At 63.9% G+C, this 55,445-nt stretch carries 54 protein-coding genes; 24 read left to right on the top strand and 30 right to left on the bottom strand.

Annotated features, from left to right (window positions below; all coding sequences use genetic code 11):
• The first annotated feature begins 125 nt into the window (after window positions 1-125).
• Together LB556_RS26620 and LB556_RS26615 are read left to right on the top strand one after the other, a co-directional pair.
• Complete coding sequence (locus tag LB556_RS26620; protein WP_135898323.1) at window positions 126-626, top strand: YbjN domain-containing protein; 501 nt, start codon at window positions 126-128, stop codon at window positions 624-626.
• A 15-nt stretch (window positions 627-641) separates the two neighbouring features.
• Entirely contained in the window at window positions 642-1,001 is a 360-nt protein-coding gene (locus LB556_RS26615) for a tRNA-binding protein (protein WP_224570547.1), read from the top strand.
• A gap of 175 nt (window positions 1,002-1,176) precedes the next feature.
• Here the strand turns inward: LB556_RS26615 and LB556_RS26610 are convergent, their stop codons facing one another.
• The 4 genes from LB556_RS26610 to LB556_RS26595 form a co-directional block, all read right to left on the bottom strand.
• The gene (locus LB556_RS26610) at window positions 1,177-2,199 is read right to left on the bottom strand and encodes a glycosyltransferase family 4 protein (RefSeq protein WP_224570546.1); all 1,023 of its coding nucleotides are present in this window, start codon (window positions 2,197-2,199) and stop codon (window positions 1,177-1,179) included.
• Between the two features lie 258 nt (window positions 2,200-2,457).
• Window positions 2,458-3,873: an ATP-binding protein gene (locus tag LB556_RS26605; RefSeq protein WP_224570545.1), complete on the bottom strand. Its 1,416-nt coding sequence runs from the start codon at window positions 3,871-3,873 to the stop codon at window positions 2,458-2,460.
• Window positions 3,874-3,967: 94 nt separating this feature from the next.
• Window positions 3,968-4,687 (bottom strand): response regulator, encoded by a 720-nt coding sequence (locus LB556_RS26600; RefSeq protein ID WP_224570544.1) that lies wholly within the window; start codon window positions 4,685-4,687, stop codon window positions 3,968-3,970.
• The gene (locus tag LB556_RS26595; protein WP_224570615.1) at window positions 4,674-5,207 is read right to left on the bottom strand and encodes a MarR family winged helix-turn-helix transcriptional regulator; all 534 of its coding nucleotides are present in this window, start codon (window positions 5,205-5,207) and stop codon (window positions 4,674-4,676) included. Before LB556_RS26595 ends, LB556_RS26600 begins: the two co-directional genes overlap by 14 nt.
• Before the next feature lie 260 nt (window positions 5,208-5,467).
• Here LB556_RS26595 and LB556_RS26590 point away from each other — a divergent pair, with 260 nt between their 5' ends.
• From LB556_RS26590 to LB556_RS26580, 3 genes are all read left to right on the top strand, one after another.
• Window positions 5,468-6,361 carry a branched-chain amino acid aminotransferase gene (locus tag LB556_RS26590; RefSeq protein ID WP_224570543.1) on the top strand — a complete coding sequence of 298 codons (894 nt, stop codon included), beginning with the start codon at window positions 5,468-5,470 and terminating at the stop codon, window positions 6,359-6,361.
• Between the two features lie 145 nt (window positions 6,362-6,506).
• Window positions 6,507-6,824 (top strand): hypothetical protein, encoded by a 318-nt coding sequence (locus tag LB556_RS26585; protein WP_224570542.1) that lies wholly within the window; start codon window positions 6,507-6,509, stop codon window positions 6,822-6,824.
• Window positions 6,825-6,961: 137 nt separating this feature from the next.
• Entirely contained in the window at window positions 6,962-7,600 is a 639-nt protein-coding gene (locus LB556_RS26580; RefSeq protein ID WP_224570541.1) for an MBL fold metallo-hydrolase, read from the top strand.
• Window positions 7,601-7,699: 99 nt separating this feature from the next.
• On the opposite strand, the gene LB556_RS26575 is transcribed toward LB556_RS26580, so the two are convergent.
• The 3 genes from LB556_RS26575 to LB556_RS26565 all read right to left on the bottom strand — a co-directional run bounded on the left by LB556_RS26575 (window position 7,700) and on the right by LB556_RS26565 (window position 9,150).
• Entirely contained in the window at window positions 7,700-8,134 is a 435-nt protein-coding gene (locus LB556_RS26575; protein WP_224570540.1) for a BA14K family protein, read from the bottom strand.
• A 169-nt stretch (window positions 8,135-8,303) separates the two neighbouring features.
• Window positions 8,304-8,516 carry a cold-shock protein gene (locus tag LB556_RS26570; RefSeq protein ID WP_008877668.1) on the bottom strand — a complete coding sequence of 71 codons (213 nt, stop codon included), beginning with the start codon at window positions 8,514-8,516 and terminating at the stop codon, window positions 8,304-8,306.
• A gap of 421 nt (window positions 8,517-8,937) precedes the next feature.
• A complete protein-coding gene (locus LB556_RS26565; RefSeq protein WP_006202520.1) occupies window positions 8,938-9,150 on the bottom strand; it encodes a cold-shock protein in 213 nt (70 codons plus the stop codon).
• Window positions 9,151-9,733: 583 nt separating this feature from the next.
• Here LB556_RS26565 and LB556_RS26560 point away from each other — a divergent pair.
• A complete protein-coding gene (locus tag LB556_RS26560; RefSeq protein ID WP_224570539.1) occupies window positions 9,734-10,141 on the top strand; it encodes a Kazal-type serine protease inhibitor domain-containing protein in 408 nt (135 codons plus the stop codon).
• Window positions 10,142-10,188: 47 nt separating this feature from the next.
• On the opposite strand, the gene LB556_RS26555 is transcribed toward LB556_RS26560, so the two are convergent.
• Entirely contained in the window at window positions 10,189-10,806 is a 618-nt protein-coding gene (locus LB556_RS26555) for a flavodoxin family protein (protein ID WP_224570538.1), read from the bottom strand.
• A gap of 258 nt (window positions 10,807-11,064) precedes the next feature.
• Here LB556_RS26555 and LB556_RS26550 point away from each other — a divergent pair, with 258 nt between their 5' ends.
• Window positions 11,065-12,699, top strand: a complete 1,635-nt coding sequence (locus LB556_RS26550) for a tetratricopeptide repeat-containing sulfotransferase family protein (protein WP_224570537.1) — start codon at window positions 11,065-11,067, stop codon at window positions 12,697-12,699.
• Window positions 12,700-12,845: 146 nt separating this feature from the next.
• On the opposite strand, the gene LB556_RS26545 is transcribed toward LB556_RS26550, so the two are convergent.
• The 9 genes from LB556_RS26545 to LB556_RS26505 form a co-directional block, all read right to left on the bottom strand.
• Window positions 12,846-13,172, bottom strand: coding sequence for a DUF1428 domain-containing protein (locus tag LB556_RS26545; protein ID WP_224570536.1), 327 nt, complete (start codon window positions 13,170-13,172; stop codon window positions 12,846-12,848).
• A 110-nt stretch (window positions 13,173-13,282) separates the two neighbouring features.
• Window positions 13,283-13,699 carry a VOC family protein gene (locus LB556_RS26540; RefSeq protein ID WP_224570535.1) on the bottom strand — a complete coding sequence of 139 codons (417 nt, stop codon included), beginning with the start codon at window positions 13,697-13,699 and terminating at the stop codon, window positions 13,283-13,285.
• Window positions 13,700-13,849: 150 nt separating this feature from the next.
• Window positions 13,850-14,032 (bottom strand): hypothetical protein, encoded by a 183-nt coding sequence (locus tag LB556_RS26535; RefSeq protein WP_224570534.1) that lies wholly within the window; start codon window positions 14,030-14,032, stop codon window positions 13,850-13,852.
• 136 nt (window positions 14,033-14,168) lie between these two features.
• A complete protein-coding gene (locus tag LB556_RS26530) occupies window positions 14,169-14,477 on the bottom strand; it encodes a HigA family addiction module antitoxin (protein WP_224570533.1) in 309 nt (102 codons plus the stop codon).
• A 27-nt stretch (window positions 14,478-14,504) separates the two neighbouring features.
• A complete protein-coding gene (locus LB556_RS26525) occupies window positions 14,505-14,783 on the bottom strand; it encodes a type II toxin-antitoxin system RelE/ParE family toxin (RefSeq protein ID WP_224570532.1) in 279 nt (92 codons plus the stop codon).
• A 78-nt stretch (window positions 14,784-14,861) separates the two neighbouring features.
• Window positions 14,862-16,388 (bottom strand): ABC-F family ATP-binding cassette domain-containing protein, encoded by a 1,527-nt coding sequence (locus LB556_RS26520; protein ID WP_224570531.1) that lies wholly within the window; start codon window positions 16,386-16,388, stop codon window positions 14,862-14,864.
• 251 nt (window positions 16,389-16,639) lie between these two features.
• The gene (locus LB556_RS26515) at window positions 16,640-17,557 is read right to left on the bottom strand and encodes a DMT family transporter (RefSeq protein WP_224570530.1); all 918 of its coding nucleotides are present in this window, start codon (window positions 17,555-17,557) and stop codon (window positions 16,640-16,642) included.
• Window positions 17,558-17,894: 337 nt separating this feature from the next.
• Window positions 17,895-21,056 (bottom strand): excinuclease ABC subunit UvrB, encoded by a 3,162-nt coding sequence (uvrB, locus tag LB556_RS26510; RefSeq protein ID WP_224570529.1) that lies wholly within the window; start codon window positions 21,054-21,056, stop codon window positions 17,895-17,897.
• A 127-nt stretch (window positions 21,057-21,183) separates the two neighbouring features.
• Window positions 21,184-22,767, bottom strand: a complete 1,584-nt coding sequence (locus LB556_RS26505) for a DUF2778 domain-containing protein (RefSeq protein ID WP_224570528.1) — start codon at window positions 22,765-22,767, stop codon at window positions 21,184-21,186.
• 524 nt (window positions 22,768-23,291) lie between these two features.
• Here LB556_RS26505 and LB556_RS26500 point away from each other — a divergent pair.
• The 6 genes from LB556_RS26500 to LB556_RS26475 all read left to right on the top strand — a co-directional run bounded on the left by LB556_RS26500 (window position 23,292) and on the right by LB556_RS26475 (window position 29,698).
• Complete coding sequence (locus tag LB556_RS26500) at window positions 23,292-24,161, top strand: protein-L-isoaspartate O-methyltransferase family protein (RefSeq protein ID WP_224570527.1); 870 nt, start codon at window positions 23,292-23,294, stop codon at window positions 24,159-24,161.
• Window positions 24,162-24,210: 49 nt separating this feature from the next.
• The gene (locus tag LB556_RS26495; RefSeq protein ID WP_224570526.1) at window positions 24,211-26,895 is read left to right on the top strand and encodes a hypothetical protein; all 2,685 of its coding nucleotides are present in this window, start codon (window positions 24,211-24,213) and stop codon (window positions 26,893-26,895) included.
• Complete coding sequence (locus LB556_RS26490; RefSeq protein WP_224570525.1) at window positions 26,895-27,827, top strand: hypothetical protein; 933 nt, start codon at window positions 26,895-26,897, stop codon at window positions 27,825-27,827. The genes LB556_RS26495 and LB556_RS26490 overlap by 1 nt, the downstream gene beginning before the upstream one ends.
• A gap of 84 nt (window positions 27,828-27,911) precedes the next feature.
• A complete protein-coding gene (locus LB556_RS26485; protein WP_224570524.1) occupies window positions 27,912-28,190 on the top strand; it encodes a hypothetical protein in 279 nt (92 codons plus the stop codon).
• Between the two features lie 204 nt (window positions 28,191-28,394).
• On the top strand, window positions 28,395-29,444 hold the full coding sequence (locus tag LB556_RS26480) for a CapA family protein (RefSeq protein ID WP_224570523.1): 1,050 nt from the start codon (window positions 28,395-28,397) through the stop codon (window positions 29,442-29,444).
• Window positions 29,432-29,698: a hypothetical protein gene (locus LB556_RS26475; protein WP_224570522.1), complete on the top strand. Its 267-nt coding sequence runs from the start codon at window positions 29,432-29,434 to the stop codon at window positions 29,696-29,698. Before LB556_RS26480 ends, LB556_RS26475 begins: the two co-directional genes overlap by 13 nt.
• 6 nt (window positions 29,699-29,704) lie before the next feature.
• Here the strand turns inward: LB556_RS26475 and LB556_RS26470 are convergent, their stop codons facing one another.
• Window positions 29,705-30,226 carry a hypothetical protein gene (locus LB556_RS26470; RefSeq protein WP_224570521.1) on the bottom strand — a complete coding sequence of 174 codons (522 nt, stop codon included), beginning with the start codon at window positions 30,224-30,226 and terminating at the stop codon, window positions 29,705-29,707.
• Window positions 30,227-31,115: 889 nt separating this feature from the next.
• Between LB556_RS26470 and LB556_RS26465 the strand changes: the two genes are divergently transcribed.
• A complete protein-coding gene (locus LB556_RS26465) occupies window positions 31,116-32,054 on the top strand; it encodes a diacylglycerol/lipid kinase family protein (protein ID WP_224570520.1) in 939 nt (312 codons plus the stop codon).
• A 20-nt stretch (window positions 32,055-32,074) separates the two neighbouring features.
• On the opposite strand, the gene LB556_RS26460 is transcribed toward LB556_RS26465, so the two are convergent.
• The 4 genes from LB556_RS26460 to LB556_RS26445 all read right to left on the bottom strand — a co-directional run bounded on the left by LB556_RS26460 (window position 32,075) and on the right by LB556_RS26445 (window position 37,271).
• Window positions 32,075-33,040 carry an ankyrin repeat domain-containing protein gene (locus tag LB556_RS26460; protein WP_224570519.1) on the bottom strand — a complete coding sequence of 322 codons (966 nt, stop codon included), beginning with the start codon at window positions 33,038-33,040 and terminating at the stop codon, window positions 32,075-32,077.
• Window positions 33,041-33,529: 489 nt separating this feature from the next.
• Window positions 33,530-34,447 (bottom strand): NAD(P)-dependent oxidoreductase, encoded by a 918-nt coding sequence (locus LB556_RS26455; RefSeq protein ID WP_224570518.1) that lies wholly within the window; start codon window positions 34,445-34,447, stop codon window positions 33,530-33,532.
• Window positions 34,444-35,658 carry a mandelate racemase/muconate lactonizing enzyme family protein gene (locus LB556_RS26450; protein ID WP_224570517.1) on the bottom strand — a complete coding sequence of 405 codons (1,215 nt, stop codon included), beginning with the start codon at window positions 35,656-35,658 and terminating at the stop codon, window positions 34,444-34,446. The genes LB556_RS26455 and LB556_RS26450 overlap by 4 nt, the downstream gene beginning before the upstream one ends.
• Window positions 35,655-37,271, bottom strand: coding sequence for a GMC family oxidoreductase (locus tag LB556_RS26445; RefSeq protein WP_224570516.1), 1,617 nt, complete (start codon window positions 37,269-37,271; stop codon window positions 35,655-35,657). The genes LB556_RS26450 and LB556_RS26445 overlap by 4 nt, the downstream gene beginning before the upstream one ends.
• A gap of 205 nt (window positions 37,272-37,476) precedes the next feature.
• Here LB556_RS26445 and LB556_RS26440 point away from each other — a divergent pair, with 205 nt between their 5' ends.
• Window positions 37,477-38,418, top strand: a complete 942-nt coding sequence (locus LB556_RS26440; RefSeq protein ID WP_224570515.1) for a phosphoribosylaminoimidazolesuccinocarboxamide synthase — start codon at window positions 37,477-37,479, stop codon at window positions 38,416-38,418.
• 123 nt (window positions 38,419-38,541) lie between these two features.
• Entirely contained in the window at window positions 38,542-38,937 is a 396-nt protein-coding gene (locus LB556_RS26435; RefSeq protein WP_199644045.1) for an acyl-CoA thioesterase, read from the top strand.
• Window positions 38,938-39,419: 482 nt separating this feature from the next.
• On the opposite strand, the gene LB556_RS26430 is transcribed toward LB556_RS26435, so the two are convergent.
• Complete coding sequence (locus LB556_RS26430) at window positions 39,420-39,788, bottom strand: winged helix-turn-helix transcriptional regulator (protein ID WP_224570514.1); 369 nt, start codon at window positions 39,786-39,788, stop codon at window positions 39,420-39,422.
• Between the two features lie 90 nt (window positions 39,789-39,878).
• On the opposite strand from LB556_RS26430, the gene LB556_RS26425 reads away from it, so the two are divergent.
• A complete protein-coding gene (locus LB556_RS26425; protein ID WP_224570513.1) occupies window positions 39,879-40,484 on the top strand; it encodes an NADPH-dependent FMN reductase in 606 nt (201 codons plus the stop codon).
• Window positions 40,485-40,562: 78 nt separating this feature from the next.
• On the opposite strand, the gene LB556_RS26420 is transcribed toward LB556_RS26425, so the two are convergent.
• Window positions 40,563-40,979 carry a winged helix-turn-helix transcriptional regulator gene (locus LB556_RS26420; RefSeq protein ID WP_224570512.1) on the bottom strand — a complete coding sequence of 139 codons (417 nt, stop codon included), beginning with the start codon at window positions 40,977-40,979 and terminating at the stop codon, window positions 40,563-40,565.
• Between the two features lie 97 nt (window positions 40,980-41,076).
• Here LB556_RS26420 and LB556_RS26415 point away from each other — a divergent pair, with 97 nt between their 5' ends.
• Window positions 41,077-42,063 (top strand): zinc-binding alcohol dehydrogenase family protein, encoded by a 987-nt coding sequence (locus tag LB556_RS26415; RefSeq protein WP_224570511.1) that lies wholly within the window; start codon window positions 41,077-41,079, stop codon window positions 42,061-42,063.
• 36 nt (window positions 42,064-42,099) lie between these two features.
• On the opposite strand, the gene LB556_RS26410 is transcribed toward LB556_RS26415, so the two are convergent.
• Both LB556_RS26410 and LB556_RS26405 read right to left on the bottom strand, forming a co-directional pair.
• A complete protein-coding gene (locus LB556_RS26410; protein ID WP_411908619.1) occupies window positions 42,100-43,335 on the bottom strand; it encodes an RNA polymerase sigma factor in 1,236 nt (411 codons plus the stop codon).
• Window positions 43,336-43,349: 14 nt separating this feature from the next.
• A complete protein-coding gene (locus tag LB556_RS26405) occupies window positions 43,350-43,754 on the bottom strand; it encodes a YciI family protein (protein WP_224570614.1) in 405 nt (134 codons plus the stop codon).
• A gap of 217 nt (window positions 43,755-43,971) precedes the next feature.
• Here LB556_RS26405 and LB556_RS26400 point away from each other — a divergent pair, with 217 nt between their 5' ends.
• The 4 genes from LB556_RS26400 (at window position 43,972) to LB556_RS26385 (ending at window position 49,808) form a co-directional block, all read left to right on the top strand.
• A complete protein-coding gene (locus tag LB556_RS26400) occupies window positions 43,972-44,898 on the top strand; it encodes a DMT family transporter (RefSeq protein WP_224570509.1) in 927 nt (308 codons plus the stop codon).
• A gap of 341 nt (window positions 44,899-45,239) precedes the next feature.
• Complete coding sequence (locus LB556_RS26395; RefSeq protein WP_224570613.1) at window positions 45,240-46,718, top strand: family 16 glycosylhydrolase; 1,479 nt, start codon at window positions 45,240-45,242, stop codon at window positions 46,716-46,718.
• 34 nt (window positions 46,719-46,752) lie between these two features.
• On the top strand, window positions 46,753-48,486 hold the full coding sequence (locus LB556_RS26390; protein WP_224570508.1) for a type I secretion system permease/ATPase: 1,734 nt from the start codon (window positions 46,753-46,755) through the stop codon (window positions 48,484-48,486).
• A 2-nt stretch (window positions 48,487-48,488) separates the two neighbouring features.
• Window positions 48,489-49,808 carry an HlyD family type I secretion periplasmic adaptor subunit gene (locus LB556_RS26385; RefSeq protein ID WP_224570507.1) on the top strand — a complete coding sequence of 440 codons (1,320 nt, stop codon included), beginning with the start codon at window positions 48,489-48,491 and terminating at the stop codon, window positions 49,806-49,808.
• A gap of 63 nt (window positions 49,809-49,871) precedes the next feature.
• Here LB556_RS26385 and LB556_RS26380 read toward each other — a convergent pair whose 3' ends face one another.
• From LB556_RS26380 to LB556_RS26365, 4 genes are all read right to left on the bottom strand, one after another.
• Window positions 49,872-51,182, bottom strand: coding sequence for a hemolysin family protein (locus tag LB556_RS26380; RefSeq protein ID WP_224570506.1), 1,311 nt, complete (start codon window positions 51,180-51,182; stop codon window positions 49,872-49,874).
• 164 nt (window positions 51,183-51,346) lie between these two features.
• Entirely contained in the window at window positions 51,347-52,153 is an 807-nt protein-coding gene (locus LB556_RS26375) for an extensin family protein (RefSeq protein WP_224570505.1), read from the bottom strand.
• 109 nt (window positions 52,154-52,262) lie between these two features.
• The gene (locus tag LB556_RS32090) at window positions 52,263-52,850 is read right to left on the bottom strand and encodes an extensin family protein (protein ID WP_411908618.1); all 588 of its coding nucleotides are present in this window, start codon (window positions 52,848-52,850) and stop codon (window positions 52,263-52,265) included.
• A 661-nt stretch (window positions 52,851-53,511) separates the two neighbouring features.
• Window positions 53,512-53,937 (bottom strand): DUF3775 domain-containing protein, encoded by a 426-nt coding sequence (locus LB556_RS26365; protein ID WP_224570504.1) that lies wholly within the window; start codon window positions 53,935-53,937, stop codon window positions 53,512-53,514.
• A 152-nt stretch (window positions 53,938-54,089) separates the two neighbouring features.
• Between LB556_RS26365 and LB556_RS26360 the strand changes: the two genes are divergently transcribed.
• Both LB556_RS26360 and greA read left to right on the top strand, forming a co-directional pair.
• Entirely contained in the window at window positions 54,090-54,626 is a 537-nt protein-coding gene (locus tag LB556_RS26360; RefSeq protein WP_224570503.1) for a tetratricopeptide repeat protein, read from the top strand.
• Window positions 54,627-54,895: 269 nt separating this feature from the next.
• Window positions 54,896-55,369 (top strand): transcription elongation factor GreA, encoded by a 474-nt coding sequence (greA, locus tag LB556_RS26355; RefSeq protein ID WP_008877613.1) that lies wholly within the window; start codon window positions 54,896-54,898, stop codon window positions 55,367-55,369.
• Window positions 55,370-55,445 lie beyond the last annotated feature (76 nt).

The raw sequence follows: 55,445 nt of genomic DNA, 5'->3' as shown, positions 1-55,445 counted from the left end.
GCGGTGGGGTTCGGTCTGGGGTCTTTGCGTTGAGCAGTCCCGGCCGTCCGAGTTCTAGACAAGATTGTTCGTCGTGTGTGCCCCGCGGAGCGTGTGGCGCTCCCCCTGAACACAGGAAGCATTCCATGGAACTTCTCGAACTCGAATTCTCCCGCGAAATCCATCCGGTGGATGTGATCGAGCAGGTGGCCCACAACAATGACTGGTCCTTCGAACGGGCCGGCGACGACGAAATCTCGATCTCGGTTGCCGGCAGCTGGACCGACTACCACGTCTCCTTCTCGTGGATGGAGGATTTCGAGGCGCTGCACCTGGCCTGCGCCTTCGACATCAAGGTGCCCGAAACCCGCGCGCTGGAAGTGATGCGGCTGTTGTCGCTGATCAACGAACAGATGCTGTTCGGCCATTTCGACCTCTGGGAGCAGGAGGGCGCGATCATGTTCCGCCAGTCGCTGCTCCTGGCCGGCGGGGTCGAACCCTCGAGCCAGCAGGTCGAGGTGCTCTTGTCCTCGGCGCTGGAGGCCTGCGAGTGTTATTTCCAGGCATTCCAGTTCGTCGTCTGGTCGGGAACATCGGCCAAGGACGCGCTCGCCGGCGTGCTGTTCGAGACCTTCGGCAACGCCTGAGCAGAAGCGTCCGAAATGAGTTCAAGCAACGAGCGCAAACCCGAAATCAGCTTCGCCGATTTCGATCGTGTCGACATCCGTGCCGGCACGATCGTCGAGGCCGAGCCGTTTCCGGAAGCGCGCAAGCCGGCTTTCAAGCTGAAGATCGATTTTGGCGCCGGCATCGGCATCAAGAAGTCGTCGGCGCAGATCACCAAATATTATACGCCCGAGACTTTGATCGGCCGCCAGGTGTTCGCGGTGGTCAATTTCCCGCCGCGCCAGATCGGCCCGTTCATGTCGGAAGTGCTGACGCTCGGTTTTCCGGATGAAGAGGGGGCCGTGGTGCTTGGCGCGGTCGAGCGCAGGGTGCCCGACGGCGGCAGGCTGTTCTAGGATGCATTGATATTCAGGTGATGCCGGCCTGCGAACGGCGGTCTCCTGCGCTTCCGGTGCTCACGTACCCAAACGTACGCTCCGCTCCGGTTCTCGGAGCCTACCATTCTCGGCTCGGCCTGACCTGAATCTCAACACATCCTGAATCTCAACACATACTGGGCCGGCACAACTCTCAGGCCGCCAGCTTGCGCGTCGTGCCGAGCGCCTCTTCGACTGTGTCGAGGAACATCTCCGCACATTTTTTCCAGCTGTAGCGCATGGCCCGTTCGCGGGCCTGGGCGCGGTCGACGTTGAGCGCGGCAAGCGAAGCCTCGCGCAAATCGTTCGACACCGCGCCGCCAAAGCCGTCGCCGACGATGTCGATCGGCCCGGTCACCGGATAGGCGGCGACCGGGGTGCCGCTGGCCAGTGCCTCGATGATGACGTTGCCGAAAGTGTCGGTGCGGCTGGGGAAAACGAAGACATCGGCCGAGGCGTAGATTTCGGCCAGTTCGTCGTTGGGACGATGGCCGAGGAAGTGCGCCTGCGGATATTTCGCCTTGAGCTTGGCAAGCTCCGGACCTTCGCCGACGATCACCTTGCTGCCGGGGAGGTCGAGATCGAGGAAGGCGGAGAGGTTCTTTTCGATGGCGACGCGGCCGACGCAAAGAAAGACCGGGCCGGCGAAGCCGAGGTCCTTGCGCTTGTCGGGCCGGAAATGGTCGGTGTCGACGCCGCGCGTCCAGGGTCGGAGCTTGTTGAAGCCGCGCCCCGCGAGATCATCGGCGAGCGACTGGGTGGCAACCAGCGTGCCCTGCCCGGAATTGTGAAAATCGCGCAGCCAGCGATAGGCCCAGCTCTCCGGCACCGGCAGTCGGGCGCTGAGATATTCGGGAAAGCGGGTGTGATAGCTGGTGGTGAACGGCCGGCCGGCATTGCGGCAGTAGCGTCGCGCCATGATGCCCAGTGGACCTTCAGTGACGATGTGGATGTGGTCGGCCTTGTAGCCGTCGATCAGGCGCGCCACATGCCTGGGGGTGGTCAGCGCCAGGCGGATGTCGGGGTAGGTCGGCAGGGGCAGGGTGCGAAAGATGTTCGGGGTCAGGAATTCGACCGCGACGTCGAAGGATTTCAGGGTCTCGGTTAGCCGCTCCAGCGTGTGCACGACGCCGTTGACCTGCGGGCGCCATGCGTCGGTGACCATCAATATGCGCATGACGGCCCTTTGCTCCGCAGGTCGGCGGTTGCCTTGAAACGATGCCGGAACGGCGACCACGCGGCCGCCGTCGCTTCGCTCCAGCGAACCCTGGCGGGTACGGGATCGAAGTGAGGCGGCAAGGACGAATCGAGTGCGGTCGCGCGCTTCATGCGCGCTCTTGACCATGCTTTCATGACGGGCGGATGAAGCAGATCGTGATCCCGAAAAGTCGAAACCGATTTCAGGCAAGATCATGCCCGGATGGTCAAATAGAAATCAGGCCGGAACCTTGATCACGGCACGCAGGCCGCCCATCGGACTGTCGCCGAGCGTGATGTCGCCGCCATGGCTGCGGGCAATGTCACGGGCGATCGACAGGCCGAGCCCGGTGCCGCTGGCATCGAGGTTGCGGGCCTCGTCGAGCCGCACGAAGGGCTTGAACACGTCTTCGCGCCTGTCGGCCGGAATGCCTGGCCCGTCATCGTCGATGGTGACCAGGAGCGAGCCGCGGCCATGGTTGGCGGTGACCTCCACGGTCCGGGCATAGCGGAAAGCATTGCCGATGACATTGGACAGCAGCCGCGCGAAGGCATTCGGCCGCACATGCACGGTCGGATCGCCGGAAAGCGTCGTCGACAATTTGCATTTGCGCAAGGCAGCTTCTTCGCCGAGCTTCTGGAAATAGGCTTCGAGATCGAAACGTCCCGGATCTTCCGAGGCCTCGCCCCTTGCAAAGGCGAGATAGCCTTCGAGCATCGACTGCATGTCTCCGATGTCCTGGTCCAGCGCCGCCTTGGTTTCGGCCTTGCCGCCGGCCAGCGCCAGCTGCAACTTGAAGCGGGTGAGAATGGTCCTGAGGTCATGGCTGACGCCGGTCAGCATGGCCGTGCGCTGCTCGATCTGGCGCTCGATACGCTCGCGCATCTGGATGAAGGCAAAGCCGGCGCGGCGAACCTCTTCGGCCCCGCGCGGGCGAAAATCGCGCGGCATCGGCCGGCCCTTGCCGAAGCTTTCCGCAGCCTCGGCAAGCGCCAGGATCGGCCGGATCTGGTTGCGCAGGAAAGGGATCGCGATCATCAAGAGCACCAGCGAGGTGCCGACCATCCAGATCAGGAAGATGTGCGTGTTGGAGGCATAGGCCTGGCTGCGGCGCACGAAGACGCGCAGCACCTTGTTTTCGAGCTGGACGCGGACCTCGACGATGTTGGAATTGCCGACCGTGTCGATCCAGAAGGGCCGGTTGATCTGGCGGGTTATCTCGGCGGAGAGAACATCGTCGAGGATCGAGAAGAACGGTTTTGGACCGGGGGGCGGCAACGGATCCGGCGGCAGGAGGTCGACTTTCAGCTGCATGCGGTCCTGCGCTATGCGGATGATGTTGGCGTAGTCGGCGTCGTGCGGGTAGGTCTCGATCAGGTCGATGATGGCGGCGATGTCGCGCACGGTGGCCTGCGACAGGCGTTGCGTCACGGTCGCCCAGTGACGCTCCATGAAATCGAAGGCGACGACCGACTGCAAAAGGATCATCGGCGCGATGACGATGATCAGCGAGCGCGCATAGAGGCGCTTGGGCATGTAGAGCGAAACGAGGCGCCAGAACCGGTTCCAGACGCGCGGCACCGCCTTGAGCATCCGCGTCGCGCGTGCACTCAAGCCGTCATTGTCCGGCTGTTCCAGTTCCGTGGTCGCCATTGGCTCTTTTCATCCGTCGGCGGTATTAGCATAATCTTTCCCGAAAACCGGTTCCCACTTTTCTGGATCATGCACTTGGGCCGCCGCCGGCATTCTATTCCACGCTGAGCCGATACCCAATACCGCGCACGGTCTGCAACCAGACCGGATTGGACGGATCGCGCTCGATCTTGCGGCGCAGCCGGTTGATCTGCACGTCGATGGTGCGCTCGCCGACTTCCGAATCGTCGCCGACCAGCTCATGACGGGGAATGGTTTCGCCGGCGCGCGCGGCGAAGATCGCCAGGATCTCCTGTTCGCGGTCGGTCAGCTTCAGCGCCTCGCCGCCGCGCTTCAGTTCGCGCCTGGCAATCTGGAAGGTGTAGGGACCGAACACCAGCTGTTCGACCTTGGGCGTCGCCGTCGGGCCGCCGCGGCGCAGGATGTTGTTGATGCGCAGGATCAACTCGCGCGGGTCGAAGGGTTTTGGCAGGTAGTCGTCGGCGCCGGCCTCGAGCCCAGAGATGCGGCTGTCGGTTTCCGACAAGGCGGTCAGCATCAGGATCGGAACGTTCTTCTCGGCGCGCAGCGCCTTGGTGAGATCGACGCCGTTTTCTCCGGGCATCATGACATCGAGTACAAGCAGGTCGAAGTCGAGGCCGGCGAGCTTGCGGCGGGCCTCGCCGGCATTGCCGGCGACGGTGACGCGAAAGCCGTTTTCGGTCAGATACTGCTTGAGAAGGTTGCGGATACGGGTGTCGTCGTCAACCACGAGCAGATGCGGCGCGTCGTCGTCCGGTGCGGCCGCCTGGTCAACCCTTTCAGTGCTCTCCATGGCTTTTCCCTGACATTTTTGCGGACCCAACGTCGATCTGAGCTCTCAGTTCCGGATTGACCATCGCTTCGAGGAAGCGTTCCACCAAGGTCCGTTCGGCGGCGCTGGAATCTTCCAATGCAGCACGGATGCGGCGCGACTGTGGCCGTGCCAGCGCCAACGCCAGCGCACGGCCCTTCGCCGTCGGATAGAGTTCGCGCTGGCGACGGTCGCGAGGGCCCTGCAACTGCACGACGTGATCGGTGTCGATCAACTGCTTGAGCACCCGCGCCAGGCTCTGCTTGGTTATCTTCAGCACGTCGAGCAGTTCCGCGACGGTCAGGCCCGGCCGGCGGTTGACGAAATGCAGCACCCGGTGGTGGGCGCGGCCGAAGCCGTAATCGGCCAGCATCTGATCGGGATCGGAGGTGAAGTCGCGATAGGCGAAGAAGAAGAGTTCGATGATGGCGAAGTCGATGCCGTCCTCGCTGGTGATCGCGGTCCTGATCGGTTTTCCGGCAGCTGGGCTTTTATCCGTCATCATTTCTCCATGGGAACGGGATATTATGTCAGTACTATTGACGTAATTTCCCTGCAATGGTAATTTTTGACAAGCTTTTGGGCGGATTGCGAACGAAAAGGCAAGGCAGGTCGGTTTTTCCGGAACTTCCTGAGTTTGCCAGGGCGCGATTATCCGCCTACGCTTCGAGCCACCGGCCGGCGTCTCCAATCACATGGCCCGGCCAAAAAGAACACGCAACGATACCGAGATATGCGGGCCGAGGTCCGCGGGAGGTTACCATGGCATCCGTTCCCTTCGATCAACTGGGCGGCTTCATCTGGATGAATGGCGAGTTCGTCCCGTGGGGAGACGCCAAGATTCACGTGCTGACCCACGGCCTGCACTACGCCAGCGCGGTCTTCGAGGGTGAGCGCGCCTATGGCGGCGCAATCTTCAAGCTCAACGAGCATACCGAGCGGCTGCATGAATCGGCGCGCCTGCTCGGGTTCAAGATTCCCTATTCGGTGGCCGAGCTCAACGACGCCTCGACCACACTTCTGAAGAAGCAGGGTTTCCAGGACGCCTATGTCAGGCCGATCGCCTGGCGCGGCAGCGAGCAGATGGGCGTCTCGGCGCAAAACAACCGCATCAATGTCGCCATCGCTATCTGGCAATGGCCGAGCTATTTCGACCCGGCGCAGAAGCTGAAGGGCATCCGTCTCGATGTGGCGGAATGGCGCCGGCCCGACCCGCGCACGGCGCCGTCGCGGTCGAAGGCCGCTGGCCTCTACATGATCTGCACCATGTCCAAGCATGCAGCAGAGGCCAAGGGCTACGCCGATGCCATGATGCTCGACTGGCGGGGCCAGGTCGCGGAAGCGACCGGCGCCAACATCTTCTTCGTCAAGGACGGCAAGATCCATACGCCCACGCCCGACTGCTTCCTCGACGGCATCACCCGCCGCACGGTCATTGGCCTGGCCAGGGACCGTGGCCTGGAAGTCATCGAACGTGTCATCATGCCGGAAGAACTGGAAGGGTTCGAACAGTGCTTCCTGACCGGAACCGCGGCGGAAGTAACCCCGGTTTCGGAGATCGGCCCCTACCGATTCGAAGTCGGCGAAATCGCCAAGAATCTCATGAACGACTATTCTTTGGCCGTTCAACCCAAGCATGCGATCGCCGCAGAATAGCGAAAGTCACAGCTTTTCGCGCAAGCAAGGGCGGTTTTCGGGCCGCCCTTTTTATTTCAGCTTTTGTGCATTTGACTTTCATCCAATTCGGCGTCTCATGATGGCGTCGGCCCGGGAGGCTGGCAGCTATGGAGGGACTAATCATATGGACATGAACACGCTTCTTCCGATCATCGTACAGGTGATTGCAGGCATCATCGGAGGTCAGGCGGTCGGTGCGGCGCTGAAGACCGCGGCGATGGGGCAGCTTCCCAAAATCCTGGGCGGAGCCATCGGTGGTGTCGGCGGCGCGGCGATCCTGGGCAGCCTGCTCGGCGGCGGCGCGATCACTCCTGACGCAGCCGCGGCGGCGACGAGCGGTCTCGGCAGCGCGCTCAACCTGAACAACATCGTCGGTGGCGCCGGCGGTGGCGCGATCCTGACCGGCATTCTCGGCGCGGTCATGGGCGCCATGAAGAAGTAAGCCTGCCAAGTCGGGCTGGCAGAATGGGCGGCTTCGGCCGCCCATTTCTTTTCCAGCGACGGAGCGTTCGTCCTTGCGGGGCTGGACGCCCTGGACCCACGCCTCTACATCACCGCTGACACAGCGAAAGGACGATCATGGGTCAGCTCAATGCCGGCATCGTGCCGGTCACGCCGTTCCAGCAGAACTGCACCATCCTGTTCGACATGGACGACAAGCACGGCGTTGTGGTCGATCCTGGCGGCGACATAGACAAGGTGCTGGCGGTGTTGAAGGACAATGCGATCACGGCCGACGCAATCTGGATCACGCATGGCCATATCGACCATGCCGGCGGCGCCATGGAACTGAAGGAAGCACTCGGCATCGAGATCATCGGTCCGCACGAGGCCGACAAGATGCTGCTCGACAATCTGGAAAACCAGGGGAAGCGCTACGGCATCGACGGTGTGCGCAATTGCGTGCCCGACCGGTTCCTCACCGAAGGCGAGACGGTGTCATTTGGCAGCCATGTGTTCGAGGTGCTGCATTGCCCCGGCCACGCGCCGGGCCATGTCGTCTACTACAACCGCGCCGCCAAATTCGCCCATGTCGGCGACGTTTTGTTTCGCGGCTCGGTCGGCCGCACCGACCTGCCGGGCGGCGACCATGCGGCACTCATCGCCTCGATCAAGGACAAGCTGTTGCCGCTCGGCGACGACGTCGGCTTCATTTGCGGCCACGGTCCGGGCGGCCGCTTTGGCGAGGAACGTCGGACCAATCCGTTTTTGACCTGAAAGTGGATGGGCCGCTCCGGCGTTCGAAAGCCCAACACGCTGACAACAAAAAAGCGCCGGCCTTGCGGGCAGCGCTTTTTTGTTTGGGGCAGGGAAGCCTCAGTTGGCGGTGCAGAAATGCTGTTCGCCGTCACTGCCGGTGAAGGTGCCGGTGCGGGCATTGAAGGTGCGGTAGCGGTCCGAGCAATACTCGTACCAGCCGCGCGTCCACGGTTCGGCATAACGGTTGGCATAGACCACCTGCGGTTCCGCATAGTAGCGGTGGACCGGGGCTGGGCGCACCCGCACGTAACTGTCGTAATAGCCGTCATCGTAATAGCGGTTGGAATCGGGTGGCGGCTGGTCATTGGCCAATGCGCCACCGATCAGCGCGCCGGCGGCGAGGCCGAGTACGCCCGCGGCAATGGCATCGCCATGGCCATGGCTGTGATGGTGCCAACGGCGCCAGTCATCGGCGTTGGCCGCCGAAAAGGTCCCCAGCGTGGTGGCGACCACGGCGGCGGACAGCACGGCTGTCTTGAAAATGCGGTTCATCTTGGTCTCCTTCGTGCCGGGCCATGCGGTTTCGCAGGGGATGCGGTCCGGCTTTACGAATGACTAATATGCGACCGTGGCTGAACGGGGGCTGAACGAAAATTTGACCCCACGCCCTTGTTTCACGGCATCAACACCCGCACCTCGGGGCGCGGACATGGCGCCCGGCTCAGCCGACTGACAGGTTGACGGCCTTGGGTCCCTTGCCGCGCTTGTCGGGCTCGGTGTCGAATGTCACTTTCTGCCCATCTTCGAGACCGGGAAGACCCGACGCCTGCACGGCCGAAATATGCACGAAGACATCCTTCGCGCCATCATCCGGTGTGATGAAGCCGAAGCCCTTGGCATGGTTGAAGAATTTGACGGTGCCGGTCTGCGGCATGGGAAACTCCTTTGATCCCATAAACTCCAGTCTCGGGCCGGCAAATGCCCGAGCGGAAATTTGTCCTTTATTTTAGCGCTATCGGCAAGTGAAAGTTTGCGGGCACTTAAAGGGCGTCGTGTCGAAACGGATTCATGCGACACGCTTTCGGTCTTTGTCTTGATGCATGTCATTCTCCCATCACCGGGGTCACTTCTGGCGACATGCATTAAAGCGCGTCGCACTTTAAGTGCTTGTCATGACGCGCGTCATTGGCCCGGACCGGGACCAACTCTTGGGCGACATGCGTTTATGCTGCGCCGCGGAGATGAAAAAGGCGCGACGAAAACCGCCGCGCCTTTCAAAAATCCGTCTGCCTGCCCAGGTGCTGGTCAAGCTGTTTGTTCGCCCGTCCGCCTGGGACGTGCGGCGTGCCGATCGCTCAGGCCGCGCGCAGGTTCACCGCCTTCGGGCCTTTGCCCATGCGGTCCGGCTCGACGTCGAAGGTGACCTTCTGGCCGTCGACCAGCGTGCGCAGGCCCGAGGCCTCGATCGCTGAAATATGGACGAACACGTCCTTGGCGCCGCCGTCGGGCGTGATGAAACCGAAGCCTTTGGTCGCATTGAAGAATTTAACGGTGCCGGTCTGGGCCATTGGGGAAACTCCTTCACCCGTTCAGTCTTGCTGGTCCTGCCCGCCACCTGGCGTCGAGGGCAGTTCCTGGTGGTTGCTTTCGGCAGTCATGCATTGGCGCATGGTCAAACCCCCCGCCGAAAAACGGGGCCGTCAGAGATTCACAGTATCGGGGAAAGGTCGTCCAAAACGTTCCGCTCTCCGGGTCGCAAATGCCCGAACACAGAATTTATCGCACGGAAACGTGAAGGTTGCAAGATAGCGCCGCGGGACGCCGCCATGGGCGCGTCCCGACGCAAAAATCGACCGATCAAAGCCTCGACCGGCCGCAGATAGGCTTCGTGGCTGGGCGGGTCATCGGCCCACAGCCCCGGTCATGCATGGGCCAGTGGCCGAGATTGCCGGCGGCGCGGGACGGGGCCCCGGGCTGATCCCGATGTCATTCCCGACAGAGGCCTCGAATGGGTTGAAATTATCGGTGGAATGATGAGGATCATGCCGTAGGCGACTGATTTAAATCCTGTTTTGATCGATATCATTATCAGCGAACCGCCAGGCAGTCTTGGCCGGTACGCACCGGGACGGGGATCGAGGAGAGACGATCATGAGGTTTCTTGCGGCAATCTTTTCACGGCAAGGTTTTACCGTTCTGTTCCTGTCGGCAATTCTTGCCGCCTGTACGGTCGTCGTCGATGACGGGCCGGGGCCGCGCCCGCGTCCGCCGCGCCCTGAACCGCAATTCTGCACCAAGCAGTATGAGCCGGTATGTGCCCGGCGCGGCGGTGACCGCCAGACGTTCGCCAATGCCTGTCTGGCCGACCGGGCGGATTACCGCATCGTGCGCGACGGTCCCTGCCGCGATGGTGGCGGCGGTGGTGGTGGCGGGCAGACCTTTTGCACCCGCGAATACGCGCCGGTGTGTGGCCGCCGGCATGGCGAGGTGCGCACCTTCCCCAATGCCTGCGAGGCCCGTGCCTCGGACTACCGCATCGTCGGCGACGGGCCGTGCTGAGACGTTGGGCTTTACCTTATCCCACAAGCGGCGAAGGGGAGCCCAGGCTATTTGTCCACGCCGACATACGGTTTGCCGCTGAGCAGCCCGGCCAGATGGGCGGCGTTTGAAGCCGCCATTTCGATGACTTCGGCGACCTTGTCGGGGGTTTTCGGCAGGTCGACGTAATTGACGTTGCCCATGGCTTCGCCGACCCAGTAGACGCCGCCATTGGCGGGGATGGTGAAACCAACGTCGTTCAGCGCCTGGAAGCATTCCGCGTGGCAGTGATGCGCGCCGTCCTCGTTGCCGACGATCGCCACCAGCGCCACCTTGCCGGCGGCCGGCATGCGGCCCTTGTCGTCGGCTTCCCCCAGAAAGGCGTCCATGCGCTCCATGACGCGCTTGGCGACGCTCGACGGCTGGCCCAGCCAGATCGGCAGGCCGAGGATGAAGATGTCGGCGGCGAGGATCTTTTCGCGCAGGCCTGGCCAGTCGTCGCCCTCGCCCATGTCGGAGAGCACGCCGGGCTTGATGTCGTGATCGAGGGCACGCACAACCTCGCCTTTTACGCCATGCGTCTTGAGCGCTGCGAAGAGATCGGCGATGATCTTGTCGGTCGAGGATTTCTCCTTGTCGTCCGAGGCTTTGAGCGAGCAATTCATGGCGAAGGCGGTGAGGGGCATTGCGTGAACTCCTGCGTGCGGCTGTGCAGGCTAACGCCGCGATTGGGTTGTGGTTGCGCACTTTGCAGCGGCGTCGGCTGTTGGGGCGCCGAGCGCACCCTTGAATCTCTCCCCGGCATGGCTTAGGTCCCGCAGGCGCGTAAACACGGCAGGTGTCCCATCAACAGAGATCAGAGAAGAGCGGCGGGTGCGGGGGCCAAATCTGGCGCGGCCAAATCTGGCGCGGGAGGCCAGCCGCCGCTGGGCCTCGACCAGTATGTGCAGCAGGCGCTGCAACTGCATCAGGCGGGGCGCCGGCAAGAGGCCGAAGCGATCTACCGGCAGGTGCTGGCGCGTCAGCCCAAACACGCGGCCGCGGCGCACTTCCTGGGATTGCTGCTGCACCAGACCGGGCGCAGCGAAGAAGGGATGGATTTCCTGGAACAGTCGGTGAGCCTGCAGCCGACGAATGCCGACTTCCTCAACAATCTCGGCACGGTGATGCGGGATCTGGGCCGCGTCACGGCGGCGATCGATTTCTTCCGGGGCGCGGTGGACCTGCGGCCGGAGCAGCTCGCGGCGCGCGACAATCTCGGCTCGTCGCTGAAGCAGATCGGCCGGTTCGAGGAGGCCGAGGACATCTATCGCGGCACGGTGCAGCGCAACCCATTCCACGTGCGCGCACGTATCGGGCTTGCCGAAACCCTGCAGGAAGCCGGGCGCCTGGACGAGGCGCTGTCGGCCTTCCGCGAAGCGCTGGCGATCCGCCCCAAGGATGCCGATTTGTTGCATGGGCTCGGTGTTGGGCTGATGGAGCAGGGCAAGCTGGACGAGGCGACCGACCTGTTCCGGCAGGCGGTGGCGATCCAGCCCGCCATGGCCCGCGCGTGGCTGATGCTGACGCAGGTCAAGCGCCAGAAGGAGCGCGACGCCGAATTGGCCGGCATGGAGGCGCAGCACGCCAAGGCGCCGCAGGACAGCCTGGCACGCATGCAGCTGTCGTTCGGCCTCGGCAAGGCCAACGACGATCTGAAAGATTACAACAGGGCCTTCGACTACTTCGCCGAGGGCAATACCATCCGCCGCAAGGGCATCGACTACGATCCGGTGAAGACACGCGCCGAGTTCGAGGCGATGAAGACGGTATTCGATGCCGGCTTCTTCGAAAGGCACCGGCCGAGTGCGATCGCCGACGACGCGCCGATCTTTGTCGTCGGCATGCCGCGCTCGGGCACGACTCTGGTCGAACAGATCATCGCCAGCCATCCTCAGGTCTATGGCGCGGGCGAGCTCAGCATCCTGAAGAAGGCGGTGGGCAAGCAGTTTCCCGCGAACATGCCTGGCGGTTTCCCCTGGGGGGTATCCGACGCGGACGATGCGGATTTCGCCGAGGCGGGGCAGGCCTATCTGGACATGCTGCATGCCCGCTACCCGCATGTGCGCCACGTGACCGACAAGATGCCTGGCAACTTCCTGCTCGTCGGCTTCATCCACATGATGATGCCGAAGGCCAGAATCATCCATTGCGCCCGCGATGCGGCGGCAACCTGCCTTTCGATCTACAAGGTGCATTTCCGCGGGGACAGCCACCTCTATGGTTACGACCTCGGCGAACTCGCCGACTTCCACAATCTCTACACCGACATCATGGCGCATTGGCACAAGGTGCTGCCCGGCGTCGTCCATGATGTGCGCTACGAGGACTTCGTCGCCGACCAGGAAGGCCAGAGCCGGGCGCTCATCGACTATCTCGGGCTGCCCTGGGACGATGCAGTGCTGTCGTTCCACCAGACCGACCGGCCGGTGCGAACGGCGTCCGCCGCGCAAGTGCGCCAGCCGATGTACCAGGGCTCGGTCGATCTGTGGAAGCGCTACGGCGACAGATTGAAGCCGCTGCTGGATCGGTTGAGTTAGCGCATAGGTCACCGGTTGGCCGAAGCGCCCGAACCTCGTCATCCACGGGCGAAGCGGACGCGCAGATCCGGGGATGACGACCTGACGAGCGTCGCGGCCAATCGCAAGGGATTGCGATCAGCCGACCCTGGCGTTGCGCCTGCTGCTCAAAGCTCCATGAAGGGCTGGAAGCCGCCGAAGATCATGCGCTTGCCGTCGAACGGCATCGAATCCACGTTCGGCTGCAGGCGCTGGTCGGCCATCACCTTGGCCACGATCGCGTCGCGCTTCTGCCTGGATTCATAGAGCACCCAGGCGAAGATGACGGTCTCGTCCTCCTTGGCCTGCACGGCACGCGGAAACGAGGTGATCTCGCCATAGGGCACGTCATCGCCGATGCATTCGACGTAGGCGAGCGCGCCGTGCTCCTTCCAGACGGTCCCGGCGAGATTTGCCTTCGGCACGGCAAGCACGAAGCCATCGACATAGGACATGGTGGTCTCCTCTCTGCTGAAATCGGGCGCCGGGCGGGGGGTCGACCCGGCGCGGAAGGGGCGCACCGTTCCCTTTGCGAGGGGGCGCGCCCGCTATCAGATCGCGAAGCTTATTCCATCGGTGCGTTCATCGCCCAGGCGACGCCGAAGGGGTCCTTCAGCTGGCCCCAGCGGTCGCCCCAGAACATCACCTGCAGCGGCGTGGCGATCACGCAGCCGGCGTCGACGGCGCGCTTCCACCAGGCGTCGATGTCGCTGCTGCCGAGATGCAGCTGCAGCGTGTAACCCTGTGCAGCCTGATGCGGATGGCCGTGTTCGGGAAAGGCGTCACCCAGCATCAGCGTCGAGCCGTTGATGTAGAGATGGATATGCATGGTGCGGCCTTTTTCATCCGCCGGATAGGCAAAGACTTCCTCGGCCCCGAAAGCCTTCTTGTAGAACTCGGCGGCCTTGGCGGCGCCGTCGACCTGCAGATAGGGGGTCAATCCGCCAAGCACTTTGGGCCGGGGTGGGGTCTGGTCGGTCATTGCACGTTCCTCTTCACGTTTGGTTTGGCCTTGCGGACCATAGGACGGACGAGGTGACAGCAATCCTACATGGTCGTGAAAATTTTTCGCCGGGGCCGCATCATACGGCGACCGGCCGGTTCGGGGGGCGCGTGCGTGGGCCGGCCGTGGTCATATGACCTTGGCCGAGGACGTGGCAGCGCGGCGGCTGTCGCGGGCATCGAAGATTTCCGGAAAGCCGACATCCCTGCGCAGTTCGGCCGGCAGCGACAGCAGGATGCGTTCGCTGCGGTGACGGGCGCGCGCCGCGGCGTACCGGGTTGCGATGCGGCCAATGGATGACAGGACGGACATGACGAATTCTCCCTGGGTTGGCGCCGGCATCATCGTGTCGGCATCCCAAGGACGGGGCTGGTTCAGGCGATCCGACAGAACCGGAGAATTTTTGTGTCAGCCTTTTACATCTCACCCGGGCGCCGCCAAGCAGAGGCTATGCAACCTTGAGCGTGGGGATAGCTGAAACGTCGACTTCACGCTCTGCGTGCCACGCATCGAAAGCCGCCTGCATCCGAAGCCAGATCGCGGCGCCGTCGCCGAACAGCTTCCCAAGGCGAGCGGCCACCGCCGGCGAAACCGGCTTCCTTTCGCGGATAATGTCATAAAGCTGCTGCCGTGAGATTCCGAGCAGATTTGCAATTTCCACCTTGGTCTTTCCAGTTGCCGGGATAATGTCCTCAAGCAGCGCTCCCGGGTGGGAGGGACAACGCTCGATCGGACGCATCGGCTCGTGCACGGTCATACGTCGAACTTCTCCAATCTGGCCGTCTCAGTGATATTGCTCGAAATCGACGCGGGCGGCGTCGTTGCCGTCGAATTCAAATGTAATGCGCCACGGGCCGTTGACGTGGACCGTGTAGCGAATGGGATCGAAGCCCTTCAGCGGGTGGAAGTCGAAGCCGGGAAGCTTCATCTCCTCCGGCTTTTCTGAAGCTTCCAGGCGGTCAAGCCGAACAAGGATGCGCTTGTACATCTTGGCATCGATCTTGCCGGTTTTTCCGGTTTGAAAGAGGTCGGACAGCGCCTTATTCCTGAACGACTTGATCATGACCTATGTAAACAAGCCGCTTACACCAATCAAGGGCCCGTAAGCAGATAATTGACAGGCACGCCAATCCCCAGCCGCTCAGCTGGTTCCCTCAGCCACATCGCGGAAGAAATCCTCGGGATCCTCGACCTCGGTCAGCTTCCGCTTGTCGATCAGCCAGAAGCGGTTGCCGATGGCGCGGATGAAGGAGCGGTCGTGCGAGGCGAGCAGGCAGCTTGCCTGGTGCTTGAGCAATTCCGCCTCCAGCGCTTCCTGGCCTTCGATATCGAGATGGTTGGTCGGCTCGTCGAGCAGATAGAAGTTGGGATTGGCGAGCCTGAGCGCCAGCATCGTTAGCCGCGCCTTCTGGCCGCCGGACAGCACACCGATCTTTTTGTCCTGCATCTCCATGACCACGCCGGCGCCGGCGAGCAGCGAGCGCGCCCGCTGCTCGCCGACATCGTAGCGGCGCGAGACCATCGCCAGGGGCGTGTCGTCGCCGCTGATGCCGGATAGCGCCTGGTCGCTGTAGCCGAGCACGGTCGACGGCGTCACCTTCACGTTCCGCACGGTGTCCGGCTCGGCGACAGCGTTGCGGATCAAGCTGACGAAGCATGACTTGCCGACGCCGTTGCGGCCAAGCAGCACGATGCGGTCGCCCTGGCAGATGTGGCGCTTGCCGGTCCTGAACAGCAGCGTGCCGTCGGGCGTTTCCACCGCCGCGTCGTCGAGCGTGATCAGCACCTTGGCGTGGGTGCCGCGATTGGCCAGCCGGATCGCGCCAGCCGATTTCTCACGGTGCGCCGGATTGGCGGCCTCTTCGAGCTTTTCCGCGCGCTGGTTGAGCTGCTTGGTCTTGACCGTCAGCAGGTCGCTGCCCGAATTGATGCCGATGTTGTTGAGCTTGGCCGCCTGCCGGCGCAATTGCTGCGCCACCTTCATGTCGCGCTGGAATTTTCGCTCGGTCGACGCGTCGACCTCGTCCAGCGCGTCCCTGGCTCTGGAGTAGGGGAGAGAAAACACCGGCGACAGCTCGGGGCGCAGGAACAGCGTCCGGTTGGTCGTGGCGTCGAGGAAGGCACGGTCGTGGCTGGCAATGATGACGGGCACGTCGCGGGGCAGCGCGTTGAGCCAGGCTTCCAACTGGCTGATGCGGGCGAGGTCGAGATGGTTGGTCGGCTCGTCGAGCAGCAGCACATCGGGATCGGTGACCCAGACGCGGGCGATCAGCGCCAGCCGCTGCCAGCCGCCGCTCAGTGCCGACATTTCCCGCCCGCGCATCGGCTCGGGCACGTCGAGCGAATCCAGCACCACGTCGACGCGCCACATCTCGCTGTCGGCCTGCTCCGCCGGCAAGGCATCCGCCACCACCTGATAAAAAGTACGGCCAAGCAGGGCAGCGGCAACGGACTGTTCGACATGGCCGACGCGCAGGCCGCGCGTGCGGGTGATGTCGCCCGTTGTCGGCTCCTGTTCGCCGGTCAGGCATCTGAGCAAGGTCGACTTGCCGCGGCCGTTGGCGGCGACGATGCCGAGCCGGTCGCCGGTGCCGATGCTGAGGTCGAGGTTGGCAAAGAGCGGCGCACTCATGGTGACGCCGAGGGATTTGAGGCTGATCATGGCCATTTTTTCGATTTCTCTGGTCTGTCCGGACACAACTCCGGATGCACTTTGACGGTGCGCGTGCCGGCCATCAGGCCAGGCGTTGCGGCACCACGAAGAGCGGACCAAAAAATCGAAGCGGGAAAAACCCGGACCGTCCCTGGTCAGCCCTGCAAGCTGGCTTGCAGGGCAGAAATCGGGCCACGCTGACGATGGTGACAAAAAAACGTAAACACGTGAGCCCTCCTTTCAAGACGTTCGAGTGTGGTGACTGGCTACACCAATGGTGGGGCAGATGGCAAGACCCCGGCCTGCGACACCGCCCTGGCGCGGCGCGGGAATGGGTCGAGCACCAGTACACAGCCGCCGATGATCGCCACCGCGCCGAAAGCCTGGATGATGGTCAGCGCCTCGCCGAGCACGACGGTGCCAACCAGCACCGCGACCGTGGTCACCGCGAACTCGACGCTGATCGTCCTGGTCGCGCCGATGCTGGCCACCAGCCGGAAATAGACGATATAGGTCAGCGCACTCATCACGCAGGCGAGGATGGCAAGGTAGAGGAAGTCGATCGCACGGGGCATGGCCGGCACCGGCACGGCGAACAGCAGCGGCAGGGTCATCAGGCCGCCGAACAGGAAGGCCGCACTTGTGAGTTCCCACGAGCCTGCCGAGCGCAGATGGCGGTTGGCGTAATTGCTGCCGAAGGCGGCCGAGAACGAGCTGAACAGGGAGGCAGCGCAGCCAAAGGCAAATGGCGCCGTGATCGGCACTGCGGGAAAGCCGACCAGAACGATGATGCCGGCCGCCCCGAGCAACAGACCCGCCAGCCCGCGGATGGTGATGCGCTCAAGGCCCCACAGCTGGCCGATGATCATCGAAAACAGCGGGATCGCGGCAACGAGGATGGCCGCCATCGCCGTGCCGATGCGCGGCGTGGCGTAGGAGAGGCCGATCAGTTGCGCGGCCACCGTCGTCGCGCCGACCACGGCGAAGCGCCGCCAGCCGGCGCTGAAATCGAGCCGTCGCCGCGTTGCTGCCGCCAACAGCAAGAGGGTGAGGCCGGCGACCAGCGACCGCAAGGTGACCGCGCCGACCCAGCCGAAGGCATGCACCACCTTGAGCAACACCAGGAACGACAGCCCCCAGGTGACGGCCAGAAAGATGTAGGCGGCGATGTCCTTGGGTTTCATGGGGAGCCTGCTACGGCGGAAGCGGAGTTGCCATCGTGCGTAGCGTTTCCGCACACGGGCGGCAAGCAATGGCACATGGTCCAGTGGCAGACTAGCACCAAGACGATCCAGATCGGCGCTGCCCCTCATCGCCCTGCTGGGCGTTCGTCGTTCGAAAAGCGCGGACCACTTCTCAACTCCCGGACGGTGCCAACTTATATTTCGCCAATCGCCAGCGTTGCAAGACGGGCGGCGAGGTCGCGGCAGCCGACTTCTCCCCGTTTACGGGGAGAAGGTGCCGGCAGGCGGATGAGGGGCAGCGCGACGATCGTTTTCAGAAGCCACGCGCCTGAACTGCCTATCGTCCCGGCCGACCTGTCTTTCCCGGCCGGCGTTTTTCGCGGCGGGCGTCGCCTGGATCCTCATAAGAGCCGATTCCGGCGCGCTGACGGACAATTGGTTTGGCGGAATCGCCGCCCTCCTTCGCGCTCTCCTCTGTCCTGCCAGGTCCCACAAGGGGGGAGATCGGCTGTGGCTTGGCCGGTACTTTTCCCTCTACCGGTTTTTCCGTGCGCCGAACCGTCATCTCGTCGAGCGAATTCTTCTTGAACAGCGGCTTGGTCGGTTCGCCGGGGATGCCGAAGTCGGAGCCGTGCGCTTCTTCCGCCGACTGCTTCTTGAACAGCGAGCGTGACACCGCACCCGCCGGCGTCGGCATGTCGGTGCCCGGGCCCATGTCGTCGATCGAGGGCTTGGCGAACAGCGGCTTCTTCACCGGCACGGCGCCGTCGGCGCCCATCTCGTCGAGATCGGGCTTGCGGAAGAGGTTGGGCCGGGCGGCCTTGGCTGCCTCTTCGGCGGCACGTGCCTGGTCGAGCTTGCGGAAACGTTCCTGTTCCTCAGCCGTACGATGTTTGGCCACGCCCTTGTTGTGCTTGCCTTTTTCGCGGCCTGACGCGGGACTTTGGCCTTCCACCTCGCGCGCCAGCGGATCGTCGGAAATCGACAGTTCCATCTCGCGCAGCCGCTTGATCTCGTCGCGGATGCGGGCCGCCTTCTCGAAGTCGAGATTGGCGGCGGCGTCGCGCATCTGCTTGTCGAGCGCGTCGAGATGGGCCTTGAAATTGTTGCCCATCATGGCGCCGGCGCTGTCGGTGAACTGCGAGATGTCGGCGCGGACATGGTCCTTCTCGTAGACCGAATCGAGAATGTCCGAGATGCGCGACTTCACCGATTCCGGCGTGATGCCGTTGGCGGCGTTCCACTCCATCTGCTTCTCGCGTCGGCGGTTGGTCTCCGCCATCGCGCGCTCCATCGAGCCGGTGACCTGGTCGGCGTAGAGGATGACCTTGCCGTCGACGTTGCGGGCGGCGCGGCCGATGGTCTGGATGAGGGAGGTTTCCGAGCGCAAAAAACCTTCCTTGTCGGCGTCGAGGATGGCGACGAAGCCACATTCGGGAATGTCGAGGCCCTCGCGCAGAAGGTTGATACCAACCAGCACGTCGAAGGCGCCGAGGCGCAAGTCGCGCAGGATCTCGATGCGCTCCAGCGTGTCGATGTCGGAGTGCATGTAACGAACGCGCACGCCCTGCTCGTGCAGGTATTCGGTCAGGTCCTCGGCCATGCGCTTGGTCAGCACCGTAACCAGCGTGCGGTAGCCGGCCTTGGTTGTCTCGCGGATTTCGCCGACGACATCGTCCACCTGGCTCTTGGCCGGGCGCACCTCGACCGGCGGGTCGATCAGGCCGGTCGGGCGGATGACCTGCTCGGCGAAGACACCACCGGCCTGTTCCATTTCCCAGGCGCCCGGCGTCGCCGAAACGGCAACCGAGAGCGGCCGCATGGCGTCCCATTCCTCGAAGCGCAGCGGCCGGTTGTCCATGCAGGAGGGCAGGCGGAAGCCGTATTCGGCCAGCGTCGCCTTGCGCCTGAAGTCGCCGCGATACATGCCGCCGATCTGCGGCACGGTGACATGGCTTTCGTCGATGAACACCAGCGCGTTGTCGGGAATGTACTCGAACAGCGTCGGCGGCGGATCGCCGGGCTGGCGGCCGGTGAGGTAGCGCGAATAGTTCTCGATGCCGGCGCAGGAGCCGGTTGCTTCCAGCATCTCCAGGTCGAAACGGCAGCGTTGTTCCAGCCGCTGCGCCTCGAGCAGCCGGCCGGCGCGCTCAAGTTCCACCAGCCGGTGCTTGAGCTCTTCCTTGATCGACTTGATCGCCTGGTTCAACGTCGGGCGCGGCGTCACATAGTGCGAATTGGCGTAGATCTTGACGCTCTTCAGTTCGCCCGTCTTCTGGCCGGTCAGCGGATCGAACTCGGTGATCGCCTCGATCTCGTCGCCGAACATCGAAATACGCCAGGCGCGGTCTTCCAAGTGGGCCGGGAAGATTTCGATGGTGTCGCCGCGCACGCGGAACGAGCCGCGGACGAAATTGATATCCTGACGCTTGTATTGCTGGGCGACGAGGTCGGCGAGCAGCGCGCGCTGGTCGAGCCGATCGCCGATCTGCATCTGGAAGGTCATCGCGGTGTAGGTCTCGACCGAGCCGATACCGTAGATGCAGGATACCGAGGCGACGATGATGACGTCGTCGCGCTCGAGCAGGGAGCGCGTCGCCGAATGGCGCATGCGGTCGATCTGCTCGTTGATCGAGGATTCCTTCTCGATGAAGGTGTCGGTGCGCGGAACGTAGGCTTCCGGCTGGTAATAGTCGTAATAAGAGACGAAATACTCGACCGCGTTGTCGGGGAAGAATTTCTTGAACTCGGAATAGAGCTGCGCGGCCAGCGTCTTGTTGGGCGCCAGGATCAAAGCGGGCCGCTGCGTCTCCTCGATCACCTTGGCCATGGTGAAGGTTTTGCCCGAGCCGGTGACGCCGAGCAGCACCTGGGTGCGGTCGCTGTTGTCGACGCCCTCGACCAGATCCTTGATGGCGGTCGGCTGGTCGCCGGCGGGCTCGAAGTCCGACACCATCTTGATGGCGATGCCGCCTTCGGATTTTTCCGGCCTGGCGGGCCGGTGCGGCGTCCACAGCACGCCGTCCTTGTGCAGCGGATTGCCGGATTCGATCAGCGCCGAGAGCGCGGCCACCGTGGCGGTGACGCCGCTGGATGACATCGTCTCGGCTTCTTCCAGCGACACGTCGAGGCCGGCGACCGGATTGAGGCCGGCCGCCGCACGTTCGCGGGCTGTTGCGGCGCCGCCCATCGAGGTGCCGCGCGCGGTGCGTCCCGGCGCGGCGGAGCGTTCCGGAATCTTCTTGGGCGATTTGGCGCTGCCGCCTTTACCTGTGGCGCGTCCTTCGCGTTCCGCCTCCTGCTCGATCTGCTCGGCCCAATCGGAGATCGAACCGGTCAGCGGCGTGCCCGACAGTTCGGCCTGCGGCATTTCGGCGAAGCCGCCCTTGTGCAGCGGCTCCGACGCGTCGAGGAAATCGGTCAGCGGGCTGCGCCGCTTTGGCACGGCGCGATCGTCATTCGCCGTCGGCGGCGTTCTTTTATCGGGGGATTTGGCCATGTCCCGAATATGGGAGGTCTTGGCGAAAATGGAAAGAGCGCGATGAAGGCAGGCGCACCGCCGGCTGCGGCTCCTGACAGAAGGCTGTCAGGAGGAGCCAGGTATCGCGCGCTTCCTGCCGCAGGCGTCAGGCGCCGCGCGCATTGTCGGCCACGCGGGTCGGCGATCCGTTCAGGCGCGGCACCACGACGAGGCGGGTGACCTTGCCCTTCTTGAAGGCGGCGAGGAAGCGGGCATAGTCCCGGAAGACGACGCAGCCATTGGACTCGGCGCGGCCGCCGCGCAGCATGTAGGTATGCGCGAGCAGGCCATTGCGGTTGTATTTGTTGCTGCCGCTCGCCGGCGTCAGGCGGATGGCCTCGACGCCATGAAAGCGGGATTCACGCAGCGACAGATTGTAGGTGTTGGGCGGCGTCGGGCCGCGATCCTTCACATCGACATAGCGCGGCTGGTCGACCATGGCGCCGAGACCGGAATGCGCCTCGAGCCGCTGGCCGTCGGGCATGTACACGGTCTTGGCGCTGATGTCGTAGACGGCGACGCCATGGCCGGCGCCGCTTCCGGCGCTCGGGCCGTTGAACAGGTTCCTGAACGCCTGGCCGAGGCCGCCCGAAGGCGTGTCCGGCTTGGCGTAGGCCAGCACGTCGCCACCATCGCGGGTCCGGCCTTGTCGGACCGGTTCCCTAGCTTGCTGTACGGGCTTCGCCTGAGGCGCCGGTTTCTGCTGCAAGGTCTTGGGCTGCGCGGCCGGCTTGTCCTCTTCCACGACCCTGGGCTGCGGCGCGTCATATTGCGGGCGCCGGGTCGGCAGCGGCACGTCGTCGGTCAGCGCATCCGGCAACGAGGCCGCCTCGCCGGGCTGCTCCTGCTGGGTCTCGACCGGCGCAATCGCGACGTCGGGCGAGGATTCGGTCATTGGCAGCGGCGAGGCGAAGGCTTCGTCCTCGACAGGCAACGACTGGACAAGGGCAAGCGCCAACTGCGCGTTGTCGGGCGTTTCCAATTGGGCAAAGCGCATGGGCACCGGCGCGGTCTGCACGACGGAACCCGTATCGGCGTGGCCGAAGCGTTCCGCCGCCGGAGCCGGCATGTCGTTTGACAGGCTGGCCATGACCTGGACGGACGGCGCGAGAGACGCCTCGGTGACCTGTGGGGCGGCGGAGATCAGGGGACGGATGCTGGCCACGGTCGCCGGCTTTGCCGCGCCGGCGAAGGCGGCGGCAAGCTTTGTCGGCGACAGCGACGCTTCCATCATTTCGAAGCGCTGCTGTGATTTCGACTTCGCCGGCGTCGGCTTGGCCTGTGCCACCAGGCGCCCGGATTTCTCGGCCTTGGAGCTTACCGCGGCCAATCTGAAGCAACCGGCGCCGCACGCCGCCGCATGGTCGTGCAGCGCTCGCGTGCCGCCATGGGCATTGGCCATCACGAAGGGGGCCGAAGAGCTGAGGAAATGTCGTTTCAGCGGATCGGCGAGAGCGAGCGAGCCTGGCATGGACAGCGTCTGCTGCAGGCCGGCCGAGAGCGAGACGCCGACGGAACTGAGGCCGGCCATGGTGCCGATCAGCCACAGGCCGACGGCAGCGCCGACGCCCGGCACCGCCACCCAGCGGACAAGCCGTTCAGGGGTGAAGGATGAGGCATGTGGCGCTTCGAAAGCGGTCTCGCCGCTGCAACGCCTGTCCCCGACAATTTTCTGACTCAAGAACGCCATGCAACCAATCTTGCTCCAATCGGCTCCCACGCCCGCGGCTGTGATAGCCGCGACGACCATTCTGTGAGTGATCCCAGGTGGTCCCCGACGCGTTTGCCGCGCCTGTCGTTAGTTGCCGATTGCTTCAAAATATGGACAAAGTTGGTTAACCAATCCCTCTCAAAACCAATCGAGAGACGTGGACTTTGTGCCGAAAAAGGCTCGTCCACGACCATGCACGCGGTATTGCAGACCCTCCAAGGGTGTTTTGCTGCCTGTTTTTGCCTTGCGAGTCAAGCAAAACAGCCTTTGCCAATCCTTGCAAAAAGACGCTCGGGCGCTTCGCGCGGCAAAGAGGCAGGCCGACGTGCATCGGCCGCGCCGCCGCAAACGGCTCTGGTGGCCGCAATTACTGTTGCCCTCCTGCCACAATTGTTCGATCTGAAGGATCGCCTCCCGGCGGCCGATTGACTCGTTTTGGGACGCGGTGCAATCCGGTCAGTGGCTGGTTTAAGGTGGCAAAGGCCACTTTTGGAGGCTTTTCGATGAAGCGTCGGGATTTCTTGGCGCTGTCGGCGGGAGCCGCGGCGTCTTCCATTCTTCCGGCCGCCGTCAGGGCTGACGTGCCGGTTCCCTATGACCGCAATGCGGAGGTGCCGTTCAAGGACAAAAAGTCGTTCATCGACTGGATGGTGGCCAATCGCCGCGAGGATCCGAAGTTGCTGGCGGAGCGATTCGATCGCTTCCAGATCATGGTCTACAACAAGGACGTGCTGGACGACCGCAACAAGCGCGCCTTCCTGCTGACACCGCGTGAGGAGTTCGTGCTGCCGCAGAATCTGGGGCGCGCCTATGACCACGCCTTCCTCGACATCGGTTATGGCGTGACGATTTCAGGCCCGCATCTGGTCGGGCGCATGACGACGTCCATAGACGTGCAGTTCGGCGAGTCCGTGCTCGAGATCGGCACCGGCTCGGGCTACCAGTCGGCCTATCTCGCAAACCTCACAGACAAGGTGCACACGATCGAGATCATCAATCCGCTGGCGCAGCGCACCCGCCGCACCTATGATGGGCTGATCGGGCGCGGCTACAGCGAGTTCGGCTCGGTCACCAGCCGCAATGCCGACGGCTATTATGGCTGGGAGAGCGTCGGTCCGTTCGACAAGATCATCGTCACCTGCGGCATCGACCATATTCCGCCGTCGCTGCTGCAGCAGCTCAAGCCCAATGGCGTGATGGTCATTCCGGTCGGTCCGCCGGGCGCCCAGCATGTGCTCAAGGTGATCAAGCAGCAGCTTGCCGACGGCACGTTCAACATCGTCCGCTCGGACATCTACAACGGCAAGGTGGTGCCTTTCGTGCCTTTCACCAAGCTGGAAGGCGACCAGATCGTCGGCACGCATAACGGCTGAGTTGCCGCGCGGCGGCACCGGCCTTGTTAGTTCGCATCAAGGGGCCCGAATGGCAGCCGCTGCATCGATCTCTCGTCCAGGCATCGCCTCGCTGGAGGCGCCACGGCTTGCGCACTATCTCGCGGTCGGGCTGATCGCCGGCGCCATCATCGCCCTGCAGATCGCCGTCATGCGCGTGTTCGCGGTGGGCAGTTGGTCGCATTTCGGCTCGCTGGTGGTCAGCCTCGCCATGCTTGGCTTCTCCTTGTCCAGCGTCGTCATCTTCGCCGGCAAGGACTGGTTCGACCGCCATTGGCAAGGCGCGGCGACGGTTGCCCTGCTGCTGATCGGCCCGCTCGCCGTCGGCTCCAACCTGATCGCGCAGACGGTGCCGTTCAATGCCATCTTCCTGGTTTCCGATCCCCAGCAGAAATGGCGGCTGCTCGCCAATTTCCTGCTCTACCTCCTGCCGTTCCTGGCCGGCGCCTTCTTCCTCGGCATCGTCTTCCTGAAGAGCCGCACCGCGTTCGGCCGTGTCTATTTCGCCGACCTGACCGGTTCGGGGCTTGCCGGTCTCGTCGTGCTGGTGTCGCTGTATCTGTTCGCGCCCGAAACCATCATCGTCGTGCCGCTGCTTTTGTGGGCGGCCGGCTCGCTCTTGTGGTTCGTCGCGTTCGGCGCGTGGAGGAGCGTTGTCGCGGGCGTCGTGGTGGCAGCGCTGTCGATCGCCGGCTACCTCATGCTGCCCGGGCTTACGGGCATACCCGACATCGCCGTCTCGCAGTACAAGGGCGTCGCCTATGCCCGCAACTTCCCTGATGGCAAGCGCATCTACCGCAGCGTCTCGCCGTTCGGCGACCTGCAGGTCTATGCCAGTTCCTACATGCATTTCGCGCCGGGCCTGAGCGACAACGCAGCCTTCGGCATGCCCGAGGTTCCGGCCAACACCTATGTCGGGATGTATCGCGACGGCGACGGGCCGGAAGGCATCATGCGCAACCTGGCGCCGGCCGAGCAGGTTTATTTCCGCTACCTGCCTATGCACTATCCCTATGTCATCAAGGACAAGCCCAAGACATTCGTCGTGCAGTTCGGCGGCGGCATTTCCACGCAAGCAGCGCTCAATGCCGGTTCGACATCGGTTACCGTCGCCGAGAGCAATCCGATGACGTTGCGGGCGTTTCGCGATCCCGTGCTCAGGGATGTGACCGGCAATATCCTGGCCGAGCCGCGGCTCAAGATCATCGACTATGACGGGCGGCTGTTCCTCGCCAACACCAACGAGCGCTACGACGTCATCGACCTCAGCCTCGCAGACAGCGTCGGCCTGTCCAATCCCGGCGGCTTCGCCATTTCGGAGAAATACGCCTACACGCGCGAGGCGATGCTCAGCTACATGCACGCGCTGGCCGATGGCGGCGTGCTGTCGATCACCTTGTGGAACAAGGAAGAGCCGCCCAAGTCGGTGCTGAAACTCTATTCGACCGTCGCCGAAGCGGCCAAGACATTCGACCGCCAAGGTGCGGCCGACGACATCTTCGCCGTGTCGAGCTATCTCTCGACCACGACCGTGCTGTTCAAGCGTGGCGGCTTCACCGAAGCCGAAATCAAGACGCTGCGCGACTACACCAAATCGATGTCCTGGGAAGAGGTCTATTATCCAGGAATGGCCTATGACGGCTCGGGCGCGCAGAAGGTGCTCGATGACTACCGCGCCTCGATCTTTGGCAGCGGACAGGACGCGACGCTGACCCAACCCGCCGCCGATGCGACCGCGCCGACGAGTCCCGGATGCGACCCGAGCGCGCCAGCCGATCCGACGCTCGATGCCTGCGCGGATGCCGGCGATGCCGGTCCGCAGGTGCTGCCGGCGACGGCGCTGCAGCGCATGACCTGGCACGCGCTTCTGACCGGCGGCTGGGAAAAGCTCGCCAGCGAATATGTCTTCGATGCGCGTGCGCTGACCAACGACCAACCCTATTTCGCGGCCTATGTGAAGGTCGCCGATTTGCCGCGCACGCTCGACCGGCTCGACCTGTTCCAGGACGACTGGGGCTATCTCTTGATCTGGGCGACGCTTTGCATTGCCTGCATCACGGCGGCGTCGCTGGTGCTGCTGCCGGTCATCTTCGGCTGGCGCATCGTGTTCTCGCGCTCGCGCGGCAAGCTCGGCACCATCCTTTATTTCGCATGCCTCGGTCTCGGCTACATCATGGTCGAGGTCGGACTGATCAGCCGCTTTACCGTGGCTCTCGCCAACCCCACCGTTTCGGCCTCGGTGCTGATCTCCTCGATGCTGGTGTTCTCCGGTCTCGGCAGCCTGTTCGCCGAGCGCATATTCGACCGCGCCAGGACGTTGCTGCCGGCGGTGCTGTTGGCAATCTGCGGGCTGTTGCTGGTCTACGGATTCTATCTGTCGCCCGTGCTCGACCGGATCGGCGCCTATCCCTATGTGGTGCGGCTGCTGCTCTGCTTCCTGCTGGTGTCGCCGCCGGCCTTCCTGATGGGCATGCCGATGGCCACCGCCATGACCTGGCTGGCGCGGCTCGGCAAGGAGCATCTGTTCGTCTGGGCATGGGGCATCAATGGCTGCTTTTCGGTGATCGGCTCGGCCGCGGTGCCGATCGTCGCCACCAGCTTCGGGTTGAGCGCCGTGCTGCAATGGTCTGGTATCGCCTATCTCGTCGCCATTCCAGCGTTCTTTGCCGTGCTCCTGCCATCGAAGGCGCCGGCTCTGCGGATGGTGTCCGTCTGATGCCGGACCGGCGTGCCATCGTCGCCGGATTGCTGGCCACGGCGGCGTTTCCGGTGGCAAGCGAGGGGGCGCGCTTGCACAAGGCTGTCTCGGCCATCGTGCCGTTCAAAGCGTCGCCGTTTCCTTACCGGGGCAAGCTGCCCGACGGCTCCGCACCGTTTCTCGACGTCGATGCGAACGGCCGCCACGGCCACACGTCGCCGCGCGGCGGCATCTATTGGGAAGATGAGACCTATTCCGACCGCTCGACGCTGCTCGCGGTTCCCAAGGGGTTCGATCCGGCCAAGCCGGCTGTCATCGTGGTGTTCTTCCACGGCAATGGCGCCACCTTGCAGCGCGACGTGGTCGGGCGCCAGCGCGTCGTCGCGCAGGTCGAGGCTTCAGGCCTCAACGCCGTGCTGGTGGCGCCGCAATTTGCCCGCGACGCACAGGATTCCAGCGCCGGCAACTTCTGGACATCAGGCTATTTCGCGAGGTTCATGGCCGAGGCGGCGCAAGGCCTGGCCAGGCTGACCGGCGCCAAGGCGGCAAAGTTCGACGCCGTGCCGGTGGTACTGGTCGCCTATAGCGGCGGCTACAATCCGGCCGCTTCCGTGCTTGGGAACGGCGACATTGGCGGACGCCTGCTCGGGGTCATCCTGCTCGACGCCGTGTTCGACGAGGCCGATATCTTTGCCGGCTGGATCGCGAACCACAGGAAGAGTTTTTTCGTCAGCGCCTATGGCAAATCATCGGCTTCGGGCAATGCCGAGATCAGGCAGGCGCTGGCAGGCAAAGGCATCGATGCGAGCGACGATCCGCCGCGGCGGCTTGAGGCCGGCACCGTCGCTCTGCTGGCCTGCGATGCCGCTCACGACAGCTTCGTCACCAAGGCATTCGTGAACAATCCGCTGCAATGGCTGCTGGCCCGGCTGCACGGGTTCGTGCGTTAGGACCTGTTGGTATCAGGCCGGCTGAGCTGAACCCCGTAAGCTTCGGCCCTTGAAAGATTTGGCTTTGAAGCTTAGTGCGCGGTCATGCTTCTGACCGCTATTGTCATTGCCCAGATACTGGACCCGCTTAGGATCCTGCTGGTCGCGATCGCCTATTTCCTCAGCCGCTTGGCCAGTCGGCCGGGCGTGGGCTGGCTTGGACTGGTAGTGGCGATCGTCGCTCTTGCTGTTGGCTATCCCCCGGTGATCCTTGGCCAATCCGGCGATATCGCCTGGATAAGTGGCGCGGTCGGCGTGATCTCGAATGCACTCGTAGCGGCTGTTGTGGCCGGGCTGCTTCGGCTCCAGCGCCGGTTCTTCTGATCTTCGACGCGTTCGGCCCGATGCTCGCGGCGGAAGCCGCAACATCGACCGCGACACAGTGCGCTTCGCTCACTGGCGCGGCTGGCACTGACGATGCCGAAGCCGTGCTCTATCAGGGCATGACACGCTGTCCGCATCGTTGATCGTCGACGGCTTCAACCTGTCCACCGGACAGTCTAAACAAGGCAAACGATTGGACATTGCGTGTCGAACTATCCGCTCTCCTACAAACTGTCCTGGCTGCCGCGTTTCCTGAAACCGTCGCTCGCCGGTGACGCCACCGGGTTTGCGCCGATTGCGGGGAGGCTGATGGATCCGCTGCCGAAACAGACGGTCCGGCTTGCCTTCGTCGGCGACATCTCGGCGGTGGCCAACCGGAGCGCGCCCGACTGCGATCCGGCGATCAAGGCGTTGCTGGGCACGGCCGACCTGGTCATCGGCAATTGTGAAAGCCCGATCGTCGACCGGCCGAGCGCGGTACTGGGAACCAAGCTCGGCACGCATCATGCGATGAGCGAACGCTTTCTGGCCGAGGCGATGGCGGCGGTCGGGATCGCGCGCGAAAAACTTGTGCTGTCGCTGGCCAACAATCACGTGCTCGACCAGGGCGTCGCGGGTTTCGACGCGACGGTGGCGACGCTGAAGCGGCTCGGTATCCAGACCATCGGCCTGGCCGCCGCTGGTCCGGTCGAACGCTTCGCAGTTGGGCCGCTCGCGCTCGGCTTCGCCGCCTTCACGCTCTGGCGCAACACTGACGAAAGCCTGTTCGCCGGCCGGGTCTCCATGGAAGGCGATCCGGCGCGCTGGCCGCGCGAGGCGAGCGCAGGGGTCGATCTCCTCAGTGCCGTGCCGCATTGGGACTGGGAATTCCGGCACTTTCCGCGCGCTGAAACAAGGGCGCTGGCCAGGCGGCTGGCGGGGCAAGGCGTCGGGCTGATCGCCGGCCATCACGCGCATGTCGTGCAGCCGGTGGAGCGGATCGGCGGGATGGTCGTCGCCTATGGGCTCGGCGATTTCCTCGGCACCGCTTTTGCCCGCCAGCCATGGCCGGGGCGCGTTGGCGGGATTTTCGTCGTCGACGTGAGTGCAGATGCGGAGACGCGCGGCAGGATCGCCGCCTACCGGCTGCATCCCTTCGTCCGGCTGCGGGACGGGGACCATGAACGGTTGGTGCCGGTGGCGGCGTTGGAAGGCGCGATAAGGGAAAGGGTCGAGGCACGGCTGGGGGCGATCATGCCCCGGTGTTGCGACTGAAGGCCGGCTATTTGCCTATCGCCCGGGTCGGGCAGCGCCAGCAGCCGACGACGCGCAAGCTCGCCGACGGCAAGGAATTGACCGGCATCACCGCCGAGGTAAAGACCCGCACCGACACCGCTTATTTCGAGATCGGCGGCTACGGCCTCGCCGACCAGGGGCTTTTGTTCATCAAGCGCGTCGCCGGCGATGATGCGGCGAAGGAGAAGCCGCTGATCGACAAGTTCTGGGAGAGCCTGAAGCTGAAGATGTAGGGGAGGCTACAATTTGCCTGGCATCAGGCCGGCCAGCCAGTTCACGGAGCGCTTCGCGGCGTCGGCGGTCGCCGAAGCCGCGCGGCCAAGATCAGTCCTGACCACGGCGTAGCCGTTCTTGGTGCGATAGAGCGTGCCGGTTCCACCCTCGATCACCTGGTCATAGGCGACAGGCCGGGCGGCCGCCGCTTCCAGGGCCGTCGTCGGCGAACCGACCGGGACGCTCGGCCGATGGCTGAGCTCCGGCGGCAATGGGCTTTCCGTTCTGACGACCTTGCTGGCGGGCTTCAGCTCCGGGCCGGACGCGATGGCGGCCAATTGAGAGGAGGACGCCGAGCCCTTGGTGCGGCAGATGCCCGACACCAGCGGATAGTTGAAATTGCGCTCGCGCAGGATCTGGCTCTTCATCGCGGCTTCGCACTCGGCGATGGTCGACCACTTGGCCGGCGTCTCGCCGATATATTCGCACAGCTTGGCGTCGCAGTCGCAGCCGACAATGGTCATGGCGACAAGGGCGGTCTTGATCACGGTCTTGTCCCTTCGAGAAGCCCCCCGGCAGCTCATCCATTCCCATTGCGCGCGAACAAGGCGGGAATTTGGCCTCGGCCGTGGAATGAGCGCCGCGGCGCGTGATCCCGTCCGGGCGTGACCAAAAGGTCCCAGTGGTCATAAACGTGTTCGAGCCTGGCGCCGGTCTTCATCGGCGACGGCAGTGCCAGATGCGGCTTACTCCGGCCACGACCATCACCGATCTTGGCGCGCGGTGAAGCCGCGCCGGCACTCTTGCCGAAATAGGATTGTGCGGCGCCTAAAGGCAGTCGGCGCCGGGATCTCTCCCAGCGCCTCCCTGTCAGATCAGAACACGGTCGCGGCAGCAACTTCCGTAAAGTCGTCGCGCCATGCCGGCCTTGATTTTGACGGTCCTGCCGGAAGCCACCCAAGGGCAGCATCCGTTCAGACCACGCCGGTCCAGCCCTTGCGGGCTTTGCCCTGCGTGCCATCGAAGGTTTTTGCCGTCCTTCATGGCAGCATCGGTCCGCCGTCGGCGTTGGCACGCTTTCCGCGGCCCCGTAGGTCTCGGCTTCCGTCCCTCGAACAAGCAAGCCTGCTTTCGCTCTGGGCCGTACGGGCCTCAGGAAATCCGCCTTTCACTTCGCCTTTCGGCTTGGCGATCGGTAGCCGCCTGAGATGGGTTGTTTTTACGCTGCGTAAGGGCCTTGGGGAATGGCCCGGGGGCTGTGGATAGCGGGATTATCGGGGACTGTTTGCCACCAGGCCCTGAATTTCAGCGCCGGCTGCCTTAGACAGCTCGCCCCGCCTTTCAACGCTCCGATCGAAGTCCCTCTTGCTCAGCCGATGGCGGCGGGCTTCAATGCCTGCAAAGGATCGAGCACAGTTCGGCGCGGGAGGATAGGCATTGAAAGTTGGGGTGGTGCTCAATCCGATTGCCGGTGGCGGCCGGTTGAAACGGCATTGGCCCGACGTCGCGGCCGCGCTGAAAAAGCACTTCGGCGATTTCGAACTGCGCGAGACACAGGCCGAAGGCGATGCCGAGCGGCTGGCGCTCGATCTTGCGGCAAACGGCTTCGACCTGGTGATCGCGGCCGGCGGCGACGGCACGGCGAGCGAAGTGGCCGACGGCTTGCTGCAGGCCCGCGAGGAGGGCGGCAGGACAACCGAACTCGGCCTCCTGCCTTGCGGCGCCGGTATCGATTTCGCGCGCGGCCTCGGCCTGCCGACGGAGATCGATGCGACGCTGAAGCGGATCGCCGGAGCCAAGGCGAGGCCTGTCGACGCCGGCCGCATCTGCTACATCGACGACCATGGCGCGCTGGCCAGCCGGCGCTTCATCAACATCGCCAGCCTCGGCCTGTCAGGGGCGACGGACCGCGCGGTCAATGCCGACAAGCGCAAGGGCAGGATGTCGACCAAGGCGCTGTTCCTGTGGCGCACCGTGGTCGAGGTCATCCGCTACCGCTTCCAGGACGTGCGGATCACCGTGGACGATGGCGACCCGGTCGATGCGCGCATGGCGCTGGTGGCGATGGCCAACGGCAAATTCTTCGGCGGCGGCATGATGATCGCGCCTGATGCGGACTTGACCGACGGGCAGTTCGACATTGTCATCCTGCGCGCGGCGGGCAAGTTGAAGCTGATCTGGGACATCCGCCTGCTCTATGGCGGCAGGCATCGCAACCATCCCGCGATCACCATCCTGCGCGGCAGGAAAGTCGTGGTCGAACCGCTCGGCGACGTCGAGAAGAACGGCGCGCTGCTCGACATAGACGGCGAGTCGCCAGGGCGCATACCGGCGACCTTCGAGATCCTGCCGGGCGCGTTGACGGTCAGGTATTGATCAGCGCCGCGCTGCGCTGATTAATGTTCGGTCTTGCCCTTCAGCAGGTCGACAATTCGCTGATCGGACTTTGTCCTGATCGCTATATCCACGGGCGTTTCCCCGTCGTTACCAGGAATGCTGGCGTCCGCCCCCTTCTCAATCAGCCATTTTATGTAGTTAAGCTGCCGGTCGCCTCCTGCCGCGCGATTGTATGCAGCGTGGGCAAGCAGAGTCTTTCCATTTTCCAGCTTGTTGATGTTCAGGCCGTGATCGAGCAGCAATTGGGTAATTTCTATATTCCAGCTATATCCGGCACCCGATACCGGACCCCAACCTTGCTTGTCGTTAAAATCCAGATCCGCCCCCTGATTCAGGGCCTGCCTGACACCTTCTAAGTTCCCCCAAAATGCATAGGTTCCAAGCATAGCCCTGGCGTTAGACCACTCAGGGGCAATTCCGTGCGCCTTGGCAAGTTTCAACCGGTCATAATTCACCACCGCGCCCTGATACTGGGTGGAGTTCTTTAACCTGGCCATATAGGTGATTTTCCTTTTGCGTTTCGGCGAGAATTTCTCATAGCCAAAAACACCTCTTGCGCCGCAACTCATGTTCCGACACTGGCCGGTCGGATCGTCTAGAGCGACGCTCGTGGAGGTCGGAACGACATGCAGCACGCATCCATTTCCGTACGTCGTATCATAGTAGGTAAGCCTTCCCTCGTCTCGTTCCGCGATCCCTGAAATGTCACAGGAATGGCCGTTGGAAAAAGACAAGGACGCCCGGAAATACATGGAATCCTCGTCGTATCTGACCAACTCCAAGACGTCGGTAGACTCATAATTCGTGCCATCTACCAGGCCGTTCTTGAAATTATACCAGTACATCCCCTCCAGCTTGCTCAAATCCTTCGGAAGTGTGGAAGAAGCGGTCCGCCTTTCCGCAGCGGCAAAATCGCTGCCAAGCCCGCACAAGACCAGAAATGCAAATAGGATGAGTTTCTTCATGTCGATGCGCAAAACGAAGCCTCTGAATTTGTAAATGGCCTGCCTCAGGAGATGATAGCGGCGAGCCGCCGGGCTGGATACAACCGGCCTTCGAGATCCTGCCGGGCGCGTTGACGGTCAGATATTGAATCAAGGTGTAGAGCGTCCCACAACGTCGTCATCCCAAGGTGAAGCAGGAGCGAAGCTCCGTCGCGGAGACCCTGGGATCCATGCCGCAACCTTGGCCGAAGAGTGCGGCGGAGCAGAATTTCGGGCCGTCGCAACGCTTTGAACTCACGGCATGGATCCTATGGTCTGCGCCGCGTACGCTCCTTGCTTCGCCATAGGATGACGAAGGGAAGGGGTGTTTCCGCCAATCGCCGAGACATGCAGCCCGATCGAAACTCTCCCGATAAACTCGTCAGGATGTTCCAGCTCTGATTCAAGTTGTTGAGGCCGTGATTCTAGATGCTTGCCCAACGCCTTGATTTCATTCGCTGGTTGTCGGCTTCAGATTTCCAGCCTGGCCGGGAAGCCGGGTGCGCGCAGGTCGGTGCCGACTGTATCCTCGAGCAGTTTGACGATCTGGGTCGACCAGGCTGCGCCGCCATAGGCTGCCTTGCCTTGCTCGAAAATCGCGTTGACGCGCGAGGCCAGTTCGAGCGGCACGCCAAAATCCTTGCCCATGCCGAGCGCGAAGCCGAGGTCCTTCAGCGCCAGGTCCATGGTGAAGCCGATGTCGTAGGAGCCGTTGAGGACAAGCTGGCTTTCGGTCTCGTGGACGAAGCTGTTGCCGGAGGAGGCGACGATGGCGTGATAGGACTGGGCGAGGTCGAGCCCGCCCTTTTTGGCCAGCATCAGCGCCTCGCCGGCGGCGACCAGGTGGATAAAGGCAAGCATGTTGGTGATGACCTTGATCACCGCCGCCGAGCCGATCGGGCCCATCAGGAACGACTTCGCGCACATCGCTTCGATGGCCGGGCGGTGACGCTCGTAGAGGCTGGCGTCGCCGCCGACCAGCGCGGTGATCTTGCCGACCGCCGCCAGATGCACGCCGCCGGTGACCGGGCATTCCAGCGTCTCGACGCCCTGGGCCGAGGCGAGGGCGGCAAGCCGCACGATCTCGTCGCGGCCGTTGGTCGACATCTCGATCCAGGTGCCACCCTTGGGCAGGCCTTCCAGCAATCCGTCCGGACCAGCCAGCACCGCTTCGCTGACTTTGGGCGAGGGCAGGCAAGTTATGGCATTGCCGGCGCTGGCGGCGGCTTCGGCCGGGCTATTGGCGGCGGTGGCGCCGAGCGCAACGAGGCGCTCGACTGCGGCGGGATCGCGGTCGAAGACGGTGACGGCAAAGCCATTGCGGACCAGGCTGGCGGCAAGGTTGCCGCCGAGATGGCCGAGGCCGATGAAGGCGTAGCTATCGCTCACGGCATCAACGGCGTCTGCATCATCTGCAGATGCAGGTCCTTGCCGGTGTAGGGGTGCGCGTCGCAGACCGCCTCGTTGAGCTCGACGCCGAGGCCGGGCTCCTTCGACGGGATGACATTGCCGTCCTGCCATTCGATCTTCTTGGTCAAGAGCGTGGCGTGGAAACCATCCCATTGCTTCAGCGATTCCAGGATGAGGAAATTGGGCAGCGTCACCGCGAGCTGAATGTTGGCGGCGCCGACAATCGGCCCGCAATAGCAATGCGGGGCGACCTGGATGTGGTAGGCCTCGGCCATCGCGGCGATCTTCTTGGTTTCGAGGATGCCGCCGGAGCGGCCGAGGTCCGGCTGCAGAATTGTGGCGGCGCGGTTCTCGATGACGCGGGCGAATTCGGATTTTGTCGTCAGCCGCTCGCCGGTGGCGATCGGGATCGAGGTCGCGCGGGCGACCTGCGCCATCACTTCGGGCATGTCCGGCGGCACCGGCTCCTCGAACCACAGCGGATCATAGGGCTCTATGGCACGCGCCAGCCGCAGCGCGCCCGAAGCGGTGAACTGGCCATGCGTGCCGAACAATATGTCGGCGCGGGTGCCGACCGCCTCGCGGATCGCCTTGATCATGCGGGCGGAGACATCGATGTCGATGAGGCGCGGCTGGTGGCCGTCGAAGGCGGTGTAGGGGCCGGCAGGGTCGAGCTTGACGGCATTGAAGCCCTGCTCGACATATTCGAGCGCGCAGGCTGCCGCCATTTCCGGGTCGTTGTAGACATTCCTGCCGTCCGGCGCGTCCTCGGAATGGACGCTGCCGGTGTGCGGATAGAGATAAGTGTAGGAGCGCAGCGTCTCATGCACCTGGCCACCAAGCAGCTTGTAGACCGGCTTGTTGGCTTCCTTGCCGATAATGTCCCAGCAGGCCATTTCCAGTGCGGAAAAACAGCCCATGCCGGAGACGTCAGGGCGCTGGGTGAAGCCCGACGAATAGGCGCGGCGGAAGAAATTCTCGATGTCGTGCGGGTCGCGGCCGACGAGATAGCGCTCGGCCATGTCCTCGATCATCTTCGCCGTGACGTGGGCGGAGAAGGTGGCGTTGTAGGCCTCGCCATAGCCGACCACGCCGCCGTCTGTGGTCAGCTTGACGAAGATGAAATACTTGCCGCCGATGCCGGGCGGCGGGTTGCCGACAACCCAGGTCTTGACGTCGGTGATCTTCATGTGTGGTCCTCCAGAACCAGTTCGGCGCCCTTCCATCCGGTCATGACGGCGGCGGCGTTGGTGTTGCCGGTGATGTTGGCGGGAAAGATCGAGGCGTCGATGACGCGCAGGCCTTCGAGACCGTGCACCTTCAGGCGCGGGTCGACGACCGAACGGGATGGGTCGGGGCCCATCCGGCAAGTCGAAACCGGGTGATAGACGGTGCCGGAGCGCTTCCTGAAATCGGTGATCAGGTCGGCGTCCGACTGGATCGACGGGCCGGGCAGGACTTCTTCGGCGATGATCTCGGCCATCGCTGGCATCGAGGCGATCTTGCGCACGAACTTCACCGCCGCCAGCATCTCGTCGACATCGGCATTGGTCGAGTAGGCGTTGGCGACGATTTTTGGATAGTCGCGTGGATTGGCTGAGCGGATCATGATTTCGCCGCGGCTCGACGGACGGCAGTTGGACAGGCCGATGGAGAAGCCGGGCCACGGATCCGGCGTCAGGATAGGCCGCTCGCCATTCTTAGGGATAAGTGTCGAGAAGGCCTGGAAATAGAGCTGCATGTTAGGCCGGGAGAAGGCCGGGTCGGTGCGGAAAAAGCCGCCGCCATGGTTCATCGACAGCGACAGCGGGCCGGAGCGGGTGAGGATGTATCGCATGCCGACCAGAAGCTTGCCCCACCAGGGACGCAGGATCTGGTTGAGCGTCGGCAGCTTGCCCTTGAAGGTATAGTTGATGCCGACATGGTCCTGCAGGTTGGCGCCGACGTTCTCGTTGGCATGCACGACCGGAATGCCCAACCCTGCGAGCAATGCCGCGGGGCCGACGCCCGAGAGTTGCATGAGCTGCGGCGAGTTGATCGAACCCGAGGACAGGATGACCTCGCGGCCAGCGCGGGCTGTCTTGGTCTCGCCGTTCTGCAGATATTCGACGCCGACGGCGCGCTTGCCCTCGAACAGGATGCGGCTCGCCAGCGCGTTGGTCTCGACGCGAACATTGGCGCGCTTCATCGCCGGACGCAGGAAGGCCCGCGCGGCCGACATGCGGCGGCCGTTTCTGGTCGAGATCTGGTAGATGCCGACGCCTTCCTGGGCCGCGCCGTTGAAGTCGGGATTGAACGGCAACCCCGCCTGCTGGCCGGCGGCGAGATAGCGTTTCGTCAGCGGGTGGACGGCGTTCGTGGTGTCGCTGATGTGCAGCGGGCCGCCAACGCCGCGCCAAGCGTCGGCGCCGGCCTCGTTGTCCTCGAGCGCCTTGAAGGCGGGCAGCACATCGTCATAACCCCAGCCGGGGTTGCCGGCGGCGCGCCAGTCGTCGAAATCCTCGCGCGCGCCCCTGATCCAGACCATGGCGTTGATCGAACTCGACCCGCCGAGGAGCTTGCCGCGCGGCCAGTGGTCGACATTGCCGCCCAGGCCTGGATCCGGCTCGGCCCTGTAGTTCCAGTTGACCGTGGGATCGAAGAAGGTCTTGCCGTAGCCGAGCGGCATCTGCACGTAGAAGCGCCGGTCGGTCCCGCCGGCTTCCAGCACCAGGACCGAGAAGCGGCCCGAGGCCGACAGTTTGTCGGCAAGCACCGAGCCGGCCGAGCCGGAGCCGACGATGATGAAGTCATAGGTCTGCATGATGGAAATGAGCGGCTCCGGAAATCTGGCCGCAGCCTAGACGCGCCGGGTTCGCTCCGTCGCCGCGCCTTCCGGCATGCGTTGTGAAAAAAGCGACGGGTATATCCGCCCGGCTTGCGGGGAATAGCGACAATCGCGCTTGATGTGCACGGGGTCGACGGACTATGCGAGGGCATCGGCCACTCTGCGCAAGGCAGGAGAACCCATGCGTGTCCTGTCGGATGCTTTCATTCCCGAACTGCCGGGCTACTACAAAGGCAAGGTCCGCGAAAATTACGACCTGGCGGACGGCAGGCGCATCATCATCGCCACCGACCGACTCAGCGCCTTCGACATCATCCTGACCTCGATCCCGTTCAAGGGAGAGATCCTGACGCAGACGGCGCGCTACTGGTTCGAGGAAACGGCCGATATCTGTCCGAACCATGTGCTGGAATATCCCGACCCAAACGTCGTCGTCGGCACAAGGCTCGACATCCTGCCGGTCGAGATCGTCGTGCGCGGCTACCTGGCCGGGACCACCAGCACCTCGATCCTGACCCGCTACCGGCGCGGTGAGCGTGAGATGTACGGGATGCGCCTGCCGGACGACCTGCGCGACAATGAGAAGCTGGCCGAGCCGGTCATCACGCCGACCAGCAAGGCGGCGGATGGCGGCCATGACGAGCCGCTGTCCAGGGCCGAGATCCTGGAGCAGGGCCTGCTCACGCCGGCACAGTGGGATATCGTTTCGAGCTACGCCCTGAAGCTGTTCGCCCGCGGCCAGGCGCACGCCGCCGAGCGCGGCCTGATCCTCGCCGATACGAAGTACGAATTCGGCACCGACAAGGACGGGACGGTCATTCTCGCCGACGAAATCCACACGCCCGACAGCAGCCGGTATTGGATCGCGGCGAGCTACGACCAGGCGCTGGCGAACGGCACGCGGCCGGAGAGCTTCGACAAGGATTTCATCCGCTCGTGGGTGGCGGCGCGCTGCGATCCCTACAAGGATCCGATCCCGAGGATTCCGGACGAGATCGTCGAACAGGCCTCGCGCGTCTATGCCCAGGCCTACGAGGCGATCACCGGCAAGGCATTCGTTCCCGACATTTCCGGCGACACCGTTCTCGACCGCATCCGGTCGAACCTGGCGCGCTTGTTCTAGCCCCTCTAGCGGGCTTCGCGCTTACGCGGTGTGCGTCGACCGGGACTCGTCCAGCGGCGCGTTGACGCGTTCGCGCCGTGACGCTACGGGATCGAGGGCAATCGACATCAAGGGATTTCTCGCATGGTGCAGTACGCGGATGGACGGCCGATCGGAGACCTGACGCTGCGCACGCTGGCCATGCCTTCGGACGCCAACGCCGCCGGCGACATTTTCGGCGGCTGGGTGATGGCGCAGATGGACCTTGCCTGCGGCATCCGCGCCGCCGAGCGCGCCAGGGGCAGGGTGGTGACGGCGGCGGTCAAGGAGATGTCCTTCGCCAAGCCGATGAAGATCGGCGACACGCTGTGCATCTACACTCACGTCGAACGCGTCGGCCGCACCTCGATGACGCTCAAGGTCGAAGCCTGGGCACAGCGCTATCTCTCGGACCTGATGGAAAAGGTGACGCACGCCGATTTCATCATGGTGGCGCTGGACGGTGAGGGCAAGCCGAAGGCGGTTCCAGCCGAGGGCTGACCCGATACCGCCGATTCGGGACCTTTGTAACACTGCCCGTCTGGAGGGCTGGCTCAGCGACATCCCGCCGTTGCCTCCACGCCCAATTCTGCCGGCGTTCGAGGAAGACAATGCGTCAACACATATTGAACGGCTGACTTGCGGCGGCTCTGGCGGCCCTGGTCTGCCTGCTCGGCATAGCCGCTTATGGCGAACTCAAACAGGACCTTGGGCGCACCGCCTGGGTGCATGACCCGGCTGCTGTGAAGGGTCCGGCGGCGACATGCATGATCCGCGGCCCGGCGCCTTGCGGCGCCGCCGCGCCAAGAACCTGACCGGCTGTCATTGAGACGCGGTCACGGTCGCGAGGACCACGCGCGCGTTGAACCGGCGTCGAGCGCCACAGACAAAATTCCCAGGTCTCTTTCAGGGAAGCACGACTGCGCCTCAAGCAGGCGGCGCCGCTCAATGCGAAATTCCAGACTCCTTGCCGCGCAAGGACTTCAGGCTTGCATCTCGTCGAATCTGGCGCGTGCCGACTGGACGCGCTGGGTGTTCTTGCGCGCCCATTCGCCGAGCGCGCCGACCGGGACCAGCAACTCGTGGCCAAGCTCGGTGAGCTCGTAATCGACGCGCGGCGGGATGGTCGCAAACACCTTGCGGGTGACGAAGCCGTCGCGCTCCAGGCCGCGCAAGGTGGTGGTCAGCATCTTCTGCGAGATGCCGCCGACAGCGGCGCGCAATTCGTTGAAGCGCAGCGGCCCGCCGCCAAGCTTGCCGACCACGAGCACGGTCCATTTGTCGCCGACGCGCTGCAGGATCTCCGACACGGCCCGGCAGTCCTCGGTGTTATGCGGGTGCCTCAGTAACAAAAACGTGCCTCCTTGCGCGCCACGATGTCAGTATCACATATAGCGCAGGTATCCAAACGATACCAACAATTCCCGCAAGGAGAGCCTCTTATGTCCAAGCCCAAAATCGCCATTGTCGTCGGTTCGACGCGCGCCGCCCGCTTCGCCGACGTGCCGACGCAGTGGATCGCCAAGATCGCCAAGGCACATGCCGATATCGATGTCGAAATCGTCGACCTGCGCGACTTTCCGCTGCCCTTCTTCGATGAGGTTGCGTCTTCCGCCTGGGCGCCGTCGCAGAACGAAATCGCACAGCGCTGGCAGAAGAAGGTCGCCGGGTTCGACGGTTTCATCTTCACCGCCGCTGAATACAATCACGGCCCGACGGCCGTGCTGAAGAACGCCATCGACTACGCCGCCAACGAGTGGAACAAGAAGCCGGCCGGCTTTGTCGGCTATGGCAGCGTTGGGGGTGCCCGCGCCGTCGAACAGCTTCGTCTCCATGCCGTCGAATTGCAGATGGCGCCGGTCAAGTCGGCCGTTCATATCGCCTGGGGCGATTTCCTTGCCGTGCGCCAGGGCGAGAAGAAGCTCGAAGATATGGAGCACCTCAACCAGGCCGCCGCGGCGCTGGTCAACGACGTCGCCTGGTGGGCCAAGGTGCTGAAGGCCGCTCGCGCCGCGGATGCGGTCGCCGGGGAAGCCCAGGCGGCCTGATCCTCCGGATCGGATTGTCCTCCCAAGGATACCGGGGCGGCGCTTGCGCCGCCCGTTTTTGTTCCGGAAGCCGGGGTGTTAGTTCCGGGAAACCAGGGCATCCTGCCGCGGCTGTCTCGGCATGATGATGCAGTCGGCGAGGCGGTGCGTCTCGTTCAACTCATCGGCATGATGCTGGCCCCACTGGCAGAGCGCCAGCAGGATCGGTTCGAGGCTGAGACCGAGGCTGGTCGCCGAATATTCGACGCGCGCGGGTACTTCGGCAAAGATCTCGCGGCTGACGAGGCCGTGTTCTTCCATTTCGCGCAGTTGCTGGATCAGCACCTTCTGGGTGATGCCGGGCATCATTGCCTTCAACGCCGACAGCCGCCGGGGACCATCGAAGAGATGGTAGAGGATAACCGCCTTCCAGCGCCCGGCGATGACTTTGAGCGCCCGTTCGGCCGGCAGCATCGGCAGTCTCTTGATTGGCATTCTCTTGGGCGGACCGGCCATGGTCACCTCCTAGTCAGCAGGGGACAAATGAGTGTGTAGTCGCGGCTCCGCAGATAGTGGCAAACCACCGGGGATGCCATAGCGATCGGAGATTGCCATGAAAGCCATTCAGTTCAGCCGTTTCGGCGGCCCCGAGGTACTGGACCTCATAGACGTGCCGGCGCCGGTGCCGCAGCCCGGCGAGGTGCTGATCCGGATGCGGGCGGCGGGCGTAAACTTCTTCGAGGTGCTGATGCGCGCAGACCGTTACGCGGTGACGCCGCAGCTGCCGATGCGTCCCGGTGTCGAGGCGGCGGGCCTCGTGGAGGCTGTCGGGCACGGCGTGGATGCGGCGCTGTTGGGGAGACGTGTCGCGGCGCCGCTGTTCGCCTCTCCGCATCCATCCGGCGGCTACGCCGAACAGGTGACGATGGCAGCCGATCTCGTCGTGCCGCTGCCGGATGCTGTCTCGTTCGAAGCGGCGACAGCGCTGATGGTGCAAGGGCTGACGGCCCTTCATTTGCTTCGGCAAAGCCCGCCGAACGGTAAATCGGTGCTGGTGCCGGCCGCAGCCGGCGGCGTCGGTTCGTTGCTTGTCCAACTCGCAAAGCTGAAGGGCGCCGGCCATGTGATCGCGGCTGCCGGCGACAGTGCAAAGCTGGATTTCGCCCTGTCGGTCGGTGCGGATACCGCACTGGATTACACCATACCGGATTGGCCCGGCCGGGTCCGCGACGTCACGGGCGACGCGGGCGCCGGGATCATCTACGACACAGTCGGAGGAGCGCAGACAGCGGAGTCGCTGCAGGCACTGGCGCCGGGCGGTGAATTGGTGTTCGCCGCGCTCGGTCGGTTCGCGCTCGCGGCTTCCGACCTGGAAACGATGATCGGCCGCAACCAGTCGCTGAGAGGGTTCGCGCTGCTGCCGCTGCTGTCGCCTGGCGTGTTGAGCGATAGCCTGTCCGAGCTGTTCCAACTGGCGGCGAACGGCCAGTTGAAGGTCGCGATCGGCGGCCGCCTCCCGCTCGCGCAGGCGAGCGAGGCCCACCGCTTGCTGGAAGCGCGCCGCTCGACCGGCAAGGTGGTGCTGGTGACCGAGCCTTGAAATCGACCAGCTCCGATACCGGGCGGCGGCCAAAGATCAGGAGGGGACGCGTGAGTTGGCGCGGGCGAGCAGCAAAGCGCGTTCCCTGTCGTTGCCGGTCAATTGGGCGGCCTCGCGGAACGAGGCGCGGGCTTCCGCCTGATGGCCGAGCTTCTCCAGGAGATCGCCGCGCACCGTGGGCAGGAGATGCGAGCCTTTCAGACGCGGCTCGTCCTTCAACGCCTCGACGATGGCGAGGCCTTGCGCCGGGCCGAACGCCATGCCGACCGCCACCGCCCGGTTGATTTCGACGATGGGCGAGGGAGCCGAGAGCGCCAGCGCCTGATAGTAGGCCGAGATGGCGATCCAGTCGGTGTCGGCCGATGTCACCGCGCGGGCGTGGCAGGCCGCGATCATCGCCTGCAGCAGATAGGGGCCAGGCGCTGATGTCAGGGCCATGGCGCGGTTCAGGCCGTCGAGGCCGCTCCGGATGAGCGACCAATTCCACCGGCCCAGGTCCTGGTCGAGCAGCAGGATCGGGTCGCCCGTGGCGCTGGTGCGGGCCGCGAAGCGGGAGGCGTTGAACTCCATCAGCGACACCAGCCCCTGCACCTCGGGCTCGTCTGGCATCAGCGCCGCCAGCGAACGGCCGAGGCGCAGCGCCTCGCCGCAAAGGTCGGCGCGCAGCCAGTCCGGTCCGGCGGTGGCCACATAGCCCTCGTTGAAGACGAGATAAACCACGTCCAGCACGGCGGCGAGTCGTTCGCGCCGCTCTTCCGCGCGTGGCGTCTCGAACGGGATGGCGGCATCGCGAAGGGTTCGCTTGGCGCGCACGATGCGCTGTGCGGCGGTGGCTTCGGGCACCAGGAAGGCGCGGGCGATCTCAGGCGTCGACAGTCCGCCCAACAGCCGCAAGGCGAGTGCCGCGCGCTGCTCGGTGGGCAGGACGGGATGGCAAGCGGTGAAGATCAGCCGCAGCAGATCGTCGTCCATGTCCTCGTCGAGCGCAGCCTCGATGTCGGGCATCTCGCGCTCCAGTTCGGTGAGGTCGATGGCGAGCCCGTGATGCTTGCCGTCGATCATGGTGGTGCGGCGCAGCCGGTCGAGCGCCCGGTTCCTGGCAACCTGCGTCAACCAGGCGGCCGGATTGCGCGGGATGCCGTCTCGAGGCCAGCGTTCCAGCGCCAGCACGAAGGCGTCCTGCGCGATTTCCTCGGCCAGCCCGATATCCCCGAGCGTGCGGGCGAGCCTGGCGGTGAGCTTCGGCTGCTCGATCCGCCAGACCGCTTCCATGGTGGCTGTGGCCGTCAATCTGTCAGCTCGCCAAAGCCTTCCACCACCTTCTGGACGTCCTCGGGAAATTCGCTCACTTCAAAGACCTGGCGGATTTCGATCACATCATTCTCCCCCGCGGGGCAGCGGCGAGCCCATTCGATGGCCTCGTCGCGCGAGCGTACGTCGATCACCCAATAGCCGCCCAGAACTTCCTTGACCTCCGCGAAGGGGCCGTCGACGACCACAGGCTTGCCGCCCTTGTAGCTGACCCGCGCCCCGGCGGACGGCGGATGCAGCCCGTCGAGCGCCAGCAGCACGCCGGCCTTCTTGAGCTCCTGGTTATATCTCATCATTCCCTCCACCGCCTCGGCGCCTGGCATGACATCGGGCGCCGCCTCGGCATAGCCGGCGGGGATCATCAGCATCATGAACCGCATGGTCTTTCTCCTTGGTTGGGTTGGTTCGATCATATGACGAACGGGCAATGGCGGAATCGACACGCGCGCCAAAAAAGTCCGGATCGGCGGCAGTTCATGCCTCCGGTGATACAGTTCCTCGGTCATGCCACTAGCCGGCGTGGTTGGACCGCCATATCGGCGGGGCTGCCATCTGGCCCCGCGGGTCCGCTTTGATATATCGGCTGCGATCCATCACATGAGGGGCGTCGTGAAGTCATCCAGCCTGGCAGGCGCGGTCTCTCCTATGGTCCCGGTGCTTGTCTGCGCGCTCGGCATCTTTCTCCTGTCGGGGATGGACGCGGCCATGAAGGTTCTGGTCATCGCCGTCGGCGTCTATAACACGGTGCTGTGGCGCAGCATGCTCGCGACCGTGGTTGCCGGCGCCGGCTGGTCGGCGGGGCGGCGCACGCTGCCCGCGCCTTCCGTGCTCAGGCTGCATGCGCTGCGTGCCGTGGTCGTCGGCTTTGTCCTGCTGTCCTTCTTCTGGGGGCTCGCCAGGCTGCCACTGGCGGAGGCGATCGGGCTCAGCTTCATGGCACCGCTGTTTGCCCTGCTGCTGGCCGCGCTGCTGCTCGGCGAACGGATACAGCGCCAGGCGATATGGGCCTCATTGGCAGGCATAGCGGGCGTCGCGATCATCGTGGGCGGCCAGTTCGGGCAGGCAAACCATGCCGGGGATGCCTTGCTCGGCACGGCGGCGGTGCTGGTCTCGACGGTGTTCTACGCCTACAATCTGATCCTTGCGCGGCAGCAGGCGCAGGTGGCCAAACCGATCGAGATCATGCTGTTCCAGAACCTCTGCGTGGCGGTCGTCCTCGGCCTCGCGGCACCCTGGCTCGCCATTGCCCTGCCGGGCGAGCTCTGGCTTCCGCTTGCCGGAGTGACGGCGCTGTCGCTCGCCGGCCAGTTCCTGATGAGCTGGGCCTACGCGCGTGCCGAGGCGCAATATCTGATCCCGACCGAATATTCGGCGTTCATCTGGGCGATCACGCTTGGCTGGTTCTTCTTCGACGAGGCAGTAACCTGGACCACGCTTGCGGGAGCGGGCCTCATCGTGACCAGTTGCCTGATCGCGGCACGCTCAAATCCCAGGCTTGCCGAGCCGATCGAAGCCGCTGTCTGAGGGCGGGCGCACGCTGCAACAGTCAGCGCCCCATCTCGATGTGGCCGCTGGGAAGCGCCAATCGACGCGTCAACGCGTTATATCTTGGAGCGGTAATGCAAATAGATCTGCATGTATTGTGCAACTTTTATTAAATATGTTACCTGCGTGATTACGATCTGTCGACCCTTTTCCGGTCTGTTGTGCTGTCCGATCATAAAATGTCATCCAATGGTCGAAGCAATGGCAGACTATATGGCAAGTACCTGGAACGAGATCGTGCCTGGCAACGTTGGTCCGGGTACGGCCGCCTGGCATCTAATAGTTCGATCCGGCCAGGCCTCACGAGGAGGATTTATGCGATGAGCTTCTTCGTCAACGCCCTGGGTGTTCCTCTCCCTTATAGCGGCGCTTCCAACCATTGGTTCTCGGCGGCGGGGTCCGGGCCGGACTTGTACGGCAGCGCCGGAAACGACTCCTTGTACGGAGCAGGCGGCGCCAACGTCACGATGCACGGTGGCACGGGCGATGATATCTATTACCTCTATGGGGCGGGCAACAAGGTGGCCGAGGCCGCCGGGGCGGGTGTCGACACGATCAGTACATGGATGAGCTACAAGCTCCCCGACAATGTCGAGAACCTGATCGTCACAAACCCCAACAACCATGCGTTCGGAAATGGGCTGGACAACATCATCACTGCCAAGGCCGGGCACCAGACGCTGGACGGCGGCGCGGGAAACGACGTGCTGATCGATGGCGGCGGCGGTTACGACACATTCATTGTCTCGAAAGGCAACGGAAGCGATCTGATAGCAAATTTCGCCGCCACCGACACAGTCCGCCTTAATGGCTATGGGTTCACCTCGTTCGACGCCATCCACTCAAACCTGATCCAGGCGGGTTCGAACGTGCTGTTGAACCTTGGATCCGGCGAGATCCTCGAGTTCAAGGACACGACCATCGACAAGCTGCAGCCCGGCCAGTTCGAATTGCCCATCGACATGTCCGGAATGAAGCTGTCCTTCAGCGACGATTTCAACACGCTGAATCTTCACAACGGACAGGGCGGCACGTGGGATACCAATTTCTGGTGGGGAGCGCCGAACGGCAGCACGTTGAGCGACAATAGCGAGCTGCAGTGGTATATCGACGCCAATTACGCACCGACGAGTTCCGTCCATCCGTTCAGCGTGGACAATGGCGTGCTCACGATCACCGCGGCGCAGGCGCCGGCCGACATCAAGCCGCTCATCAACAATTACGAATACACGTCAGGCATCCTGACAACTCACGACACCTTCTCGCAGACCTATGGATATTTCGAAATGCGCGCCGACCTGCCCGAAAACGCCGGCGCCTGGCCGGCCTTCTGGCTGCTGCCCGAAGACGGCTCGTGGCCGCCGGAACTGGATGTCGTGGAAACGCGCGGGCAGGACCCGAGCTCCTTGATCATGACGGCGCACTCGAATGAGACGGGAACGCATACCAAGGTGTCGTCGACGGTGAGTACCATGGACACCGCCGGCTTCCACACCTATGGCGTGCTGTGGACGCCGGACAAGCTGGTCTGGACCTATGACGGTGTTCAGGTCGCCGAAGCGGCGACGCCGTCCGACATGAACAAGCCGATGTACATGCTGGTCAATCTCGCGGTCGGCGGTTTCGCCGGATCGCCGCCTGATCATCTGGCCACGCCGGCCGAGATGAAGATCGACTACATCCGCGCCTATACGCTGGACAACGCGCCCGCGAGCGCCTTGCACACCGGCAGCACCGCCACGCACAGCATCGCGATCAGCACGTTGCACAACGGTTCCGAATTCGGGGGCCACGCGTAAGGTCTCGGGTCATGCAGCGGCGGGGGATGCGGAAATGACTGGACCGTCCGGCCTGCGTCCGGTCTTCATGCGCGCCATCGCCGATGTCGGCGTCTTCTCGTTGCTGATCAACATCCTGCTGTTGGTGCTTCCGCTCTACCTGCTGCAGGTCTATGATCGCGTGCTGCCGTCCTCCAGCGTCGAGACGCTCGTCTATCTTTCGGCCATCGCGGTCCTCGCGCTCGCCTTCCTTGGGCTGCTGGACGCGATCCGCGCCGTTTACACGCAACGCGTTGCGGCGACCGTCGACCGGAAGCTGGGCGCCAGAACATTCGCCATCTCGCTTGGCGCGAAATACGCCGGTGGTCTGTCGCCGCTGCGCGACCTCGCCTCGGTCTGCGCCTTCATCAGGTCGCGCGGCGTGGCGGTGCTGTTCGACCTGCCCTTCGCCCCCGTCTTCCTCGCCCTGCTCTATCTCATCCACCCGCTGCTGTTCTGGGTGACGGTCGCGGGCGCGGTGCTTCTGCTTTTCTTGGTCCTGGCCAACCAGCTTGCCATCGGCAGGAACGACGCCTTGTCCACGGAGCGTTCGGCTTTGGCCAGCCAGGCGGAACAGGCCTTTGCCCGCAATGCGGAGACGCTGCGCGCCATGGGCATGGTGGAGAATGCCTCGCGGGCCTGGGGACGGCACGTGGCGGAGGCGCTTGCTTTTCATGACCGCTCGTCGGGTGCCAATGCGATTTTCAGCGGCGCCTCGCGAGCGCTGCGCATGATGCTGCAACTGGCGATCCTCGGCGCCGGCGCATGGCTGGTGCTTCAAGGGCAGATGACGGCCGGGATGATCTTCGCCTCCTCGTTGGTATCGTCGCGGGCGTTGCAGCCGCTCGACCAACTGATCGGCGCCTGGCGGCAGATCGCCGACGCCCGGCGGGCGTGGACACGGCTGGAAAAGGCGCTTGCGGCGCGTCCGGCCGAGCCGCGGAAGCTGATCCTGCCCGATCCGGCTGGGGCGATTTCCGCGCAGGACGTCTTCTTTATGCCGCCGAATGCCCGGCCCGGCACGGAGCCCGTCCTCAAGCGGCTGAACTTTGCGATCGGGGCAGGCGAAGCGTTGGCCATCGTCGGCCCGAGCGGCGCCGGCAAATCGACGCTGGGGCGGTTGCTTGTGGGTGCTGCCCAACCGACCGGCGGCTCAATCAGGATCGACGGCGCCGACCTCGGGATTTGGGACGAAAGCCAGCTCGGAAAGCATGTCGGCTACCTCGCGCAGGAGGTGGAGCTTTTTCCGGGATCGATCGCGCAAAACGTCGCCCGCTTCGACCCAGAGGCGGACGATGCCGCGATCGTCGAGGCGGCAAGGCGCGCCCAGGTACATGAGCTGATCCTGGCGCAGCGCGACGGCTACCAGACCATGATCGGCCCGGACAGGGGGCTTTCGGGCGGCGAGCGCCAGCGCATCGGGCTGGCGCGCGCCTTCTATGGCAATCCGCGCTTGCTGGTGCTCGACGAGCCCGGTTCTCATCTCGACCGGAGTGGCGAGGCCGCGCTCGAGGCGGTGCTCTTGGCCGTGCGGGCGGCGGGCGTGACGGTCGTCGTGATCACCCATCAGCCTTCGATCGCCGCCGCTTGCGACAGCGTCATGTTTTTGCGCGCCGGCGTCATCGAAGCTTTCGGTCCAAGCGGCGAAGTGCTGCGGCGGTTGGCCATCGGCAAGGGTGCCAAGCAGGGCACGGTGGTGACCGGGTCGTTCGCCCCGACGATCCGCGCGCATGGTGGGTTCGGATCCTGACGATGACGACGCCGAGCCTCGCTTGGGACAGCCAGCCACGCACCGACATAAGACGCGTCGCCCTAACCGGTTATGCCGCCATAGGGCTGCTGGCTGGCGGCTTCGGATACTGGGCCGTCAGCGCGCCCTTGGCGGGAGCGGTGATCACGCAAGGCACGATCTCGGCGACGGGCGGAAACATCCTGATCCAGCATCCCGAAGGCGGTATAGTCCAGGCGTTGCTGGTCCATGAGGGCGATCGCGTGCAAGCGGCCCAGGATCTGGTGGTGCTGGACCCAACGGCCGCCCAGGCCGAGCTCAACCGGCTGACGAGACAGTCAATCGCGCTCAGAGCAAGCGCGGCGCGGCTGGAGGCGGAACGCGACGGGTTGGACAGGCTGGCGCCGATCGCGGAAGCGGCGCCTGCACCTTTCCAGCACGATTTCGAGATTCTCATTCGAGAACAGCAGAAGGAATTCGATGCCAGGCTCGCCCGGTTCCGATCGGAAAAATCGATCCTGGCGCAACGGGTCGCCATGCACCGGCAATCGGTGGTGGGATTGCAGGCCCAGAAACAGGCCATTCAGCAACAGGCCGAAGTCGTCAAGAAAGAACTTGGCATCAAGACCAGCTTGCTGGACAGGGGCCTCACCAATCGTACCGAATACTCCCAGCTTTTGCGCAGTGAGGCCGATCTCGTCGGGCAGGCCGGGGCGCTGGAGGCCAATCTCGCGACGGCCAACACCCAGATCGTCGAAGCCCAGGAGCAGACGGAGCGCCTGACCACACAACGCGTCGAGGAGGCGCTGACGAAACTCGACGATGTTCGCTCCAATCTGGCCGACGTCGAGGAACAGATCAGGGCGGCAGAGGCGGTGCTGCGGCGAACCACGATCAAGGCGCCGGCGGCGGGCATCGTTGTCTCATCGACCTACAATTCCAAGGGCAGCGTGATTGCTCCGGGCGAAAAGATCATGGAAATCCTGCCCACCGCGTCGGGCCTCGTCGTCGATGCGAAGCTGCGGCCGAAGGATGTCGACCAGGTCCATGTCGGTCAGCCGGCGAAACTGCGATTGTCCGCCTTGAACGCGCGGCTGACGCCTGAGGTTTCAGCCACCGTGACACGGATTTCGGCGGATCGGCTGATCGACCAGACCACGCATGAAGCTTATTTCCGCGCCAAGCTCACGATTGCCGCCGACCTGCCGCCCGGCGTGAGGCGCGATCAACTTTATCCCGGGACGCCGGTCGAGGCGTTCATCCGCACCGGCGACCGGACTTTCCTGGAATATCTCGCGCGGCCGATGTTCGATTCATTCGCGCGCGCTTTCGCGGAGCAGTAGTCGCGGGCCTGCGGTCAATCCGCGCGAAGCCAATGGCGGCCATCGCCCTTGCACATTGAACCGTCAGCGCGCCACCTCGCGGTGGCCGCTGGGCAGGCGGGTGGCGATCAGCTTGTCGATGCGGCGGCCGTCGAGGTCGACCACCTCGAAGCGCCAGCCCTGTGCGTTGACGCATTCACCAGTCGTCGGCAGATGGTGCATGTGCGACAGCACATAGCCGGCGACGGTTTCGTAATCGCGGTTCTCCGGCAGGTCGATGCCCAGCACCTCGGCCATCTCGTCGGCCTGCATGTAGCCGGCGAGCAGCCATGAGCCGTCGTCGCGCTGGACGGCGTTTTCTTCCTCGCCGGCCTCGAGATCCGAGCGGAAGACGCCGGTGATGGCTTCCAGAATATCGGCTGGGGTGACGATGCCTTCGAAGTGGCCGTATTCGTCATGCACCAGCGCCATCGGCACGTCGCTCTCCTTCAGCTTCTGCAGCACGTCGAGCGCGTCGGCCTGGTCATGCACGATGGGTGCCGCGCGCACATATTTGCGCGGGTCGAGCGCGCGGCCGCCGAGCAGCGCGGCCAGCACGTCACGGGTCTGGATGACGCCGATCATGGCGTCCACCCCGCCGTCGCCGGCGGGCAGGCGCGAATGCTGGGTATCCATCAGAAGCTTGCGGATCGTGGCCTCATCGGACTGCAGGTTGATCCAGTCGACATCGGTGCGCGGCGACATGACGGCGCGCACGGCGCGGTCGCCAAGCCGCATGACGCCGGCGATCATGCGCCGCTCGTCGGATTCGATGGTGCCGTGGTGCTCGGCCTCGGCGACCAGCATCTTGATCTCCTCGTCGGTGACCTTTTCCTCGCTCTCGCCGCGCTGGCCGAGCAGCCAGAGCACGGCACGGCCCGAAATATCGAGCAGGAAGACCAGAGGGGCCGATAGGGTGGCGAGGATCGTCATTGCGGGAGCAGCGCGGGCGGCAACGCGTTCGGGATCGCGTAGCGCGATCTGCTTGGGCACCAATTCGCCGACAATCAGCGAAGCATAGGTGATGATGGCCACGACGATGCCGACGCCGAGCGGATCGGCGATGTTCTCGCGGATGCCTGTCGAAGCCAGATATTGCGCCAGCCTTTGACCGAGCGTGGCGCCGGAAAAGGCGCCCGAGAGCACGCCGACCAGGGTGATGCCGATCTGCACAGAGGACAGGAATTTGCCGGGATTCGAGCCAAGCGCCAAAGCGCGGCCGGCACCCTTGACGTTGCGGTCGATCATCGCCTTCAGGCGAGCCGGCCGCGACGAGACGATGGCGAGTTCGGACATCGACAGAAGGCCGTTCACGCAGATGAGGACGACCACGGTGGCGATTTCAACGTATAACATGGGGGCTCAATAGCATTGCCGCACGGCTTTCGAAAATAGTCGGCGACCATTTTAGAAAGATGACGGCAAATGCCCGTCGACCAGGCACCCCAGGGCTGCGACAATTAATGCGCGGCCACGGCGAAGCCGCCCCGCACTTCCTGGAGTCGCGTCAGGCAAAGGGATCAGCGGCAGGCGCGGTAACCGTTCCTGCGGTTCTTGATGTCGAAGTGGAAGTGGTTGCGGTGATCGTAATTGTAGCCGGGACCGAGCACGGTGGTGAAATACTGGCAGCCGTCGGCGCGCACATTGTTGAGGAAGCCCCGGGTGCGGAACGCGAACAGGCCAGGCTTGCGCACGTCGATGTCGTCGCCATTGTTGAGTTCGATGCTCATGACGTCGAGCGCGTTGCCCTTGCCGTGCTCGGACAGCACACCTTCACCGGCAATGTTGCGGCAGGAATAGCTGGAGCCCTGGTGAATGGTCTTGACGCCGGAGAAGTAGCGCCAGCGGGCGGAGGGGACGAGTTCGTTCTTCGTCCAGGCGGCGAAGGTGGCGGCCATGTCGCAGGTGAGCGTCGCGGCCGGCTTCATCTCGACGCTGCCGATGGCCGAGACCTTGACCGGATAGTCGATGCCGCACTGGCCTTCATGGATCGGCGCCAGGTCCGTGTAGACCACGCCGAGGCGTTTCAGCTGCTGGCGGCAATCGGTCTCGCTGGCTGGAACCTGCTCGAGCGGCGACATCGGCTCATCCATGCGCGGATAGGCAGCCTGCGTCATATAAGGGTTGGACGGTACAAGCCTCTGCATGCCTGAATATTGCGGTACGGCCGCGGTCTGCGAGCCGACATCGACGGCCGGCTGCAACGATAGCACGCTGCCGGTGTTGCAAGCCGAAACCGCGGCCAGTGCAAGCCCAGCGGCCAGCAGCGCTGCAGGTTTCAGTTGGCGCGCCGCGGCGCGGAAAACGGCGCGAAATGTGCCGGCCATTGACGGGATCCCGATTCTGGATATCCGGCATTTTAACGATCAAGAGTAAAGGAAAACTCAGCGCCTGTGTTCACGCCTGCGGCTGAAATGTGGCTGGCGATCACATCGCTCACTGGCAGAACGTACCGCCATGCCGGCGCTGTTCCAGGTCGAGATGAAAATGCAGCCCGTGGTCGGCGTCGGCGCCGGGGCCGAGCACGGTCTTGAACGGGCCGCAGGCAGCCTTGCGCACGGCGTTGAGGAACTTGGCGTCCTTTTCCGGCGGTGCTGGCCCAACCTCGATTATCTTGCCGTCGGAGAGCGTAAAACTGGCGATGTCGAGCGCGTTGCCGAAGGCGTGTTCGGACAGTTTGCGCGTGCCGTGGCGCGGCCGGCAGACGAAGGCCGATGCCTGGCCGATCGATTTCAGGTCGGCGCCGAATTCGGCTCTTGCCGCCGGCTGGACGATTTCGGCGGCAAAACGCGCCGCCGCCTCCGCCATCTGGCAATTGAGCTCGGCGCCGGGCGCAATCGCGATCGACTTGCCGAGCGACTTCAGCACAATGGGATAGGGGATCGAGCAGCCGATTTCGGGATTGCTCTCGGCCTTGTGCTCCTCGAATTCGACGCCGAGCGTCTTCAAGCGCTCGCGGCAGGCGACTTCCTCGGCCGGCATCTTGTCGGCGGGAAGGTCGGCCGAGCGCGGATCGGGCAGCATTTTCTCCCCGCCCGCGTCGGCCGGCTTTTGCGGTGGTTGCGGGGCAACGGCCGGCGGCTGGGGCTGGGGCTCCTGGACATCTGGCTTTGGTGTCGGTGTTGGCACCACGGCTGGCGGCTCCGGCACGTTTTCCGCGTCGGCCGGCGGCTCCGGTTCATTTTTCATATTGGCGGATGGTTCGGGGCGCGCCTTTGTTTTGTCATGCGACTTTTCCTCATTGAAGCGATCGGACGCGTCGCCGCTGTTTGGACCCTCCGACTTCGGGTCTTGCGTGTCTGGAGTGACTGCGGGACGTTGCTCCGGCACGGGAGCATCGGCGGGCGATGGCAGAGGATGCTGCGGTTGCTGCAGCGCCGGGCTCGGCGTTGCCTGTTGCCCGCGCCTCGGTTTCAGTTGCCTGCCGTGCGATTTCCCACGCGGCTTCAGGGGTTGATCGGCCCGCGGGCTCAGCGGCTGCTCCACTCGCGGTGTCAGCGCTCGGTGGTGTCTGTGACGGTGCTTGGCGTCGGCCGGCGTTGCCAGCAATACCGCCGCCGCAAGAGGCAGCGCCAAGGTGCAAAATCGGGAAAAGCTCAGCGTTGCCATCGCTCCGAAACGGCGCCGGTCCGCTGAAGTTGCCTCGACAGGCGCTTCGACGCGATCACAATCGGTTACTTCCGCGTTACGCGCCGATCGCTTCCAGTCCCTCTTCCAGCAAGTCCGCGAGCAGCGGCATGCCGAGCAGGTATTTCGCTGTGCGCCTGTTGGCGCGCTCGCGCGCCGCGGTCACCGCCTCGGCCCATTCAGAGGCGTCGTAGTCGCCGCGACCGACCCAGGCCAGCGCGATCAGCTCCGCGGCCTCGTCGACATTCAAATCGTTGATCAACTCGCGCAGTTCTTCCTCGGTGAGGTTTTCCGAGCTTTCCTCGGCAAGGCCGTCATGGTGGTGATTGTCATGTCCGTCGCCATCGAACTCGACCTCGTGTTCGGCGCCGTCGGCATAGTCCTCGTTGACCGCCGCGCTCAGGGCCTTGGCCTTGAGAATGAACAGCCGCACGGTGTCGGGGCCGATCGTGAGATCCCAGTCCTTTTCCAATCGCCGCTGCACGGGCCCTCTCTGTGGCTCAGTCTCATTCGAGGGCGATGATACCGGATTTGCGGCATCCGTCACCTCATGTTCTCCAGTCCGGTTTTTTCTGGGATGAAACGCGGGCCACTCGGCGTTAGTGTTGCATTGTCACACCCCTCAAGGAGGCTTCGATGCATAAAAGAGTGCTGCTTCAGGCTGCAACTGCGCTGGTCGCTCTGCAGTTCCTTGCCGTTCCGGCGTTTGCCGCCGGCGGTAGCGGTGGCAGCGACCAGACTGTCACCCAGTGCAAGAAGGGCGAGGTCTGGGACAAGAAGAAGCAGAAATGCGTGCCCCCCAAGGAAGGCATGCTGGACGACGACAGCATCTATGATGCGGGCCATGCTCTGGCGATGGCCGGCCGCTATGACGAGGCGATCTCGGTTCTCGTTCTCGCCGCCAACAAGCAGGATCCGCGCATCCTCAACTATCTCGGCTATTCGCACCGCCATTCCGGCCGCGTTACCGTCGGCCTCGGCTATTACGAGGAAGCGCTGCGCATCGACCCCAACTACACGCTGGTGCGCGAATATCTCGGCGAGGCGCATCTGCAGATCGGCGACCTGGCGGGCGCCCAGCAGCAGCTGATGGAGATCGAGAAGCGCACCGGCAAGGGTTCGCGCGAATACGGCATGCTGGCCGAGCAGATCGAACATTTCATGAGAAGCTGATCGGGCTCCCATGGTTTCTCGAGGCGGCCGCGAGCAATCGCGGCCGTTTTCGTTCGCCTTCGTCGCACAGCCACCGACGCTGACAAAAGAAGGGATGATTTTCGCAAAACCGATTTTTGGGCGTGAAAAGCCCGCAAAGATTGCTATATTCAGGAAAATTGCGGTGAAACGGTTCCGTTAGCCCGAGGCTGCCGGACCGTTTTCTTTTATACCCCAACGACAAGGCTTCCCCCGAAACGCGGGGGCGGCGGCAGGAAAGGTCAGGCACTATGAACAAGGTCCCGATGACAGGCGAGGGGTTCGCGTCATTGAAGGAAGAACTGCGTTGGCGCCAGCAGGAAGAGCGGCCGCGCATCATCGAGGCGATCTCCGAGGCGCGTTCGCATGGCGACCTGTCCGAAAACGCCGAATACCATGCCGCGAAGGAAGCGCAGAGCCTCAATGAGGGCCGTGTCAACGAACTCGAGGACCTGATCGCCCGCGCCGAGGTGATCGATGTCACCAAGCTCAGCGGCGACAAGGTCAAGTTCGGCGCCACCGTGGTGCTGGTCGACGAGGACACCGAGGAAAAGAAGACCTATCAGATCGTCGGCGACCAGGAAGCCGACGTGAAGTCCGGCCGCATCTCCATCTCCTCGCCCATCGCGCGCGCGCTGATCGGCAAGGAAGTCGGCGACGCCATCGAGGTCAATGCACCCGGTGGCGCACGCGGCTATGAGATCGTCCAGGTGCAGTTCATTTAGTTCGAGGGCTCGGCTTCTCGCGGATCTCCCTTACTAACGTCGGCGCCGCCCCTCATCCGCCTGCCGGATGAGGGGC

The organism is Mesorhizobium sp. ES1-4 (genome assembly GCF_020164745.1).
Taxonomy (GTDB): domain Bacteria; phylum Pseudomonadota; class Alphaproteobacteria; order Rhizobiales; family Rhizobiaceae; genus Mesorhizobium.
This window is presented reverse-complemented; position numbering and strand designations above follow the sequence as displayed.

Excerpts from the sequence above, each read along its gene's own strand:
- LB556_RS26410 (WP_411908619.1), bottom strand. The coding sequence starts at position 43,335 with ATGGAAGCGGTCTGGCGGATCGAGCAGCCGAAGCTCACCGCCAGGCTC.
- LB556_RS26605 (WP_224570545.1), bottom strand. The coding sequence starts at position 3,873 with ATGGCGACCACGGAACTGGAACAGCCGGACAATGACGGCTTGAGTGCA.
- LB556_RS26435 (WP_199644045.1), top strand. The coding sequence starts at position 38,542 with ATGGTGCAGTACGCGGATGGACGGCCGATCGGAGACCTGACGCTGCGC.
- LB556_RS26530 (WP_224570533.1), bottom strand. The coding sequence starts at position 14,477 with ATGACCGTGCACGAGCCGATGCGTCCGATCGAGCGTTGTCCCTCCCAC.
- LB556_RS26380 (WP_224570506.1), bottom strand. The coding sequence starts at position 51,182 with ATGTTATACGTTGAAATCGCCACCGTGGTCGTCCTCATCTGCGTGAAC.
- LB556_RS26415 (WP_224570511.1), top strand. The coding sequence starts at position 41,077 with ATGAAAGCCATTCAGTTCAGCCGTTTCGGCGGCCCCGAGGTACTGGAC.
- LB556_RS26560 (WP_224570539.1), top strand. The coding sequence starts at position 9,734 with ATGAGGTTTCTTGCGGCAATCTTTTCACGGCAAGGTTTTACCGTTCTG.
- LB556_RS26545 (WP_224570536.1), bottom strand. The coding sequence starts at position 13,172 with ATGTCCTATGTCGATGGCTTCGTGCTTGCCGTGCCGAAGGCAAATCTC.
- LB556_RS26555 (WP_224570538.1), bottom strand. The coding sequence starts at position 10,806 with ATGCCCCTCACCGCCTTCGCCATGAATTGCTCGCTCAAAGCCTCGGAC.
- LB556_RS26525 (WP_224570532.1), bottom strand. The coding sequence starts at position 14,783 with ATGATCAAGTCGTTCAGGAATAAGGCGCTGTCCGACCTCTTTCAAACC.
- LB556_RS26565 (WP_006202520.1), bottom strand. The coding sequence starts at position 9,150 with ATGGCCCAGACCGGCACCGTTAAATTCTTCAATGCGACCAAAGGCTTC.
- LB556_RS26585 (WP_224570542.1), top strand. The coding sequence starts at position 6,507 with ATGGACATGAACACGCTTCTTCCGATCATCGTACAGGTGATTGCAGGC.
- LB556_RS26375 (WP_224570505.1), bottom strand. The coding sequence starts at position 52,153 with ATGGCCGGCACATTTCGCGCCGTTTTCCGCGCCGCGGCGCGCCAACTG.
- LB556_RS26515 (WP_224570530.1), bottom strand. The coding sequence starts at position 17,557 with ATGAAACCCAAGGACATCGCCGCCTACATCTTTCTGGCCGTCACCTGG.
- LB556_RS26385 (WP_224570507.1), top strand. The coding sequence starts at position 48,489 with ATGACGACGCCGAGCCTCGCTTGGGACAGCCAGCCACGCACCGACATA.
- LB556_RS26595 (WP_224570615.1), bottom strand. The coding sequence starts at position 5,207 with ATGACGGATAAAAGCCCAGCTGCCGGAAAACCGATCAGGACCGCGATC.
- LB556_RS26570 (WP_008877668.1), bottom strand. The coding sequence starts at position 8,516 with ATGCCGCAGACCGGCACCGTCAAATTCTTCAACCATGCCAAGGGCTTC.
- LB556_RS26615 (WP_224570547.1), top strand. The coding sequence starts at position 642 with ATGAGTTCAAGCAACGAGCGCAAACCCGAAATCAGCTTCGCCGATTTC.
- LB556_RS32090 (WP_411908618.1), bottom strand. The coding sequence starts at position 52,850 with ATGCTGCCCGATCCGCGCTCGGCCGACCTTCCCGCCGACAAGATGCCG.
- LB556_RS26495 (WP_224570526.1), top strand. The coding sequence starts at position 24,211 with ATGGCAGCCGCTGCATCGATCTCTCGTCCAGGCATCGCCTCGCTGGAG.
- LB556_RS26490 (WP_224570525.1), top strand. The coding sequence starts at position 26,895 with ATGCCGGACCGGCGTGCCATCGTCGCCGGATTGCTGGCCACGGCGGCG.
- LB556_RS26575 (WP_224570540.1), bottom strand. The coding sequence starts at position 8,134 with ATGAACCGCATTTTCAAGACAGCCGTGCTGTCCGCCGCCGTGGTCGCC.
- LB556_RS26360 (WP_224570503.1), top strand. The coding sequence starts at position 54,090 with ATGCATAAAAGAGTGCTGCTTCAGGCTGCAACTGCGCTGGTCGCTCTG.
- LB556_RS26580 (WP_224570541.1), top strand. The coding sequence starts at position 6,962 with ATGGGTCAGCTCAATGCCGGCATCGTGCCGGTCACGCCGTTCCAGCAG.
- LB556_RS26520 (WP_224570531.1), bottom strand. The coding sequence starts at position 16,388 with ATGGCCATGATCAGCCTCAAATCCCTCGGCGTCACCATGAGTGCGCCG.
- LB556_RS26400 (WP_224570509.1), top strand. The coding sequence starts at position 43,972 with ATGAGGGGCGTCGTGAAGTCATCCAGCCTGGCAGGCGCGGTCTCTCCT.
- LB556_RS26440 (WP_224570515.1), top strand. The coding sequence starts at position 37,477 with ATGCGTGTCCTGTCGGATGCTTTCATTCCCGAACTGCCGGGCTACTAC.
- LB556_RS26500 (WP_224570527.1), top strand. The coding sequence starts at position 23,292 with ATGAAGCGTCGGGATTTCTTGGCGCTGTCGGCGGGAGCCGCGGCGTCT.
- LB556_RS26445 (WP_224570516.1), bottom strand. The coding sequence starts at position 37,271 with ATGCAGACCTATGACTTCATCATCGTCGGCTCCGGCTCGGCCGGCTCG.
- uvrB (WP_224570529.1), bottom strand. The coding sequence starts at position 21,056 with ATGGCCAAATCCCCCGATAAAAGAACGCCGCCGACGGCGAATGACGAT.
- LB556_RS26460 (WP_224570519.1), bottom strand. The coding sequence starts at position 33,040 with ATGAAGAAACTCATCCTATTTGCATTTCTGGTCTTGTGCGGGCTTGGC.
- LB556_RS26535 (WP_224570534.1), bottom strand. The coding sequence starts at position 14,032 with ATGTCCGTCCTGTCATCCATTGGCCGCATCGCAACCCGGTACGCCGCG.
- LB556_RS26420 (WP_224570512.1), bottom strand. The coding sequence starts at position 40,979 with ATGGCCGGTCCGCCCAAGAGAATGCCAATCAAGAGACTGCCGATGCTG.
- LB556_RS26540 (WP_224570535.1), bottom strand. The coding sequence starts at position 13,699 with ATGACCGACCAGACCCCACCCCGGCCCAAAGTGCTTGGCGGATTGACC.
- LB556_RS26485 (WP_224570524.1), top strand. The coding sequence starts at position 27,912 with ATGCTTCTGACCGCTATTGTCATTGCCCAGATACTGGACCCGCTTAGG.
- LB556_RS26620 (WP_135898323.1), top strand. The coding sequence starts at position 126 with ATGGAACTTCTCGAACTCGAATTCTCCCGCGAAATCCATCCGGTGGAT.
- LB556_RS26390 (WP_224570508.1), top strand. The coding sequence starts at position 46,753 with ATGACTGGACCGTCCGGCCTGCGTCCGGTCTTCATGCGCGCCATCGCC.
- LB556_RS26610 (WP_224570546.1), bottom strand. The coding sequence starts at position 2,199 with ATGCGCATATTGATGGTCACCGACGCATGGCGCCCGCAGGTCAACGGC.
- LB556_RS26450 (WP_224570517.1), bottom strand. The coding sequence starts at position 35,658 with ATGAAGATCACCGACGTCAAGACCTGGGTTGTCGGCAACCCGCCGCCC.
- LB556_RS26590 (WP_224570543.1), top strand. The coding sequence starts at position 5,468 with ATGGCATCCGTTCCCTTCGATCAACTGGGCGGCTTCATCTGGATGAAT.
- LB556_RS26405 (WP_224570614.1), bottom strand. The coding sequence starts at position 43,754 with ATGCGGTTCATGATGCTGATGATCCCCGCCGGCTATGCCGAGGCGGCG.
- LB556_RS26600 (WP_224570544.1), bottom strand. The coding sequence starts at position 4,687 with ATGGAGAGCACTGAAAGGGTTGACCAGGCGGCCGCACCGGACGACGAC.
- greA (WP_008877613.1), top strand. The coding sequence starts at position 54,896 with ATGAACAAGGTCCCGATGACAGGCGAGGGGTTCGCGTCATTGAAGGAA.
- LB556_RS26425 (WP_224570513.1), top strand. The coding sequence starts at position 39,879 with ATGTCCAAGCCCAAAATCGCCATTGTCGTCGGTTCGACGCGCGCCGCC.
- LB556_RS26505 (WP_224570528.1), bottom strand. The coding sequence starts at position 22,767 with ATGGCGTTCTTGAGTCAGAAAATTGTCGGGGACAGGCGTTGCAGCGGC.
- LB556_RS26395 (WP_224570613.1), top strand. The coding sequence starts at position 45,240 with ATGAGCTTCTTCGTCAACGCCCTGGGTGTTCCTCTCCCTTATAGCGGC.